At 42.3% G+C, this 56,780-nt stretch carries 57 protein-coding genes, 1 tRNA gene, 1 other RNA gene and 1 pseudogene (1 of these 60 cut by a window edge); 16 read left to right on the top strand and 44 right to left on the bottom strand.

What is annotated here, in order from left to right; genetic code table 11:
- Both hflX and miaA read right to left on the bottom strand, forming a co-directional pair.
- Positions 1-957: the 5' portion of a GTPase HflX gene (gene hflX / locus HMPREF1125_RS07480; RefSeq protein ID WP_000573164.1), read on the bottom strand. 282 nt of this gene lie to the left of the window's left edge; the window shows 957 of its 1,239 coding nt (coding positions 1-957); it begins with the start codon at positions 955-957; the stop codon falls past the left edge of the window.
- The gene (gene miaA, locus HMPREF1125_RS07475; protein ID WP_000850167.1) at positions 950-1,834 is read right to left on the bottom strand and encodes a tRNA (adenosine(37)-N6)-dimethylallyltransferase MiaA; all 885 of its coding nucleotides are present in this window, start codon (positions 1,832-1,834) and stop codon (positions 950-952) included. The genes hflX and miaA overlap by 8 nt, the downstream gene beginning before the upstream one ends.
- Before the next feature lie 120 nt (positions 1,835-1,954).
- On the opposite strand from miaA, the gene HMPREF1125_RS07470 reads away from it, so the two are divergent.
- On the top strand, positions 1,955-2,125 hold the full coding sequence (locus tag HMPREF1125_RS07470) for a DUF3042 family protein (protein ID WP_001051782.1): 171 nt from the start codon (positions 1,955-1,957) through the stop codon (positions 2,123-2,125).
- 73 nt (positions 2,126-2,198) lie between these two features.
- Here HMPREF1125_RS07470 and HMPREF1125_RS07465 read toward each other — a convergent pair whose 3' ends face one another.
- Positions 2,199-2,642, bottom strand: coding sequence for a flavodoxin (locus HMPREF1125_RS07465; RefSeq protein ID WP_001162124.1), 444 nt, complete (start codon positions 2,640-2,642; stop codon positions 2,199-2,201).
- 103 nt (positions 2,643-2,745) lie between these two features.
- Here HMPREF1125_RS07465 and HMPREF1125_RS07460 point away from each other — a divergent pair, with 103 nt between their 5' ends.
- Positions 2,746-3,681, top strand: a complete 936-nt coding sequence (locus HMPREF1125_RS07460; protein WP_000405930.1) for a DHH family phosphoesterase — start codon at positions 2,746-2,748, stop codon at positions 3,679-3,681.
- 95 nt (positions 3,682-3,776) lie between these two features.
- Positions 3,777-4,019 carry a type B 50S ribosomal protein L31 gene (locus HMPREF1125_RS07455; protein ID WP_000710762.1) on the top strand — a complete coding sequence of 81 codons (243 nt, stop codon included), beginning with the start codon at positions 3,777-3,779 and terminating at the stop codon, positions 4,017-4,019.
- 123 nt (positions 4,020-4,142) lie between these two features.
- On the opposite strand, the gene HMPREF1125_RS07450 is transcribed toward HMPREF1125_RS07455, so the two are convergent.
- The 7 genes from HMPREF1125_RS07450 to HMPREF1125_RS07420 all read right to left on the bottom strand — a co-directional run bounded on the left by HMPREF1125_RS07450 (position 4,143) and on the right by HMPREF1125_RS07420 (position 13,292).
- A complete protein-coding gene (locus HMPREF1125_RS07450; RefSeq protein WP_000100446.1) occupies positions 4,143-5,477 on the bottom strand; it encodes an Nramp family divalent metal transporter in 1,335 nt (444 codons plus the stop codon).
- Positions 5,478-5,697: 220 nt separating this feature from the next.
- Positions 5,698-8,874, bottom strand: a complete 3,177-nt coding sequence (gene carB, locus HMPREF1125_RS07445) for a carbamoyl-phosphate synthase large subunit (RefSeq protein WP_001126421.1) — start codon at positions 8,872-8,874, stop codon at positions 5,698-5,700.
- Positions 8,875-9,316: 442 nt separating this feature from the next.
- Positions 9,317-10,396 (bottom strand): carbamoyl phosphate synthase small subunit, encoded by a 1,080-nt coding sequence (locus HMPREF1125_RS07440; protein ID WP_000166845.1) that lies wholly within the window; start codon positions 10,394-10,396, stop codon positions 9,317-9,319.
- A gap of 49 nt (positions 10,397-10,445) precedes the next feature.
- Positions 10,446-11,369, bottom strand: a complete 924-nt coding sequence (locus HMPREF1125_RS07435; protein WP_001293824.1) for an aspartate carbamoyltransferase catalytic subunit — start codon at positions 11,367-11,369, stop codon at positions 10,446-10,448.
- A gap of 18 nt (positions 11,370-11,387) precedes the next feature.
- Positions 11,388-11,909 carry a bifunctional pyr operon transcriptional regulator/uracil phosphoribosyltransferase PyrR gene (gene pyrR, locus HMPREF1125_RS07430; protein WP_000850018.1) on the bottom strand — a complete coding sequence of 174 codons (522 nt, stop codon included), beginning with the start codon at positions 11,907-11,909 and terminating at the stop codon, positions 11,388-11,390.
- A gap of 210 nt (positions 11,910-12,119) precedes the next feature.
- Positions 12,120-12,749, bottom strand: coding sequence for an endonuclease III (nth, locus tag HMPREF1125_RS07425; protein WP_000244431.1), 630 nt, complete (start codon positions 12,747-12,749; stop codon positions 12,120-12,122).
- Positions 12,750-13,292 carry a YceD family protein gene (locus HMPREF1125_RS07420; RefSeq protein WP_000773192.1) on the bottom strand — a complete coding sequence of 181 codons (543 nt, stop codon included), beginning with the start codon at positions 13,290-13,292 and terminating at the stop codon, positions 12,750-12,752.
- A 168-nt stretch (positions 13,293-13,460) separates the two neighbouring features.
- Here HMPREF1125_RS07420 and HMPREF1125_RS07415 point away from each other — a divergent pair, with 168 nt between their 5' ends.
- Together HMPREF1125_RS07415 and HMPREF1125_RS07405 are read left to right on the top strand one after the other, a co-directional pair.
- Positions 13,461-13,790: a hypothetical protein gene (locus HMPREF1125_RS07415; protein ID WP_000389554.1), complete on the top strand. Its 330-nt coding sequence runs from the start codon at positions 13,461-13,463 to the stop codon at positions 13,788-13,790.
- 492 nt (positions 13,791-14,282) lie between these two features.
- On the top strand, positions 14,283-15,842 hold the full coding sequence (locus HMPREF1125_RS07405; protein ID WP_002883136.1) for an ATP-binding cassette domain-containing protein: 1,560 nt from the start codon (positions 14,283-14,285) through the stop codon (positions 15,840-15,842).
- A gap of 44 nt (positions 15,843-15,886) precedes the next feature.
- Here the strand turns inward: HMPREF1125_RS07405 and HMPREF1125_RS12760 are convergent.
- The 4 genes and pseudogenes from HMPREF1125_RS12760 to HMPREF1125_RS07390 form a co-directional block, all read right to left on the bottom strand.
- Positions 15,887-16,009: pseudogene (locus HMPREF1125_RS12760) on the bottom strand (zinc metalloprotease HtpX); the annotation flags it as partial.
- Between the two features lie 84 nt (positions 16,010-16,093).
- A complete protein-coding gene (locus HMPREF1125_RS07400; protein ID WP_000278239.1) occupies positions 16,094-16,690 on the bottom strand; it encodes a CPBP family intramembrane glutamic endopeptidase in 597 nt (198 codons plus the stop codon).
- Between the two features lie 112 nt (positions 16,691-16,802).
- A complete protein-coding gene (gene htpX / locus HMPREF1125_RS07395; protein ID WP_000895763.1) occupies positions 16,803-17,702 on the bottom strand; it encodes a zinc metalloprotease HtpX in 900 nt (299 codons plus the stop codon).
- Between the two features lies 1 nt (position 17,703).
- Entirely contained in the window at positions 17,704-18,264 is a 561-nt protein-coding gene (locus tag HMPREF1125_RS07390; protein WP_000219840.1) for a LemA family protein, read from the bottom strand.
- A gap of 93 nt (positions 18,265-18,357) precedes the next feature.
- On the opposite strand from HMPREF1125_RS07390, the gene rsmG reads away from it, so the two are divergent.
- Together rsmG and HMPREF1125_RS07380 are read left to right on the top strand one after the other, a co-directional pair.
- Positions 18,358-19,071 (top strand): 16S rRNA (guanine(527)-N(7))-methyltransferase RsmG, encoded by a 714-nt coding sequence (gene rsmG / locus HMPREF1125_RS07385; protein WP_000801959.1) that lies wholly within the window; start codon positions 18,358-18,360, stop codon positions 19,069-19,071.
- 308 nt (positions 19,072-19,379) lie between these two features.
- A complete protein-coding gene (locus HMPREF1125_RS07380; protein ID WP_002883103.1) occupies positions 19,380-20,663 on the top strand; it encodes a uracil-xanthine permease family protein in 1,284 nt (427 codons plus the stop codon).
- 44 nt (positions 20,664-20,707) lie between these two features.
- Here HMPREF1125_RS07380 and HMPREF1125_RS07375 read toward each other — a convergent pair whose 3' ends face one another.
- The 9 genes from HMPREF1125_RS07375 to HMPREF1125_RS07335 all read right to left on the bottom strand — a co-directional run bounded on the left by HMPREF1125_RS07375 (position 20,708) and on the right by HMPREF1125_RS07335 (position 29,683).
- Positions 20,708-21,613, bottom strand: a complete 906-nt coding sequence (locus tag HMPREF1125_RS07375; protein ID WP_000048009.1) for a DMT family transporter — start codon at positions 21,611-21,613, stop codon at positions 20,708-20,710.
- Positions 21,614-21,621: 8 nt separating this feature from the next.
- Positions 21,622-22,557, bottom strand: coding sequence for a serine hydrolase domain-containing protein (locus tag HMPREF1125_RS07370; RefSeq protein WP_000764160.1), 936 nt, complete (start codon positions 22,555-22,557; stop codon positions 21,622-21,624).
- Positions 22,554-23,279 carry a CppA N-terminal domain-containing protein gene (locus HMPREF1125_RS07365; RefSeq protein WP_000382986.1) on the bottom strand — a complete coding sequence of 242 codons (726 nt, stop codon included), beginning with the start codon at positions 23,277-23,279 and terminating at the stop codon, positions 22,554-22,556. Before HMPREF1125_RS07365 ends, HMPREF1125_RS07370 begins: the two co-directional genes overlap by 4 nt.
- Before the next feature lie 111 nt (positions 23,280-23,390).
- Complete coding sequence (gene gla / locus HMPREF1125_RS07360) at positions 23,391-24,260, bottom strand: aquaglyceroporin Gla (RefSeq protein WP_000348106.1); 870 nt, start codon at positions 24,258-24,260, stop codon at positions 23,391-23,393.
- 156 nt (positions 24,261-24,416) lie between these two features.
- Positions 24,417-25,583, bottom strand: a complete 1,167-nt coding sequence (locus HMPREF1125_RS07355) for an ATP-grasp domain-containing protein (protein ID WP_001108620.1) — start codon at positions 25,581-25,583, stop codon at positions 24,417-24,419.
- Between the two features lie 12 nt (positions 25,584-25,595).
- Positions 25,596-26,336: an esterase family protein gene (locus HMPREF1125_RS07350; RefSeq protein ID WP_000546801.1), complete on the bottom strand. Its 741-nt coding sequence runs from the start codon at positions 26,334-26,336 to the stop codon at positions 25,596-25,598.
- 20 nt (positions 26,337-26,356) lie between these two features.
- Complete coding sequence (locus HMPREF1125_RS07345; RefSeq protein ID WP_001016814.1) at positions 26,357-27,181, bottom strand: alpha/beta hydrolase; 825 nt, start codon at positions 27,179-27,181, stop codon at positions 26,357-26,359.
- A gap of 136 nt (positions 27,182-27,317) precedes the next feature.
- Positions 27,318-28,532: a tRNA uracil 4-sulfurtransferase ThiI gene (gene thiI / locus HMPREF1125_RS07340; protein ID WP_001200074.1), complete on the bottom strand. Its 1,215-nt coding sequence runs from the start codon at positions 28,530-28,532 to the stop codon at positions 27,318-27,320.
- 8 nt (positions 28,533-28,540) lie between these two features.
- On the bottom strand, positions 28,541-29,683 hold the full coding sequence (locus HMPREF1125_RS07335) for a cysteine desulfurase family protein (protein WP_000638942.1): 1,143 nt from the start codon (positions 29,681-29,683) through the stop codon (positions 28,541-28,543).
- A gap of 137 nt (positions 29,684-29,820) precedes the next feature.
- Between HMPREF1125_RS07335 and HMPREF1125_RS07330 the strand changes: the two genes are divergently transcribed.
- Entirely contained in the window at positions 29,821-30,246 is a 426-nt protein-coding gene (locus HMPREF1125_RS07330; protein ID WP_000073922.1) for a DUF6556 family protein, read from the top strand.
- Between the two features lie 43 nt (positions 30,247-30,289).
- Here HMPREF1125_RS07330 and HMPREF1125_RS07325 read toward each other — a convergent pair whose 3' ends face one another.
- From HMPREF1125_RS07325 to HMPREF1125_RS07305, 5 genes are all read right to left on the bottom strand, one after another.
- Positions 30,290-32,596: a DNA translocase FtsK gene (locus HMPREF1125_RS07325; protein WP_080585604.1), complete on the bottom strand. Its 2,307-nt coding sequence runs from the start codon at positions 32,594-32,596 to the stop codon at positions 30,290-30,292.
- A 129-nt stretch (positions 32,597-32,725) separates the two neighbouring features.
- Positions 32,726-33,514, bottom strand: coding sequence for a HEAT repeat domain-containing protein (locus HMPREF1125_RS07320; RefSeq protein WP_001285301.1), 789 nt, complete (start codon positions 33,512-33,514; stop codon positions 32,726-32,728).
- A gap of 160 nt (positions 33,515-33,674) precedes the next feature.
- Complete coding sequence (locus tag HMPREF1125_RS07315; protein WP_000701479.1) at positions 33,675-35,630, bottom strand: PTS fructose transporter subunit IIABC; 1,956 nt, start codon at positions 35,628-35,630, stop codon at positions 33,675-33,677.
- Positions 35,627-36,538 carry a 1-phosphofructokinase gene (gene pfkB / locus HMPREF1125_RS07310; protein ID WP_000640802.1) on the bottom strand — a complete coding sequence of 304 codons (912 nt, stop codon included), beginning with the start codon at positions 36,536-36,538 and terminating at the stop codon, positions 35,627-35,629. The genes HMPREF1125_RS07315 and pfkB overlap by 4 nt, the downstream gene beginning before the upstream one ends.
- The gene (locus tag HMPREF1125_RS07305) at positions 36,535-37,275 is read right to left on the bottom strand and encodes a DeoR/GlpR family DNA-binding transcription regulator (protein WP_000920660.1); all 741 of its coding nucleotides are present in this window, start codon (positions 37,273-37,275) and stop codon (positions 36,535-36,537) included. Before HMPREF1125_RS07305 ends, pfkB begins: the two co-directional genes overlap by 4 nt.
- Before the next feature lie 161 nt (positions 37,276-37,436).
- Between HMPREF1125_RS07305 and HMPREF1125_RS07300 the strand changes: the two genes are divergently transcribed.
- Positions 37,437-37,524 (top strand) — tRNA-Ser (locus HMPREF1125_RS07300).
- Between the two features lie 144 nt (positions 37,525-37,668).
- Here HMPREF1125_RS07300 and ssrA read toward each other — a convergent pair.
- From ssrA to HMPREF1125_RS12580, 4 genes are all read right to left on the bottom strand, one after another.
- Positions 37,669-38,016, bottom strand: a transfer-messenger RNA (tmRNA) gene (gene ssrA / locus HMPREF1125_RS12585).
- Between the two features lie 60 nt (positions 38,017-38,076).
- A complete protein-coding gene (locus HMPREF1125_RS07295; protein WP_000290640.1) occupies positions 38,077-38,712 on the bottom strand; it encodes an SGNH/GDSL hydrolase family protein in 636 nt (211 codons plus the stop codon).
- Position 38,713: 1 nt separating this feature from the next.
- Entirely contained in the window at positions 38,714-39,541 is an 828-nt protein-coding gene (locus tag HMPREF1125_RS07290; RefSeq protein WP_000152923.1) for a Cof-type HAD-IIB family hydrolase, read from the bottom strand.
- 23 nt (positions 39,542-39,564) lie between these two features.
- A complete protein-coding gene (locus HMPREF1125_RS12580; RefSeq protein ID WP_000415546.1) occupies positions 39,565-40,884 on the bottom strand; it encodes a CapA family protein in 1,320 nt (439 codons plus the stop codon).
- 154 nt (positions 40,885-41,038) lie between these two features.
- Here HMPREF1125_RS12580 and def point away from each other — a divergent pair, with 154 nt between their 5' ends.
- Together def and rlmB are read left to right on the top strand one after the other, a co-directional pair.
- Positions 41,039-41,650, top strand: a complete 612-nt coding sequence (gene def, locus HMPREF1125_RS07275) for a peptide deformylase (RefSeq protein ID WP_001272966.1) — start codon at positions 41,039-41,041, stop codon at positions 41,648-41,650.
- Between the two features lie 44 nt (positions 41,651-41,694).
- On the top strand, positions 41,695-42,423 hold the full coding sequence (gene rlmB / locus HMPREF1125_RS07270; protein WP_000855723.1) for a 23S rRNA (guanosine(2251)-2'-O)-methyltransferase RlmB: 729 nt from the start codon (positions 41,695-41,697) through the stop codon (positions 42,421-42,423).
- A 37-nt stretch (positions 42,424-42,460) separates the two neighbouring features.
- Here rlmB and trxB read toward each other — a convergent pair whose 3' ends face one another.
- From trxB to HMPREF1125_RS07235, 7 genes are all read right to left on the bottom strand, one after another.
- Positions 42,461-43,372 (bottom strand): thioredoxin-disulfide reductase, encoded by a 912-nt coding sequence (gene trxB, locus HMPREF1125_RS07265; RefSeq protein WP_000272331.1) that lies wholly within the window; start codon positions 43,370-43,372, stop codon positions 42,461-42,463.
- A gap of 65 nt (positions 43,373-43,437) precedes the next feature.
- Positions 43,438-43,662 (bottom strand): DUF4059 family protein, encoded by a 225-nt coding sequence (locus HMPREF1125_RS07260; RefSeq protein WP_000924294.1) that lies wholly within the window; start codon positions 43,660-43,662, stop codon positions 43,438-43,440.
- Between the two features lie 77 nt (positions 43,663-43,739).
- Entirely contained in the window at positions 43,740-44,483 is a 744-nt protein-coding gene (locus HMPREF1125_RS07255; RefSeq protein WP_000590975.1) for an amino acid ABC transporter ATP-binding protein, read from the bottom strand.
- Positions 44,483-45,283, bottom strand: a complete 801-nt coding sequence (locus HMPREF1125_RS07250) for an amino acid ABC transporter permease (protein ID WP_000219165.1) — start codon at positions 45,281-45,283, stop codon at positions 44,483-44,485. The genes HMPREF1125_RS07255 and HMPREF1125_RS07250 overlap by 1 nt, the downstream gene beginning before the upstream one ends.
- Positions 45,284-45,439: 156 nt before the next feature.
- Entirely contained in the window at positions 45,440-45,796 is a 357-nt protein-coding gene (locus tag HMPREF1125_RS07245) for an arsenate reductase family protein (RefSeq protein WP_000889074.1), read from the bottom strand.
- Positions 45,797-45,808: 12 nt separating this feature from the next.
- The gene (locus HMPREF1125_RS07240; RefSeq protein WP_000192274.1) at positions 45,809-46,324 is read right to left on the bottom strand and encodes a methylated-DNA--[protein]-cysteine S-methyltransferase; all 516 of its coding nucleotides are present in this window, start codon (positions 46,322-46,324) and stop codon (positions 45,809-45,811) included.
- Positions 46,321-46,815 (bottom strand): GNAT family N-acetyltransferase, encoded by a 495-nt coding sequence (locus HMPREF1125_RS07235; RefSeq protein ID WP_000405845.1) that lies wholly within the window; start codon positions 46,813-46,815, stop codon positions 46,321-46,323. The genes HMPREF1125_RS07240 and HMPREF1125_RS07235 overlap by 4 nt, the downstream gene beginning before the upstream one ends.
- Positions 46,816-46,949: 134 nt before the next feature.
- Here HMPREF1125_RS07235 and HMPREF1125_RS07230 point away from each other — a divergent pair, with 134 nt between their 5' ends.
- Both HMPREF1125_RS07230 and trhA read left to right on the top strand, forming a co-directional pair.
- Complete coding sequence (locus HMPREF1125_RS07230; protein WP_001084371.1) at positions 46,950-47,396, top strand: DUF1836 domain-containing protein; 447 nt, start codon at positions 46,950-46,952, stop codon at positions 47,394-47,396.
- Positions 47,393-48,040 (top strand): PAQR family membrane homeostasis protein TrhA, encoded by a 648-nt coding sequence (gene trhA, locus HMPREF1125_RS07225; protein WP_001097972.1) that lies wholly within the window; start codon positions 47,393-47,395, stop codon positions 48,038-48,040. The genes HMPREF1125_RS07230 and trhA overlap by 4 nt, the downstream gene beginning before the upstream one ends.
- Before the next feature lie 19 nt (positions 48,041-48,059).
- Here trhA and pdxT read toward each other — a convergent pair whose 3' ends face one another.
- The 3 genes from pdxT to nox all read right to left on the bottom strand — a co-directional run bounded on the left by pdxT (position 48,060) and on the right by nox (position 51,047).
- Positions 48,060-48,641: a pyridoxal 5'-phosphate synthase glutaminase subunit PdxT gene (gene pdxT / locus HMPREF1125_RS07220; protein ID WP_000689956.1), complete on the bottom strand. Its 582-nt coding sequence runs from the start codon at positions 48,639-48,641 to the stop codon at positions 48,060-48,062.
- Positions 48,642-49,517, bottom strand: a complete 876-nt coding sequence (gene pdxS, locus HMPREF1125_RS07215) for a pyridoxal 5'-phosphate synthase lyase subunit PdxS (RefSeq protein WP_000138520.1) — start codon at positions 49,515-49,517, stop codon at positions 48,642-48,644.
- A gap of 150 nt (positions 49,518-49,667) precedes the next feature.
- Entirely contained in the window at positions 49,668-51,047 is a 1,380-nt protein-coding gene (gene nox / locus HMPREF1125_RS07210) for a H2O-forming NADH oxidase (protein ID WP_000036760.1), read from the bottom strand.
- 307 nt (positions 51,048-51,354) lie between these two features.
- Here nox and HMPREF1125_RS07205 point away from each other — a divergent pair, with 307 nt between their 5' ends.
- From HMPREF1125_RS07205 to HMPREF1125_RS07195, 3 genes are read left to right on the top strand one after another with little or no spacing between them, the layout of a single operon-like run.
- The gene (locus HMPREF1125_RS07205; RefSeq protein ID WP_025172345.1) at positions 51,355-52,284 is read left to right on the top strand and encodes an FAD:protein FMN transferase; all 930 of its coding nucleotides are present in this window, start codon (positions 51,355-51,357) and stop codon (positions 52,282-52,284) included.
- 18 nt (positions 52,285-52,302) lie between these two features.
- Positions 52,303-52,908: an NADPH-dependent FMN reductase gene (locus tag HMPREF1125_RS07200; protein WP_000915922.1), complete on the top strand. Its 606-nt coding sequence runs from the start codon at positions 52,303-52,305 to the stop codon at positions 52,906-52,908.
- Positions 52,909-52,925: 17 nt separating this feature from the next.
- Positions 52,926-54,170, top strand: a complete 1,245-nt coding sequence (locus HMPREF1125_RS07195) for an NAD(P)H-dependent oxidoreductase (RefSeq protein WP_000673665.1) — start codon at positions 52,926-52,928, stop codon at positions 54,168-54,170.
- Positions 54,171-54,252: 82 nt separating this feature from the next.
- Here the strand turns inward: HMPREF1125_RS07195 and HMPREF1125_RS07190 are convergent, their stop codons facing one another.
- Together HMPREF1125_RS07190 and glyS are read right to left on the bottom strand one after the other, a co-directional pair.
- Positions 54,253-54,510 (bottom strand): DUF896 family protein, encoded by a 258-nt coding sequence (locus HMPREF1125_RS07190; RefSeq protein ID WP_000377481.1) that lies wholly within the window; start codon positions 54,508-54,510, stop codon positions 54,253-54,255.
- Positions 54,511-54,554: 44 nt separating this feature from the next.
- The gene (gene glyS / locus HMPREF1125_RS07185; protein ID WP_000164803.1) at positions 54,555-56,591 is read right to left on the bottom strand and encodes a glycine--tRNA ligase subunit beta; all 2,037 of its coding nucleotides are present in this window, start codon (positions 56,589-56,591) and stop codon (positions 54,555-54,557) included.
- Between the last annotated feature and the right edge of the window lie 189 nt (positions 56,592-56,780).

Below are 56,780 nucleotides of genomic sequence, written 5' to 3'. Positions count from 1 at the left end.
TTTATTATAAAGGGTCAAGCGAGGAATGTCCTCCATGTCCAAATCTTTCATGATAGACAGAACCGTTTTTTCATGCTCCTCGTGGTAAGGATTGCTGGCATCGATGACATGCACCAGAAGGTCCACATGCTTGCTTTCTTCCAAGGTTGACTTAAAACTGGACACCAATTCTGTTGGCAAATCTTGGATAAAGCCAACGGTATCAGTCAAGGTTACCTGTAGATTCCCACCAAGATGGATACTCTTTGTCGTCGCATCCAGGGTCGCAAATAGCTCATCTGCCTCATATTGGGTCTTACTGGTCAAGGTGTTCATGATGGTTGATTTCCCAGCATTGGTGTAACCAATCAAACCAATCTTAAAGGTGCTTGACTCCAGACGCTTTTCTCTGACTGTTGCTCGATTCTTCTCAACCACCTTAAGCTGTCTCTCGATATCCGTAATTTGGTTTCGAACACTACGACGATTCAGTTCCAGCTGGCTTTCACCAGGTCCACGGGAACCAATTCCCCCAGCCTGACGACTGAGCATGATTCCTTGACCAACCAAGCGAGGCAAGAGATATTTGAGCTGGGCCAGGTGGACTTGGAGTTTCCCTTCATGGCTTCGAGCCCGCATAGCAAAGATATCCAAAATCAACTGCATACGGTCAATCACCTTGACACCCAGAACTTCTTCTAGATTGACATTTTGCCGTGGAGTCAGACGGTTGTTGACAATGACAGTGCTAATTTCTTCCGCATCTACCATGAGTGCAATCTCTTCCAGCTTACCAGAGCCGACGAAGGTCTTGGAATCATATTTTTCACGTTTCTGTCTGTAGCTGTCAACTACAACAGCACCAGCTGTCTTAGCTAGACTGGCCAACTCTTCCATGGACAGGTCAAAATTATCCATGCCCTGCAGTTCAACACCAATTAGCAGGACCCGTTCTTCTTTTTTCTCCGTTTCAATCATTTAAAAACTCCTCAATCTGGCTTAGAATACGCCCCTTCACGCCAGACTCTCCTATCTGATAAAAGGTCACCTGCATGCGATTACGGAACCAGGTCAACTGACGCTTGGCAAAACGACGGGTAGCCTGTTTGAGACTCTCACTAGCTTCCTCTAAAGTCTGCTCCCCACGGAAATATGGAAATAGTTCCTTGTAGCCAATTCCTTTGGCTGCCTGCGCATCAGGGTAATGGTCAAAAAGCCACTTGGCCTCATCCAAAAGCCCAGCCTCAAACATCAGATCCACTCGGTGGTTGATACGCTCATAGAGTTGACTGCGTTCATCATCCAAGCAGATAATCAACGGTTGATACAAGGTCTCTTGATTTTCCAAATCCTGAGCAAAATGGGCGATTTCCAAGGCCCGCATAGCACGACGACGGTTAAACTGGGGAATTTCAAGGCCTGCTTGTTCCACAAGATGGGCTAATTCTTCATCTGAATAAGACTCTAAACTAGCGCGATAGGCTAAAATATTTTCATGAGGTGTTTCCCCACCTAAATGATAGCCCTCTAGTAAACTCTGGATATAAAGTCCGGTACCTCCCGCTATAATAGCAAGCTTGCCACGACTTTGAATATCCTCAATAGCCTTCTTAGCTTCCGAAACAAAATCAAAAGCCGAGTAAGACTCGGTCACCTCTCTGACATCAATCAAATGATGAGGAACTGCAGCTTGCTCCTCTGGGCTAGCCTTGGCCGTCCCAATATCTAACCCTCTGTATACTTGCTGACTGTCACCGCTGACCACCTCTCCACCAAAGCGCTTGGCCACTTCAATAGCAAGGGCTGTCTTCCCAACAGCAGTCGGTCCAACAATCACAATTATTTTTGTTTTCATCTTTTTTCCTTGAAAAATTCCCATTTTTTCGTTACTATTATTATATCACAAAAAGGTCAGTCAGAAAAATGCTACCTCTTGAGGAGCCTGACTGTTCGGGAAGATAAAGGAGGAAGACTCATGGCTAAAGGATTCGCTAAAGGTCTTGTAACAGGTGTCGCAGGAACTGTCGCTGCCGTTGCAGGTGCGGTATACGCAATTAAAAAGAAAGTGATTGAGCCAGAAGAGCAAAAAGCAGCTTTCATCGAAGAAAACCGCAAAAAGGCAGCTCGCCGTCGCGTATCACATTAATATACAAAAGAAGTTGAGATTTCTCAACTTCTTTTGTATATTAATGTGACTTCCAGTCAGCGCAGCTTGATTCTTATCCTACTTTTGCAGCCAATTCTTCTGCGAATTGTTCCAAGCGTTCGATGTCCTCATCTTCGGCAGACAGATCCACTTTAACACACTCTGAACCTTTTTCTGCTCCTGTCGCTACAAAAACGCGATCAAAGTCATCAACAGCCTTACAGAATTCGTCGTAGAAGGTATCTCCTGAACCGACCACTCCGTAGATTTTGCCATTCAAGTTGAGATCTGCTAGGTCTTCGTAGAAGTCCATCATCTCATCTGGCAATTCTCCATCTCCGTAGGTGTAAGTCGCAACGATTGCGATATCCGCTTCCAAGAAGTCTGAAGCGTCAACAGTCGTACATTCATCCACATCGACATCCAAGCCCAAGTCACGTAATTTGTCTGCTACAATATCTGCAATTTCTTCGGTATTACCGGTCATACTGGCAAATACAATTTTTGCTAATGCCATATCGTCCTCCTCAATTTATCTTTCTCCATTATATCACATCTTTTTCATTTTAAAAATAAAAATTCTTGTGCTACAATGAAATGAGAAAGAATTGAGGTTATTTATGGAAATTCGCCAGCAAATATTAGAGAAAATCAAAGAATACGATACCATTATCATTCACCGTCATATGAAACCAGATCCTGATGCCATAGGGAGTCAAGTGGGCTTGAAAGCTCTTCTCACACACCATTTTCCAGAAAAGACTATCAAAGCAGTCGGTTTTAACGAACCAACTCTAACTTGGATGGCGGAAATGGATACTGTCCAAGATAGTGACTACCAAGGAGCCCTTGCTATTATTTGTGATACAGCGAATCGTCCTCGTATCGATGATAAACGCTATGAACAAGCTGCTTTCACCATCAAAATCGATCACCATCCAAATGATGATATCTATGGTGACCTATCTTGGGTGGATACAAGTTCAAGCAGTGCCAGTGAGATGATTGCTCTATTTGCTCAAGAAAACCAACTAACTTTGTCTAGCGAAGCGGCACGACTTCTCTATGCAGGAATTGTCGGAGACACAGGGCGTTTTCTCTACCCGTCAACTAGTGCCCGTACCTTTAGAATAGCTAGCCAGCTCCGAGAAATTGATTTTGACTTTGCTGGATTGTCTCGTCAAATGGATACCGTGAGCTTCAAGATTGCAAAACTGCAAGGGTATGTCTATGATCATTTAGAAGTTGATGAGAATGGAGCTGCACGCGTTCTGCTTACTCAAGACATCTTGGAAAAATATAAGGTTACGGATGCTGAAACGGCTGCGATTGTCGGAGCACCTAGTCGAATTGATACTGTTAAGGCTTGGGCCATCTTTGTTGAGCAAGTTGACGGTCACTTCCGTGTGCGTATGCGCAGTAAAATCACCCCTATCAATGAAATTGCCAAAGAACACGACGGAGGAGGACATCCATTAGCTAGTGGCGCCAATTCCTATAGTCTAGAAGAAAACGAAATCATCTATCAAAAGTTAAAAAACTTGCTTAAAAACTGATAAAATACTTGCCAAACTTTTCAGAATCTGATAGACTAGTATGGTAACAATCTATGGCTCGCAAAGAGACCATGGCAGAAAGGAAATATTGCAAAATGAAAAAAGATATCCATCCAGAATATCGCCCAGTTGTCTTCATGGACACAACTACTGGTTACAAATTCCTTAGCGGTTCAACTAAACGCTCTAACGAAACTGTTGAGTTCGAAGGCGAAACTTACCCATTGATCCGTGTGGAAATTTCATCAGACTCACACCCATTCTACACTGGACGTCAAAAGTTCACTCAAGCAGATGGACGCGTGGATCGTTTCAACAAAAAATACGGTCTCAAATAATCATAAAAAGAACAGTTACCACTGTTCTTTTTTTTTACTTCTTTTTATGTTTTAATGAACCAACCACTACTATTATCTCAATATCATGCTTCAAGCTAGTACCGAAAACTAATTTGAACAAGTTTAAAAAATATCAAAAAGAAGTTTGATATTGAGAATGGTTAAGATAATGGAAACTGCGTAACCTAGGATTGTGTTCCACTTGGCATTGGTGAATTCTCCCATCAGTGACTTTTTAGAGGTTAGATAAATCAAGGGGAAAATTGAAAACGGAAGAGCGATTGAAAGAAAGACCTGTGAATAGACCAATAACTGATCCAAGGTTTTTTCTTGATGCCCAAATAAAACGGCGACTATAATCACAGGTAGCAAGGCAAAAATACGGGTACCGATACGGATAAGCCACTGAGGCAATCTTAGATGTAAGAAACCTTCCATGACAATCTGTCCTGTCAAAGTGCCTGTAATGGTCGAATTCTGGCCACTTGCTAGGAGAGCTAGAGCAAATAAAGTTGACAGAGTTGAACTGGCTATCGCTCCTGCTATCGTCGAATCCTGTAAAGCATTGTACATTTGGGAGAAAGCTGAAATTTCAGATGCATGACCAAAAAAGAGGGAGGCACCTAAAATAAGAAGCAAGGAATTGACAATAAAGGCTAGAGACAACTGAAGATTTGAATCCCAGGTCATAAAGCGAACTGCTTTTCGAATATCCTTCTTATCTTTGTGATTGATTTTCCTTGTTTGGGATAGAGAGGAATGGAGATAGAGATTATGAGGCATGACTGTCGCACCTACAATCCCTAGAGCCAAGGTCAATTGACTTTCATGACCCGGTAACGGTGTTTCAAATAAAGTTGAAGTTGGCAAATAACCACCAATGATCCCCTGGATACTTGGATTGGATAAGGCCACAAGATAGGTAAAGATGGCTAATATGGTTAAAATAAGGGTCGTAACAATAGATTCAATTTTTTTGAAACCAAATTTCATCAACAACAACAAAAGAAACACATCTAAAACGGTTAAGAGGATAGCAATCATAATCGGTATTTTAAACAAAAGATTTAAGGCAATCGCTGAACCTAGAACCTCAGCCAAGTCTGTCGCCATTAAAGCTAATTCTAAAATCACCCACAAACTATAGCGAAGCCACTTGGGAGCATGATGAGCTGTGGCCTGCGCTAGGTCCATCCTAGTCACGATACCGAGCTTTCCAGCCATCTGTTGTAGCTGCATAGCAATGATGGATGAAATTAAAATAACAAATAAAAGGCTGTACTTGTAGGAGGCACCACCAACCACACTGGTGATCCAGTTTCCTGGATCCATGTAGCCAACTGCCACAAGTGCACCAGGTCCTAAGAATGCTTTTAGATTTTGCCAAAAATGATTGTTATTTGGAATCTCAATAGATTGATTGATCTCAGAAAGAGAGACTTTTTCATAAGAGGACATAGGGATTTCCCACTTTCTAATCTGTCTTTACATATTTCTTAATAGAATATTTTTTGAAAGAATGATGAAAATAGTTTACCTATTTCCAATTCACCCTTATTATATCACATTTTAGAATGATTCCTAATAAAAGAAATGATAGTTGAAATAGGCAATATCAGTATTGTAAAAGCCAGCGTTTTTTGACGCTGGCTTTAAAACTGTAAAAAATATTTCTCAACTAGATCGCTTCTGTGACAAAACTACGGCTTTCAAGCACCTTAAGCATGGCATTAGCTGTATCTAGGGCTGTAAAGAGTGGCACACCGTGTTCAATGGCTGAACGGCGGATTTGCTCACCATCTTCGTCAGCAGTTCGTTTGGTTCCGACAGTATTGATGATCGCTTGGATTTTTCCTTTACGGACATAGCTTGGGATATCCTGTTCATCGTCTCCAATCTTACCAACAGGTTGGGCTTCGAGTCCATGACTGGCAAAGAAGGTTGCTGTCCCTTCTGTTGCGAGGATACCATAACCGATATTTTGGAAACGACGAGCCAAGTCCAAGGCCTCTTCTTTGGCATCATCAGCGATGGTAAAGACCACATTTCCAAAGGTTGGCAAGTGAAGATAAGAAGCTTCAAAAGCCTTGTACAAAGCTTTTTCAAGAGTTGTATCAGAACCCATGACTTCCCCTGTTGACTTCATTTCAGGCCCGAGCAAGCTATCTACCTTAGCTAGTTTCGTAAAGGAGAAGACTGGCGCCTTGATATGAACGCGAGTGCTTTCTGGATAAAGTCCATCTTGGTAACCAAGTTCTTCAAGGCTTTGACCAAGAATGAGCTTGGTCGCTACCTGAGCCATAGGAATATTAGTTACCTTAGAAAGGAATGGCACCGTACGGCTGGCACGTGGATTGACCTCAATAACATAGACTTTTTCGTCCTTGATGACAAACTGGATGTTCATCATCCCAAGACAGTTAAGGCCGATTGCTAGGCGTTTGGTATAGTCTGCGATGGTTTCCTGCACCTTTTGAGACAAGGTTTGTGGTGGGTAAACGGCCATTGAGTCACCTGAGTGGACACCGGCACGTTCGATGTGCTCCATGATACCAGGGATAAGGACATTTTCTCCGTCTGAGATAGCATCAACTTCGCACTCTTGTCCAACGATGTATGAATCTACAAGGACAGGATGGTCAGGACTAGCCTTAACCGCTGTACGCATATAAGAACGAAGATCTTCTTCGTTTTCCACGATTTCCATAGCACGTCCACCCAAGACATAAGATGGGCGAACGAGGACTGGGAAGCCAATCTTGCGAGCTGCAAGCACGGCTTCTTCTTCATTTGTAGCCGTTTGTCCTGGTGGCTGTGGAATATCCAAGTCTTTAAGCGCTTGTTCAAAGAGGTCACGATCTTCGGCGCGGTCTAGATCAGCAACTTGTGTACCAAGTATGGTCACACCTGCTTTTGCCAAAGGCTCCGCAAGGTTGATGGCTGTTTGACCACCGAACTGAACGATAACCCCTTTTGGTTGCTCCAAGTCAATAACATTCATAACATCTTCAAAAGTTAATGGCTCAAAGTAGAGCTTATCAGATACCGAGAAGTCTGTAGAAACGGTCTCTGGGTTTGAGTTCATGATGATGGCTTCGTAACCAGCTGCTTGGATAGCCTTAACAGAGTGAACGGTTGCGTAGTCAAACTCAACCCCTTGACCGATACGGATTGGACCTGAACCTAGGACAAGAACGGATTCCTTTTCAGATTTGATAGACTCATTTTCCCAGCCATAGGTTGAATAGAAGTATGGTGTTTCAGAGTCGAACTCTGCCGCACAGGTATCGACCATCTTGTAAACTGGGACAATCTTGTTTTCCAAGCGAAGTTGACGAACTTGGTCAGCTGTCGTTTTCCAGAGTTCAGCAATCTTACGGTCTGAGAAACCATTGAGTTTGGCTGTTTTCAAGATTTCTAAATCTTGTGGATGGGCACCCAATTCCTGCTCAATTTCAAAGATGTGCAAGAGTTTATCCAGATAGAAGATATCAATCTTAGTCAATTCAGCAATTTCTTCTGGAGTATAGCCACGGCGAATGGCTTCTGATACGTAGAAGAGACGGTCATCTTGGGCTTTAACAACTTTTTCAATCAAGGCATCATCTGATACAGATGAAAGCTCTGGCATTTCATTGTGGTGCACCCCAATTTCAAGGGAACGACAAGCTTTAAGAAGTGATTCCTCGATGTTACGACCAATTGCCATAACTTCCCCAGTTGCCTTCATCTGGGTACCAAGACGACGCTCACCTTTTTCAAACTTGTCAAATGGGAAACGTGGAATCTTAGCAACGACGTAGTCAAGGGCTGGTTCAAACATGGCATAGGTTGAACCTGTAACTGGGTTAATCACTTCATCCAAGGTCAACCCTACCGCAATCTTGGCAGCCAATTTGGCGATTGGGTAACCCGTCGCCTTAGAAGCAAGGGCTGACGAACGCGATACACGAGGGTTTACTTCGATAACATAGTACTTGAAACTATGGGGGTCAAGGGCCAGCTGAACGTTACACCCACCTTCAATCTTGAGAGCGCGGATAATGCTCAAGCTCGCGTCACGTAGCATTTGGTTTTCATAGTCTGACATGGTTTGCGCAGGGGCGAATACGATGGAATCCCCTGTGTGAATCCCCACTGGGTCAAAGTTTTCCATGTTACAAACAACGAGGGCATTGTCAGCTGAATCGCGCATGACTTCGTACTCGATTTCTTTGAAACCTGCGATTGAACGTTCAATCAAACATTGGGTAACAGGTGACAATTTCAACCCATTTTCAGCGATTTCACGTAGTTCTTCCTCGTTGGCACACATACCACCACCAGTACCACCTAGGGTAAAGGCTGGACGGACAATGACTGGGTATCCAATTGTCGCTGCAAAGGCAACTGCTTCTTCTACTGTGTTGACAATTTCAGATTCAGGGATGGGTTGCTCAAGCTCTTCCATCAATTGTTTAAAGAGGTCACGGTCCTCAGCTTGGTCGATGGCCGATAATTTAGTACCCAGAAGTTCGACACCAAGCTCATCTAGAATACCGTTTTTAGATAATTCCATGGCCATATTGAGCCCTGTTTGACCACCAAGAGTTGGAAGCAAAGCATCTGGGCGTTCCTTACGGAGAATACGTGTCACAAACTCCAGTGTAATCGGTTCGATGTAGACCTTGTCCGCAATCTCCTTGTCCGTCATGATGGTTGCAGGGTTTGAGTTTACCAAGACAACTTCATAACCTTCTTCTTTCAAAGACAAGCAGGCCTGGGTCCCAGCGTAGTCAAACTCAGCAGCCTGACCAATAATAATCGGACCAGAACCAATCACCATAATTTTTTGAATATCAGTACGTTTAGGCATAGTTTATGATACAAAGCCCGTAAAGAACACAGGGAAAATAGGAAACTCGGTGCAGACGCCTTTAGCGTCAAAACGACGTTTATCTTTTTCACACAGTTCTTAGGGCGTGTTCACTTCCGCGAACAATGTATCTTCTCCTTTCTATTCGGCAACTCTCTGGTTGCCATTAAATAAGTTCTCCGACGATTTTTTAGAGAAACGATATTTTTCGATAAAAAATCTAGTGCAGGGAGTTTTTAGTTCGCCCAATAGCGACTAAAAGAAACGACCTGCCTTTCTATTCGTCGCCTCACAGGGTGACATTAAATAAGATACAAAGGACGATAAGAAAGCGACTGAATTTTAGGAAACCAAGGATAGAAATCCTTCCTTGGTTTATCTAAATTCCGAGCTTTCCGTCCGTGTTCAATTCCATAAATTCTCCGACAAGTCTTACTCGTTCTTAGTTTGATTGTTTAAAGGCTTCCATCATCTCGATAAATTCGTCAAATAGGTAGCTTGCGTCGTGTGGACCAGGAGCTGCGTCTGGGTGGAATTGTACAGAAAAACCTGGTTGGTATCTGTGGCGAACTCCTTCAACTGATTTATCATTGATTTCTTCGTGGGTAATGATCAAATGATCTGGCAAGTCCTCACGGCTAACTGCATAACCGTGGTTCTGGCTGGTGAAGTCTATACGGCCTGTAGCAATCTCACGTACCGCGTGGTTAAATCCGCGGTGACCAAATTTCATCTTGTATGTCTTAGCCCCATTTGCCATGGCAAAGAGTTGGTGTCCCATACAAATTCCGAAAATTGGAATTTTCCCTTGCACACCACGAATCATGTCCAGTGCTTCTGGAACATCTTCTGGGTTACCTGGACCATTTGACAACATAACTCCGTCAGGATTGAGGTGGAGAATTTCTTCCGCCGTTGTTGAATACGGAACGACGGTCACATTACAGTTGCGTTTGGAAAGTTCACGTAGGATTGAGTGCTTAAGACCAAAATCCACTAGCACCACGCTCAAACCAACTCCAGGAGCTGGATATGATGTTTTAGTAGAAACCTGCTTGATATTGTCTGTCGGCAGGACTGTTGCTTGAAGCTGGTCAGTCACATGGTCCATACTGTCTCCAACATGAGTCAAGGTTGCACGCATAGTACCGTGCTTACGAATAATCTTGGTAAGTGCACGCGTATCAATTCCTGAAATCCCTGGAATTTTCTTGGCTTTCAAAAATTCATCCAAGGTCATTTGGTTGCGCCAGTTGCTAGCTCGACGTGCTTCTTCAAAAACGACAACTCCCTTACAAGTCGGAATAATGGATTCGTAATCATCACGATTAATTCCATAATTTCCCACCAAAGGATAAGTAAAGGTCAAGATTTGTCCATTATAAGACTGGTCTGTAATGGACTCTTGGTAGCCGGTCATCCCTGTGTTAAAGACGATTTCGCCTGTTACATCAATATCTGCTCCGAAGGCCTTGCCCTCAAAAACTGTGCCATCTTCTAATACTAGAAGTCTTTTTGTCATATTTTCACCTCTCGTGGACGCTCACTGGCGTCTTTTAACGTCCTGTGTTTTAGTTGGCGTTTCTACTCGCCAATACGGATTCTAAGATTGCCATTCGAACAAAGACACCGTTGGTCATTTGTTGGACAATGCGTGATTTTGGAGCTTCAACCAAGTGATCAGCAATTTCCACATCTCGATTAACTGGAGCAGGATGCATAATGATTGCTGTTTCTTTTAAGCGATTATAGCGTTCTTGGTTCAAACCGTGTTGAGCATGGTAGTCTTCTTTTGAAAAGACTGCTCCACTATCATGGCGTTCATGTTGAACGCGGAGCAACATCAAAACATCCACCTGATCAACAATCTCATCAATAGTTACAAACTGTCCATAGTCCGCAAACTCTTGACTTCTCCATTCCTCAGGTCCTGCAAAGAAAAGTTCAGCTCCCAAGCGTTTCAAAATTTGCATATTGGATTTGGCAACACGTGAATGATCCAAGTCACCTGCAATAGCAACCTTGAGACCCTCAAAGTGACCAAATTCCTCATAAATGGTCATCAAATCAAGCAGGCTCTGACTAGGGTGTTGACCTGAACCATCTCCACCATTGATAATGGAAGTCGTAATCGATGGACTCGCAATCAGTTCTTTATAATAATCGACCTCTGGGTGGCGAATCACGCAGACATCAACTCCTAGCGCAGACAAGGTTAGGATTGTGTCATACAGTGTCTCACCCTTGTTTACTGAGCTGGTCTTCACATCAAAGTCCAGTCGCTCCAGCCCTAGCTTAATCTCTGCCACTTCAAAAGATTTATGCGTCCGTGTAGAATCTTCAAAGAAAAGATTGGAAACAATCGGATGGTCTTCATAAGGAAGCTGGGCTCCGTTTTTAAACTCAATCCCTCGTTTGATCAATTTCATCACTTGATCAACAGTGAGGTCTTCCATGGAAACCACATGGTTCAATGCTTGTTGATTTTCTGACATGGCTACTCCTTCAGCTTTCTAAGCTTCTTCAGTAATCAGAACTCTGTCTTGGCCATCAAGTTCTGTCATCTCTACGATGATTTCTTCAGAACGACTGGTTGGGATATTTTTCCCAACGTAATCTGGACGGATAGGCAATTCTCTATGTCCACGATCTACTAGCACCGCAAGACTCACGCGCGCAGGACGACCATGTCCGACAATGTTATCGATAGCAGCACGGATGGTACGGCCTGTATAGAGTACATCATCCACCAAGATAACTTCACGGTCTGTCACATCAACAGAAATCAAAGAAGTATCTTCTCCGCTTTTAACATCATCACGGAAAGGTTTGGTGTCCAATTCCACAACAGGAACAGTGATGTTTTCCAACTGCTCCAAACGTTCTTTGATACGATGAGCGATGAAAACACCTCGCGTTTTTATCCCAGCTAGGATAATTTTATTCAAATCTTTATTGCGCTCAATAATCTCATAAGTAATTCGCGTAATCGCTCGTTTGACAGTCAATTCATCTACAACTTCTTTTGTCTTCATGACAAACCTCCAAAAAGAAAAGTCTCCTTCTACAAGGAGACTTGAAATGTATAGCCAAGCGAGCCCTACTGTAAACAGTATAGACTTCACCCTTCTACTTTATCGCGCTCCTTGCCTGCCTCACGGGACAGGTTTAAAGGACTATTTAGTTATCATTTACTATAGCACAAAGCACCCTTAAAATCAAGCAAAAACTTTTTCAGAGTCCCCTTAAACATTACTAAAATCATATAATTGGGGATAGTGGGCACATTCTGGATTTTTGGGATGGCAGATAGCTCGTCCAAAGTAAATCATGGCCTGGTGGGCTGCTAACCATTCTTCTGGTGGCAGAACGTCCATGACACGTTTTTCTACTTCAAGTGGCGTAGCTGATTTTTTAACGATATCGTGATGCTTACAGATACGCTCCACATGAGTGTCCACTGCAAAAGCTGGAATTCCAAAGCCCACGCTCATGACGACATTTGCTGTTTTGCGACCAACACCAGCTAGACTTTCTAATTCCTCTCGAGTCTGAGGCACTTGACCGTCAAAATCGTCTAGTAACTGTTGGGCACATTTTTTAAGGAATTTAGCCTTATTTCGATACAGTCCCAGGCGAGAAATGTGTGAAGCAATTTCACTCTCTGTCGCTACAGACATGGCTTGTGGCGTTGGAAAGGCCGCAAAGAGACCTGGTGTGGCCTTATTTACCGCTGCATCTGTGGTCTGGGCTGACAGCATCACTGCAACCAGTAGTTCAAAATGATTGCGAAAATCTAGACTTGGTTTCGCATCTGGGAAAAGGGCAATGATTTCCTCTATGACATGACGGGCACGTTTCTTGGATAAAACCATCTACTCGTCTCCATTAAATAGTCCTTGTAAACCTGCAAAAGGACTGTTTTCTTCTTTCTTGACTGCTTGTTGGGCTTGGTATTCTTCCTCAGTCATGATTTGCCAGTCATTTCCTGACACAAATCCTTGGCCCGCCTCTTCTTCTGCCGTCAAGACCTTGATTGGGATATTGAGCAAGATATTATCTGCTACGCTCTCAGCAAGGTCGATTTCCCCATTTTCGATAGGCAAGACCAAGTCATCATCTAGAACTTCCTGGTCTAGTTGATTGGTTGCTCCTTCCATGAAAACCTCTGTCACTGGATAAGACTCTGCCAACTCAACTGGCTCCATACTGCGGCTGGAAGCAAGAACAATGGTATATGACAACTGATAGTCTAAAAAATACAGACGGTCTTCATACTGCACCTTCCCCACTGCAAGGATATCTTTGACATCTAAAATCTCTTGATTTCGTTTACGCAAGTCTGCTGCCAGGTCTAAAGCTTGTTCAAAGTGTAGACCTTCAGGCTGCTTACGAATTTCTTGAATATTTAACTTCATATTTCCTCCATAAAGATGTACTCACTTGATTATACCATGAAAAGGCTATAAATCAGCTTTCCAAACTTTGATATTAAAACCTCATTTTTTAACATATTTACTATGACATATTTTCTATTTAGTGCTATACTATAGGCAAGAATACACCAGAGCAGGGAGGATGCTCATATGGAAGACAAAGCACTCATCACTGAAGCTTACCAACTACTTTCCGAGTTAAATAAAAGCTACCAAAGCTGTAAACAAGGTACAACCGATGATTTCCGTCTACAAGAACTGCTAAATACTACTCTGCAAGAGCTTAAAAAAGCAGAAAAGTTGGATAATAGTATCTTAATCGACCTTGAGAAATTTTACCAACGTACCAGTCTATTGATTGGACTTGGTAGTCTAAAACTAAACGATCAAGCACGCACCGCTTGGCGCAACTATGACAAGTTCCATTACCAGCATGTCAAACACGTACTGACTCTCTATGGACCTGTTTTCGGATTCTGATACTTTTCGAAAATCTCTTCAAACCACGTCAGCTTCGCCTTGCCGTTGGTATGGGTTACTGACTTCGTCAGCTCTATCTGCAACCTCAAAGCTGTGCTTTGAGCAGTCTTCGGATCGCTTCCTAGTTTGCCCTTTGATTTTCATTGAGTATAAAAACTAGAATTTCCTGTTTTCTATTGACAAAATTTCCTCAAAAGTATAGGATAGAGGTACTAATACTCGGAGGTAAGGGAGACATGAACAACTAAGTCTATCAAATAAAGAACCTTTATTTAGTAGATCTTGTTTTTGTCTCTTTTTGCATGCTCTTTTTATACTAGATTTTCTAGTATCTTGTCCCCATTGAAAATCAAAAAAACTAGAAAGCTAACCGTCTGCTCCTTTTAGGTTGGGGTAGGCAGCTCCAAGCTAGTTTGACGACCTTTTCAACGAGGATAATAGAGTTTTTAACAGTGACTTTGGGCTCTACTAGATAAAGTAGAGCTTTTTGTTATGCACTATCGACATTCTAGAAAGGGCAACAATATGATAAAAATCAATCATCTAACCATCACTCAAAACAAAGATCTACGAGATCTTGTATCTGACCTAACCATGACTATCCAAGACGGAGAAAAGGTTGCTATTATTGGTGAAGAAGGAAATGGTAAATCGACTTTACTACGAGCTTTAATGGGGGAAGCATTACCTGATTTTACTATCAAGGGCGACATTCAGTCTGACCTTCAATCACTGGCCTACATTCCTCAAAAACTCCCCGAGATTCTGAAAAATAGGACTCTACACGACTACTTCTTTTTGGATTCTGCTGATTTAGACTACAGTATTCTTTATCGTTCGGCGGAGGAGTTGCACTTTGATAGCGACCGTTTTGCTAGCGACCAAGAAATTGGCAGTCTATCAGGTGGCGAAGCTTTGAAAATTCAGCTCATCCATGAGTTAGCAAAATCTTTTGAGATTCTATTTTTAGATGAACCTTCAAATGACTTAGATCTTGAGACTGTTGATTGGCTAAAAAGTCAGATTCAAAAGATGAAGCAAACCGTTATTTTCATTTCCCATGATGAAGACTTTCTTTCTCAGACGGCAGATACTATTGTCCACTTACGTCTGGTCAAGCACCGGAAAGAAGCGGAAACCCTAGTGGAGCATTTAGACTACGATAGCTATAGTGACCAGAGGAAGGCTAGTTTTGCCAGACAAAGCCAGCAAGCTGCTAACGACCAGAGAGCCTATGATAAAACCATGGAAAAACATCGTCGCGTTAAGCAGAATGTAGAAAATGCTTTGCGAAATACTAAAAATGATGTTGCTGGGCGCCTACTGGCTAAAAAGATGAAAACTGTTCTCTCTCAAGAAAAACGATTTGAAAAGGAAGCTCAGTCCATGACCCAAAAGCCACTTGAAGAGGAACAAATCCAACTTTTCTTTTCAGATATCCAACCATTACCGGCTTCTAAAGTCTTAATCCAACTGGAAAAGGAAAATTTGTCCATTGGTAAGCGCGTTTTAGCTCAGGAGTTACGACTAACGGTCCGTGGCCAAGATAAAATCGGTATCATCGGCCCAAATGGTGTTGGAAAATCTACTCTGTTAATCAAGTTACAGCAACTACTAGGTGATAAACGAGAGATTTCGCTTGGTTTTATGCCACAAGATTACCACAAAAAACTGCAATTAGATTTATCTCCAGTAGCCTATCTCAGCAAAACTGGGGAAAAAGAGGAACTACAGAAAATCCAATCTCACCTAGCCAGTCTCAATTTCAGTTATTCAGAGATGCACCACCAAATTCGCTCCTTATCTGGCGGGCAACAGGGTAAACTCCTACTTTTAGATTTAGTCTTGCGCAAACCAAATTTTCTCCTTCTGGATGAGCCTACAAGAAATTTTTCTCCCATTTCTCAACCCGAAATCAGAAAACTCTTTGCCTCCTATCCAGGCGGTCTGATCACTGTTTCGCATGACAGACGCTTCTTGAAAGAGGTCTGTACGAGTATCTATCGTTTGACAGAAAATGGCTTGGAAGTTGTTGATTTACAAGATTTATAAATGTTGAACATAGCAAAAATCCAGAGACGACCTCTGGATTTTGTTTACATATGTTTTAAGCGTTCGATTCGTTCTGAGGTAGGTGGGTGGGTATAAAAGAGTTTTTGTAGTCCCCCACCTTTCTTGGGATCATTGATGTACAGAGCGCTGCTAGCATCGTCTACGTAACAGATTATGGTCTGAATTTTGTTTCAATTGTATAAGCTAAAAATCTTTTTTCTATTATACGCTCAAAGCATTCTAATATGACATTATCTCAGATACAAAAAGCAAAACGCAACCAGATTATTGAGGACATGCAAAAGAATGGAATTCCATAGGTTGTCAGAAGTCTTGTACCTTATCCCAAATGCCAATCCCATACCTAAATAGGTGATAAAGCTAGGAATAGTATAGGGACCATGAAGATAAGCAAAAAGAAGCGATGTGGCAAACAAGCCAAAATATGTATTCTTAAATACTATCCCCTGTAACATACCTCGCATAAAGATTTCTTCCGTGACAGGTGCCAAAACACAGAGATCCACAAAAAGTACAGACCATGAAAGTGATAAACTTTGCACAGTTTGAGTTGTGTCTGATTGGGTAGGGCCTAAAAAATTGACCAAAATATAAAAGAGGAAAAGCAAGGCGTATGAAAGAAAACATTTTAGAATATCTTTTAGGCGGATTTTCCGAATGTGAAACAAGTCATACTTTTTTCCTACATATAAAAATATTGCAAGTTCAACAAGGGTAAAAAGGATGGATATCGTTAATGAATTTATTCGCATGATTTTCTCTGCTATACTCAAATGAATTGGCAGAAAAATCAAAATCAAGAAAAACGTCATCCAGCGCTTATACATCATTCACCTCAATTATATAGAATTACATATATTATACTATTTTTTGGTGAGATAACAAGTTAAAAGCGAGACACTAAAAGCAAAAATCCAGAGAAACCTCTCTGGATTTTGTTTACATCTGTTTCAAACGTTCAATTCGTTCTGAGATAGGTGGGTGGGTATAAAAGAGTTTTTGAAGTCCGCCACTTTTCTTAGGATCATTGATATAAAGAGCGCTGCTGGCATCGTCAACATGGTGATGCATCGGCTCGCTATTGTCCAACTTACGCAAGGCATTGATCATCCCTTGAGGATTACGAGTCAGCTCCACACTGGATGCATCCGCCAGAAATTCCCTCTGACGGGAAATGGCTAATTGCACCAAGGTTGCTGCGAGAGGTGCTAGAACAATGGCTAAGAGAGAGATAACAAGCATGATAATCTCCAAACCATTTCCATCACGATCATTATCGCTCCGTCTGCGACCTGCGCCACCCCACCACATCATCCGTCCTGCCATACTAGACAGAAGGGTAATGGCACTGGCAAGGGCAACAGCAATGGTCGAAATACGGATATCGTAGTTTCGGATATGACTGACCTCATGCCCCATAACAGCTTCCAGTTCCTCGCGATTCATGATAGCCAGAAGGCCCGAAGTGGCTGCGACAGCTGCATTCTGCGGATTCGAACCTGTTGCAAAGGCATTTAAAGAAGAATCCTCAATGATGAAAACACGCGGCATGGGAATCTGAGCGACCATGGCCATATCTTCCACTACATGGTAGAGGTCTGGTGCTGTTTGCTCATCAACCTCACGCGCCCCATTCATAGACATGACAATCTCTGTTGATTGAAAGATCATGGTCAGAGCGTAGATAAGACCGATAATCAAGGCAATAATCATGCCCCCAAGACCTGAGCGCATGAAGAGATAACCAACCGCATAACCAACCAAGGTCAAGAGTAGGAAGAAAACCAGCAATAAAATCCAGGTTTTTCGTTTATTGCTCGCAATTTGATCAAACAACATCTTAGTCACCTAAACCACTAAAGTCAACTTTAGGAACTGCCTTTTCCTCTTCAGGTGTTTGAAGGAAGTCTGCAGCTTTAAAGCCAAATAGTCCTGCGATGACATTGCTTGGGAAACTTTCTAGTTTTACATTGTAGTTGCTGACAACACTGTTGTAGAGTTGGCGTGAGTAAGAAATTTTATTTTCTGTATTGGTCAACTCTTCTTGCAATTTGATAAAGTTAGCACTTGCTTTCAAGTCTGGGTAATTCTCTGCTACTGCAAAGATACCAGAAATCTGGCGGGTAAGGGCATCACTGGCCTTCATCGCTTCAGCTGGTGAAGTTGCTGCGGCTACTTGTCTACGAAGTTCTGTCACCTTTTCCAAGGTAGAACCTTCATATTTGGCATAGCCTTTGACTGTTTCAATCAAGTTAGGGAGGAGATCATTACGACGCTTCAACTGAACATCGATCTGGCTCCAAGCCTCCTTGGTCTGCATACGATTTTTAACCAAACCGTTATAGCTAACAATCACAAAAATAACAATCAGAGCCAAAACTCCAAGAATAATCCAAGTCATAATCTTATTCCTTTCTGCTTTTAGATTACTACCAGTATATCAAAATTTTAATGAATATGGTAAAATAAGATGATACTAGAGAAGGAAAAGACTATGAAACCAGAAACATTTTACAGTTTGCTCGTCGAGCAAAATCTTCCACTTTCTGACCAGCAAAAGAGCCAATTTGAACGCTATTTTGAACTCTTGGTAGAATGGAATGAAAAGATTAACCTGACCGCTATTACAGACAAAGAAGAAGTCTACCTTAAACATTTTTATGATTCGATTGCCCCCATCCTACAAGGCTTGATTTCAAATGAAACTATCAAACTTCTTGATATCGGAGCAGGGGCAGGATTTCCCAGTCTGCCCATGAAAATCCTCTATCCTCAGTTAGATGTGACCATCATTGATTCGCTCAATAAGCGCATCAACTTCCTCCAACTATTGGCTCAGGAGCTGGATTTAGACGGTGTTCACTTCTACCATGGCCGGGCAGAAGACTTTGCCCAAGACAAGAACTTCCGTGCTCAGTTTGATATAGTGACGGCTCGTGCTGTTGCCCGTATGCAGGTTTTGTCTGAGCTGACCATTCCCTACCTTAAAGTTGGTGGAAAACTACTGGCGCTCAAGGCCAGCAATGCCCCTGAGGAATTATCTGAAGCCAAGAATGCCCTCAATCTCCTTTTTAGCAAGGTTGAGGATAACCTCAGCTACGCCCTACCAAATGGAGATCCGCGTTATATCACTGTGGTCGAAAAGAAAAAAGAGACGCCTAACAAGTACCCAAGAAAGGCTGGCATGCCTAATAAACGTCCACTTTAAATTTTTTAGTAAAAAAATGTTTACAAAGTTCGCCTCGCTTTTTTATTTCTTGGCTCGGGAAAAAATGATTTACAAAATCAACCTCGCTCTCTTATTTTCGGGCTCGGGAAAAAATGATTTACAAAATCATTTTTTTCTGCTATACTATCACAAGCAAAGGTTTTTAATGTCATCCCGTGAGGTGACGAAGACGCAGAAATATATGAAATTCTTTAATGAGATACCCCTCTCTTTAAAGAAGTCTTACTCTGAGAGCCTGTTGCTGTAAAATAATGGGCTCTTTTTTGATGCCCAAAAGTGAGGTTTATATGAAACAAGAATCAACTGTTGATTTGTTACTAGACGTTGATCAACATCCTTCAGCTGGGAAAGGTATCCTCCTCAGCTTCCAGCACGTTTTTGCTATGTTTGGAGCTACCATTCTCGTTCCCTTAATTTTGGGAATGCCCGTATCGGTTGCTCTCTTCGCATCTGGTATTGGAACACTTATCTACATGATTTCTACTGGCTTTAAGGTTCCAGTTTATCTAGGTTCTTCATTTGCCTTTATCACGGCTATGTCTCTAGCCATGAAAGAAATGGGGGGCGATGTATCTGCCGCTCAAACTGGAGTTATCCTGACTGGTTTGGTCTATGTCCTTGTAGCAGCAAGTGTTCGTTTTGCAGGTACGAAATGGATTGACAAACTCTTGCCCCCAATCATTATCGGACCTATGATTATCGTTATCGGTCTTGGACTTGCTGGTTCAGCTGTAACGAATGCTGGACTTGTAGCAGATGGAAACTGGAAAAATGCCCTTGTAGCCGTTGTTACGTTCTTGATTGCAGCCTTTATCAATACAAAAGGAAAAGGGTTCCTCCGTATCATTCCTTTCCTCTTTGCCATCATCGGTGGATACCTATTTGCCCTAGTTCTTGGATTAGTTGACTTCACTCCTGTTCTTCAAGCCAACTGGTTTGAAATTCCTGGTTTCTACTTGCCATTTAGTACAGGTGGAGCCTTTAAAGAGTACAACTTATACTTCGGTCCTGAAACAATCGCCATCTTGCCTATCGCTATCGTAACAATTTCAGAACACATCGGAGACCACACAGTTTTGAGCCAAATCTGTGGCCGTCAATTCCTGAAAGAACCAGGGCTTCACCGTACTCTTCTCGGTGACGGTATCGCGACATCTGTATCAGCCTTCCTCGGTGGACCAGCTAATACGACTTACGGCGAAAATACAGGGGTTATCGGGATGACTCGTATCGCTTCTGTCTCTGTTATCCGTAACGCGGCCTTCATCGCCATTGCACTTAGCTTCCTTGGTAAATTCACTGCCTTGATCTCAACAATCCCAAGTGCTGTGCTTGGTGGCATGTCCATCCTTCTCTACGGAGTTATCGCCAGCAACGGTCTAAAAGTTTTGATTAAAGAGCGCGTTGACTTCAGTCAAATGCGTAACCTCATCATTGCTAGTGCCATGTTGGTACTTGGACTTGGTGGAGCCATCCTCAAACTCGGCCCAGTTACACTTTCAGGTACTGCTCTATCAGCCATGACAGGAATTATCTTAAACTTGATTTTGCCACACGAAAATAAAGAATAATCATCTATACACACAAAATCCACTCGATTGAGTGGATTTTTTTATTACTTACTCTTTATTTCCAGCAGTAAATCTTTCAAAGAAATAATGGTCACGGCTAGTAAAATCATAGCCATACCGACAAAATCAATCGCATAAAACTGTTCCTTCATAATCAGAAAGGCAAAGAAAACGGCTGAAATTGGCTCTATGGAAGCTAATAAACTAGACTTAACAGGGCCTATCAGACTAGCCCCTTTTAGGAAAGCTGTATAGGCAAAAACCGTTCCGATGATGATAATCCCAGCAAATGCAAAGAGAAAATCTAAGCTAGTCGGTATGCTGGTCTGTAAGACTCCTGTGAAAGGAATAGCCACTACACCAGAAATAACCATCCCGACACCAATCACCGAAATACTGCCCCATTTCTTAATCAAAGCGATGGGAAGGATAATATAGAGGGCATAGGTTAGGGCAGAAAAGAGGCCCCAGAAAAGTCCAGCAGGCGTGACAGACAACTGGTCGACTTCCCCATGCGTCGCGATAAGAAAAGTTCCTCCAATTGCTAAACCAATCGAAATAATCTCAGCCAGAGTAGGCGCCACCTTGTCCTTGATACAAGTATAAACCAAGATCCCAACGGGGCATACATACTGGAGAACTGTCGCCGTGCCAGCATTGGTTTCCTGAATGGCAGAAAGATAGGCAAACTGGTTTAAGAAAAGTCCAAACAAGGCAAACAACAGCAGAGATAAAAGGCTTTTTCTGTCTTTTAAAAAAGCATAGAGTTTATCCTTTGCAGTCATATAGGATAATACTACCAGTGCCAAACCTGCAATGATTAGCCGCAGATTGGTCAAGACTAGAGCAGAGATCCCGTGTGCCATCAGGTATTGGCCACTGGTTCCAGACAAGCCCCAAGCAATCCCTGCCACTACTGTATACAGAGTTCCTTTTACGGTTTTTGACATGCTTCTCCCTACTCCTCTTGACGAATCATTTCCATCACTTGATTTCGATCGACTATCCACTGGGCACGCTCATCCTTTTCATACGTTCGATTGGACAGAAAGATGGCAGCTTCCTGCTTCTCCCGATTCCACATAATAAAGGTACCTGTATAACCCGTATGGTCGAGACAAGCTCCTTCCAGATTCCAGGCTAGGGAACGCTCCTTATCATCTAAAGGAGAAAAATTTCGGCTTAAATCTGCCGCAAAATCATCTTTCAAGTAATGTTCCAGAAAGATCTGTAAATCCTTAACAGTCGAAAACAAACCAGCACTTCCAGCGTGCTTCCCTAATAGACGGGCTTTGGGATCGTGAATGATTCCGGCATCCATTCCTCTCACTGTTGGTACAGCTCGCTCAACAGGGCCAAACATCGTTTCTTTCATTCCCCATGGTTCCAAAACTTGCTCTTTTATAATCTGATCCAAATCTTGGTCAAAGATTTTTTCCAAAACAAAGCCTAGGAGTAAAAAGTGCACGTCCGAGTATAGGAAGGCTGGCTGATTTCGTCTATTGAGGTGAAACATGGCTTCTCTCAATTCCTCAGTGCTTAACTGGTCTCTGTTAGGAATAAAGGGGTCCAGGTCTGTAGCATGGGTCAGAAGTTGTCGTATGGTAATATCTGGATAATCACACTCCGGTAAAAAATCCGTTACCGGTCGATCAATATCGAATTTGCCCTGCTTCCACAAGAAGATGAGAACCGTCCCTACTCCCACGACTTTACTCACACTAGCCAGATCATAAACCAAACCGCTCTCTGTTTTCAAGCCCCGTTCTGGATTACTCAATCCTAGATAAGACTCTTTCCATTCACCATCCTTATAATACGCAAAAGAGGCCCCGGGATAAATCCCTGCCTCGATTTGATTTTCTATTTTTCTTAGAATTTTTTCCAACTTCATGCTTCTTCAAACCACAATTCAATGTTATTGGTATCTTTACCAAGGAAGAATTTTTCAGACTTAGGGACAAAGTAGCCTGTCTTTTCAAATTTCTTACGAAGACTGGTTAGATCAAAATTTCTTACTAAAAATTTCAACATCGTCAGATCCCAAGTGACATTGTTTTCAACAGCCAAATCTGGCCCTTGCCCTTTAGTAAAGGTGATTGCTGGCGCTACTCCTTCAGAATCAAGTAAACTCTCTGTCCCTTCAGGCATACGCAACTCCATAGAAACCTCAAATTGGCTCAAGTATTTTATACCTGTATTTGAATAAAATTCAGGAACAGTTTCCAGTGGAACCAAATCTCTTATATCATTTTCTGCATGAACAAGGATCACATCCTCTTCAGGAGAAACAATCTCAAAAGCATATCCACGACTTCCTTTAAACAAGCGAGGAAGAGACTTCATTTGAGAAAGAAGGGCCTCGATTTCGGAAGGATCCTCAACCTTTATCAAGAGCCTAGCTAGCTTCTTAAGTCCTTCAACTCTGCGAGTTCGCATGCTTGGAGCCTCTTCTAAAATCAATCTCTCCGTACCCGTCTGGTCGCCTAATGAAAGAAAGGCAGACTCTTCTAGTAAGGGTTTCATTCCTAGAGTTTCAATATAAAATATCTCATTTAATTTTCGATTATTAACTTTCAAAGTCGGAATGATCCGAACAATCTCATTCACATCCATAAGTTCCTCCAACTCTTTTATTTTAAAGGATTTTAGAATATTTTACAAGCCATATTTGTTTAAATTAGAAAATTTTCCAAGAAAAAAACTGGGTTTCCCCAGTTTCGTTTCTTATAGGTAAAGTAGTTTGAATAGTGCTACTGCTGCAATTCCCGCTGCAATTGGAGCTACAACCGGAACCCATGCATACCACCATTTTGAATCACCCTTGTGTTGACCAAGAACTGATTTTGGAAGGAGTTCGTGAAGAAGACGTGGTCCAAAGTCACGAGCTGGGTTCAAACCAGGTCCAGTAGGTCCACCGAGTGAAGTTACCAAGGCCATTACTAGGAAACCAAGTCCTAAATGAGCAACTGAAAGACCTGCTGCTGTGTGTGGTGCTATTTGAGCCTTAATAGCTAATTCAGAAAAGTCAACTGTTTGATTAGCCTGCGTTGCCATTTGCTTCATGTATTGCATTACTTCCGCACCAAAAAAGTTTTTAGTCATTCCTAGGGCTGCAAAGAACAGAACAAACGAACCGACAAACTCATTGATAAAACCATTTACACTTGCTGCGAAACGTGATTCTTTTGTACCGTGATCAACATTTGAAATCGTTGAGAAAGTACCCAAAATGTTATTAGAATTCTCTGTTTTCAAGTAGTAAGGACGGTGAGTTGCAACAACCATAGCTTGACCAAAAATCGCTCCTAAAACTTGCGCAAGGATATAATATGGTACTTGTCCCCAAGGGAAAAGTCCACTCACAGCAAGTCCAAGTGTGAAGGCTGGGTTGATGTGGTTCCCAGATACATTACCGAACATCAAGGCTGGGATCATAACCCCCATACCGTAACCAACCGCGATAACGAGCCAGCCACTTTGGTGACCTTTCGTACCTTTAAGTTCAACGTTAGCAACTGCACCATTACCAAGAATGATCAGAATGGCAGTTCCCAAAAATTCAGTGGCATATTTAATAGCCCATGTAAAATCCATTTGATAGATTCTCCTTAATTTTTTTAGACAATCCTTATTCTATCAATTTTTAGGCCTTTTAGCAACCGATTTTCTAAAAGAATCTCTGGAAAACGCTTTATTTAACTTATCTTTAAGAAAAGGACAAAAGAAGTCAAACTCCTTTCATCCTATTCCTTACTCTTGACGTTGACCAAAGTCTGCTAACATCTGATCCAGCTCCTCACGACTTGGAGTTGTCAACATATAGAGGATATCTCCTTGTAACTCTGCAAAGGCTGCTGGCATGATTTTCTTAGCCTTAAAACCTCCTTGGTATTTAGCTAGTAACTCCTCTTCTGAGTAAACATAATGAGAACTTAAACGCCGAGCAGTCGCCAAGCAATAGAGGGGTTCAAAATATGAACCAGGGAATGGCTCTCCTGCTACGATAGCCGCATAACCTCGGTAGAGGTCAAAAGAGTGGGCATAATTGTAAACATCAATGGTAAAACCACCTGCCGGACGGTTATTATACTCAATAGCGATATAGTCATCTCCCTCACGGAAGAATTCGATATGGAAGAAACGCTCCTTCATGCCAAATTCCTTGACAATGGCTTCACCATACTTACGCAATTTTGGATCCATATCCTTGAGAACATAATAGGCATTATCCATCTTGTAAAGCATGAGATCCAGTGGTGTATGGGCGTAGTCAAAAGTCGTTGAAAAGACAATCTTACCGTCCTTGTCCACTAGTCCGTCAAAGGTACAGATTTCGCTAGAAGTGACAAATTTTTCAAAGAAATAGACGGTTGAATGGTCCCATTCTGCCTTAAAACGGTCCACATCTGTTTGGTTTTCAAGTTTAAAGGTTGCTGCTGCTCCCACACCGTTGTCTGGTTTGGCAATCAATGGTAAACCGATCTCCTCCACAGCCTGAGCTACATCGGTCTCTGTTTTAATCACTGCTCCCGGAACAACAGGTACTCCTGCCTTTTGGAAATGTTTTTTCATTTCAGACTTAAACTTAGTCTTTTTGAGATCCTCTGGTTTGACACCAAAGACATTGAATTGTTCTCTGAGTGTTGCGTCCAGCTCAAGCCAGTATTCATTGTGGGACTCGATGCGGTCGATAGGACCGTGCTTGTAGAAAAGAAAGGCAACTGCACGTTTGACTTCGTCTATGTTCTCAAGATTGTCCACACGGAAATACTCGGTTAGGCTATTGCGCAAAGGTTCATCTAGTTGTTCGTAAGGCTCCTGACCAATTCCCAAAACGGTGATGCCTTTATTAGCTAGCTCGATGGTAAACTGTTGAAAGTTTTGTGGATAGTAGGGTGAAATAACAAGATAATTCATAGGCAACTCCTTTTATAGATTCATGTGACCAAGGAAATAAGGCATTTGTTTACGCCACCAATCCCAGTCATGGGCAACATCATGTCCCCACTCAGCAAACCAGGCAGGGATTTGTTTCTTGTCAAAGGCTTCTTTCAGTTTGTAGAAGGACGGCAGACCATCTTGTTCCCAAGCACCGAGGCCCGTACAGACGACAATCTCCGCCTGACGGTAACGATCGATAAACCAGCCGTCATTCTGATTCCAAATATAATCTACTGGCGAGTTCTGGTAAATAGCATCATCATTGTAGTAATCACCGACAAAGAAACGCGCGTCGTAAACACCGCTGAGAGCAATCACTTTGGTAAAGACATCTGGATGCTGGAGGAAGAAATTGAGTGCATGGTAGGCCCCCATCGAGCAACCTGTCGTCATCATGCCATCAAACCAACCTGTCTTGTGCTTGATAAAAGGAATCGCCTCCTCAATCACATAGCGTTCGTAGGCACGATGCATCTCTGCCTGATCATGACCATTTTTCCAAGTGGCCAACCAGCTCTCACTATCTACACTGGATAGCGTAAAGAACTGGACGCGCCCTTCCTCGATAAAGGAAGCACAGGCGTCAATCATGCCAAAATCATAGTATTCATTGTGACTACCACCGGATGAAGCAAAAACAACAACTGGAATCCCAGCATGCCCATAACGGTTGAGATACATTTCACGGTTGAGGTGGCCACTCCAGTGGCTAAGGTTTTCAATATGCATTGGCTTTCTCCTTTCTTAACTTACCATTTCTCTGCAAAAAATCGGAGACAGTCTGGTAAATTTTCCGACCATGGAATCTCACTATGGATGGCACCAGACTGAACTTTCAAAACAAGATTGTCCAAGTGCACCCCACCTGCAATCAAATCATGGTAATAGCGAAGCGACGAGTCGATATAGGCTTGCTTGATATTGCCAGCCATCAAAGTCTTGTCTGTATCGTCTGCTTCTTCTGTTCCTACATAGATGAAAATGCGCTGTTCAGGCGACAATTTCTTGCGCTCGATATAGCGGTTAAAGGCTTCTTGGTGAAGCCAGTTAGCAGATGAGAAGACACCTAGACAACCAATTCGATCTTGATACTCTAGTCCGATAAACTGGGTAATATTGCCTCCTAGAGACGAACCAATCATAGCCGTATGCTGGCGATCAGCTTTGGTTCGGTAGGTCTCATCGATAAAGGGCTTAACCACCTCCATGACAAATTCGGCATACTCCACACCCTTACCGCCAAACTGCTGGCCCGGAATAGGAGATTCTTGGAACTTCCAAGCAGCGTACTCATTCATCCGTCCCATACCATCATTATCTATGGCAACTACAATCATGCGACTGATATCAGGGTTTCGCTTAATGGCTGGAATAATCTTCCAAGAGTGTCCGATATAGGACTCCTTGCTGTAAAAGACATTTTGCCCATCATGAAAATAAACAACAGGGTAAAAACGGTCTGTGTCTTTCTCATAGTCCTTAGGTAGGAGAACACGCACTCGACGCTCCTTTCCTGTATAAGGTACCTTGAGTTTGTGTTCTTTCATTTTTAAATAAAAGTAGGAATGATTCATTGTCAGAAAACTCTCTATATTCAAAATTTTATCTTATTATACCATAAAAATAGAAAAAAAGTCAGTAATTGTCCATTTTAAGGATAAATAACTAACTTTTCTCACTTAATATTCTAAATTCTTCTGGTTTTTCTGATTAGAGGAGGTTGTCAATTAACTCATCGACAGCATCTTTTTCAGCCTGAGGCGTGATCTTAGTGAGCATAATTCCAGTCACTGCTCGCTCAACCAAACCTTCAACATCCATCCATTTTTCATACTTCTCAGCATTCTCTATCTTAGGATTGGTCTTAGGACGGTCAGGTGCAAAAATAGTACAGCAGTCCTCAAAAGGCTGGATAGAAATGTCAAAGGTATCGATTTCCTGGGCGATGTCAATGATTTCCAACTTGTCCATCGTAACCACGGGACGAATGATGGGAGTGTTGGTCACAGCGTTGATAGCCTGCATACTTTCCAAGGTCTGGCTCGCTACTTGACCTAGACTTTCACCATTGATGATGACTAGACCCTTTCTCACTTCACGGATACGGTCAGTAATCCGCATCATAAAGCGACGCGTCAAGGTCATGAGATAGGCTTCTGGCGCCTTTGCCTTGATTTCTTCTTGAATCTCTGTGAAAGGTACTTCGATAAACTGGATATTGCCACCAAACTTGGTCAATTTACGGGTCAAATCTTGGGCCTTCTTGAGAGCTCCAGGGCTAGTGTATGGTGGGCTGGCAAAGTGAACGGCTTCAATATCCACCCCACGTTTAAGAGCTAGATAACCTGCTACAGGTGAGTCAATCCCTCCTGACAACATGAGCATCCCCTTACCAGAAGTACCCACTGGCAAACCACCTGCTCCCCGAATAGTTTCATAGGAAAGATAGGCCGCCTCCTCACGAATCTCCACCTGAAGAGTGATATCAGGATTTTTCATCTGGGCTTGAATAGTTGGGATTACGTCGAAAACAGCTTCACCAAGCGTTTGGTTGAGTTCACGACTGTCGAGTTCAAAGTTGTGGTCACTACGTCTACTAGAGATTTTAAAGGTCATGCCCTCCTTGTAGATGTCCTGCATAATCTCTTGGACAGCAGCCTTAAGCCTTACAACTGACTTTTCAACCTTATATACTGGAGAAAAATTTTGAATTCCGAAGACTTGTTTGAGAGATTCTGCCACTGCTGTGTAGTCAGCTCCATTGAGGTAAACGTGGGCACGGTCGCGATCAGCGGTTACCTTAACTTGGGGATAGATGGACAAAACGTCTGAAATGTTATTGCGAAGTTTATTGATGAAACGCATACGATTTTTGCCCTTGGTTGACAACTCTCCGTAGCGAATCATAATTTCTGAATACTGCATGAATGCTCCTATCTTACTTTTCTAGTTTGATTGTAAATTAATTTTAGCTTGGTCAAAAATTGCTCGACCTGACTCATGTCATTTTCCAGGTCTAAGCTTAGACGCACAGCTGACTGGGCCTTATCTTTGTCCACTCCCATAGCAATCAGGGTCCCCGCAGGTTTTCCAGCCTTGGACGAACAAGCAGAGGTTGTGGAAATGAAAATATCATAGTCTTCAAATGCGTGAACGATGACTTCACCACGAACACCTTTGATTCCAAAAGTCAGGATATGAGGTGCAAAGTCTTCCTCATCTGAAAAGACAAATATATCTGGATAATCTAAAAGAGCTTGGCGAATAACTTCCTTCATCTGCCCTGTCTTACTAGTAAAGATACCCAGCTTTTCTATAGACAAACGGAGAGCCTTGGCAGTCGCTGCAATCCCTGCCACATTTTCAGTTGTCGAACGATAATCACGCTCCTGACCACCACCAGTCAACAGAGGCGTAATCTTCTTGCCAGACTTGATATAAACAAAACCAACTCCTCGAACACCATGAAATTTATGACTCGAAAAGGTCGCAAAATCCACTCGATCAGTCAGATACTTTTCAGTCGGAATCTTAGCAAGTGCCTGAACCGCATCAACGTGGAAGGAAATGGTCGGCTTGTCTGCCAACAGTTTTGATATAGCTTCAATAGGCTGAATAGAGCCAATCTCATTGTTAACTGCCATGATGGAAACGAGGGTCGTATCAGGTCGTATCAAGTCCTCTAGAGACTCAACATCTACAAATCCTCTGCTATCAACTGGAGCAAAATCCACCTCAAACCCTTGACTTTTCAGCCAGAGGGCTGATTCCTTAACTGCCGGATGCTCAATAGCTGATACAATGATGTGCTTGCCAAACTGGGATTTTTCAAAGGCCACACCCTTGATGACCCAGTTATCCCCTTCTGTACCACCAGAGGTAAAGAAGATTTCATCACTCTTTTTGCCAATCAAATCTGCAATTTGCTGACGGGAAGCATCTAAAATTCGTGTTGCCTGATCTCCCAAACGATGGAGACTAGACGGATTTCCTACAATTTTTGAAGCGACCTGCATGTAAGTTTCAAGTGCTTCAGGATAAGGCTTGGTTGTCGCCGAATTATCAAAGTAGATCATGTTTTCTCACGCTTTCTAAAATCACTCCTTCTATTGTATCACGAAACGAAGCTTGCGACAAGAAAGGGAAGTTTCTCTTTTTTTAAGATTTTTTTAAAGAAATGAGGTATAATAAATCATAATCAAAGGAGAGTATCATGTCTAACTATCGTAGAACTTCAAAACCAAAAACAGAACACATCAAAAAGGGATTCACTGTCTTTCAAAAAACGATTGCTACCATCGGTAGTATCCTTGGTCTCATCACTGCTACTATCACCATCATGAACGCCATGGATAATAGCAAAAACAATAAAAAAGAACCGACGACAACCCAAACAACTGTTGTCAAGGAAATTCAAAAAGAAGCCCCTCAGGAAAATACTACACCTAACAAGGACAACACTTCTACTAAAGAAAATATCCCGCAGGAAGAAACTCCTCAATCCAATAAAAAGGAAGAGCAAAAAGAAGAGAAGAAAACAACAACTCAGGATTCTTCTACACCTTCCTCAACAAAAGAAACAACTGATAGTGGAAACTCGTCCAAAACAACTAGTTCCGAAAACAAAAGCAATCAATAACCACTAAAATAGCTTCCTTCCAGCTTTGGAAAGAAGCTATTTTTTATTGTTGCAATACTTTTCGTGGTTTGGTTCCTTCAGCTGGACCGATAACACCTGCCATTTCGAGTTCTTCCATCAGGCGGGTCGCACGGTTAAATCCAACCGACAAACGACGCTGAATCATCGAAGCACTGGCTTTCTGCGTCTCGATAACCAGAGCCTTAGCTTCTTCAAAAAGCGGATCGCCACCAGCTTCACCATCTGAAAATTCTCCTTCATTTTCAGAAACCTCACCTGGGTCAAAACTCTCATCGTAGTCCGCATCCGCCTGAGCCTTGATGAAGTTTACGATGCGTTCAACATCATCATCCGAGATAAAGGATCCTTGCAGACGGACTGGGTGATTTTCATCGATTGGTTTAAAGAGCATGTCTCCTCGACCAAGCAGTTTTTCTGCTCCATTCTCATCCAAGATGGTTCGTGAATCTGTGCCCGATGAAACTGCAAAAGCCACACGAGATGGGACATTGGCCTTGATGAGACCAGAAATGACATCGACTGATGGACGTTGCGTTGCGAGAATCATGTGAATTCCTGCGGCACGCGCCTTCTGTCCGAGACGAATGATGGCGTCTTCTACTTCCTTGCTAGCCACCATCATGAGGTCTGCCAACTCATCCACAATGACAACAATCAAAGGCAGTGGTACTTGTTTGTACTCAGACTGGGCATTGAATTCCTCGACCTTGGCATTGTAACCAGCGATATTTCGTACACCAACCTTAGCGAAGAGTTCATAACGGTTTTCCATCTCATCCACAACCTTTTGCAGAGCCTTGCTGGCCTTGCGTGGATTAGTCACAACTGGAATCAAGAGGTGAGGAATGTCATTGTAAACCGATAACTCAACCATCTTTGGATCCACCATCATAAACTTGACCTGGTCGGGTCTTGCTTTCATGAGAATGCTGGCAATAATACCGTTAACTGCGACTGACTTCCCTGATCCCGTTGAACCTGCAACAAGTAAGTGAGGCATCTTGGAAAGGTCAAAGGTGCGAGCAGTTCCATTGACGGCCTTACCTAGAGGGATTTCGAGGAGATTTTCTGGTTTAGTCTGAGACTGTTCCCAGAGTTCACGGAAGGAAACAGTCGCAATCTCAGAGTTAGGAACCTCAATTCCGACTAAGGATTTACCAGGGATTGGAGCCTCTATCCGAACATCCTTAGCTGCTAGAGCTAGCGCTAAGTCGTCTGCCAGATTGGAAATGCGGTTAACCCGTACACCGACTGCTGGTTTGACTTCATACTTGGTAACTGATGGTCCAATTTCAGCCCGTTCTACTGTCACCTTGATACCAAAGCTAGCAAAGGTTTCTTCTAGGATTTTGATATTTTCTCGAACAATCTTCTTTTCCTTGGATTGATCTTTGGGTTTATCTGGCGCAAAGAGTTGCAAGCTTGGCAGTTTGTATTCAAGAGCTTCTTTGGCAGAAAAATCAACCTGCACCTCTTCATCCTCAAAGTCTTCTTCCACATCTGGAACGTCAAAATCAGCTTGAGGCAGGATAATCTCCGGTTCACTCCATTCTTTTTCAGGAATTGGTGGAAGATCATAGTCTGGAACTTCTGATAAGATTTCTCCCGTTTCAGGATCTACAGGAGGAAGCGGTAGTGCATCCTGTTCTTCTTGTTCTCTCTTGATTCTGGCAGCTTCTTCAGCTTCTTGACGAGCCTTCTCTTCTTCTCTCTTGATGAAGCGTTCCTGTTTTCTCTGTTCCTGTTTTTCCATGAAGGATCTGAACTGAGCTCCAATAAAGGCTGCAACATCATAAATAGACCAAGGACTAACCAAGAGAGCCCCAACTAGAATCAAGAGAACTCCAATAAAGTAAGATCCGATATTTGAAAAAAGAAAGGCTATGGGGATATAAAGTCCGACGCCAAGTAGGCCTCCACCAGCGAAACTAGTCACCCGCATACCAGTCAGATCCGTCATAACTTGAGACAAGGTCCCTTTTAGAACTGACTGCTCCAAACCAAACTTCCAGACAAGATAGGCCTCAAAAATCAAGAGCAAGCCAGCGAAGATACAGAGAAATCCTGACAGAAGCCCCTCTTGCTTGCGTATCCATTTAAAAAGAAAAAGATAGATGAGGAGGCCACCTATAGCCACATAAGCTAAACTTCCGACTAACAGTCGAATGAGATTATAAAGGGTGATACCCGCAGCACCAAGCTTGAGAGCTGCAATAATCAACAATAAGGCAATTCCTAAGGAAATCAACATCCTCTGGATAGCCTGTTTTCTTTCGAGTTCTGCTTTAGACGGTCTCCGTCTTGTTTTACTTGTATTTTTGTTTGCCATGCTTCTATTATACCATATTTCAGAAACATCTAGAGAAATCAAAAATGACTGCATCTACTAGACACAATCATCTTTCGTTGATATTTCTGAATTTTCTATTCTATATGATTTTTCAACAACCTTGTCTCACTACTTCTTCAAAAATCTAATTGCTGATTTTCTTGCCTTCTCAATCTTCTCGATTTCCAACTTCTCTACAGCAGATGTAGGAATCCATTTTTTCCCAAATAAAACTTGAGCTGCTTCTATCATCAGAGCACAAGCCCGAAAGTCCTTTTCTTCTGGAATCGCCTCTCGAAACAAATCCTTCGTTTTCTCCATCAAGACTTCTTTTTCAACTTGATGAAAAGATAATTGCATCAAACTACTGGCAGACCAGGCACGACAAAGTGCATCTTGGTCAGTCAAGAGATGTTGCCCTAAGATTTCTATCTCACTTATTGAACCAATCCAACCTAGGGCAATGATTAGCTTTCTACGATTCGAAGCTTCTGAACTAGGTAAAAGAGAGATTAGAACAGGAAGTACTTGCTTGCAAGAAGATGCATAAAAATCTCTATGTCTTACTTTGGAAAGGATTTTCGCTAGGAAATAAACAATCAAAATGCGTTGACCCTCATCTTCCTCTTGATTGAGAGTTTCCAAAAGATAGTCTATTCCCTCCTGCCCATGCTGGTCAAAACTTGCTTCAAAATTTAGGTCAGTTCCTTCCTCCCAATCGTTGCAAATGAGTTCAAAATGAAAGGCAATTTCTGGGCTCCTACCTAAATCAGCTATAAAATGAATTCGTTTAGAATCAGGAAAATCTTCCTCCACCAAGCTGGCATAGGTTCCTTGTAACGCTTCTTTTGTAAGACTTTTGCAACCGAACTGTTCCTTTTCTAGTTTGTCGATTCCTTCTTTTCTAGAATCACTCATGACACTTATCTCCTCTAAGATATTTGTAGAACTTCAGCATTCTATCATTTAAATTCTCTAAGATTTACCTCTATTATATCACTTTAAAGACCGTTCTCCCTAACTCCATCATCAAAAAATGACTGCCCACTTTCGTGTTCAGTCATTTGAGTATTTGTGATTATTTTTCTAATGGTTTACGAAGGGAACCATAAACCACACCACTTACAATCGCACCAATCAAGACAAAGACTAGGTAAAGTAGGGCATTTGAAGTTAGAGCGATAACGAAGATTCCTCCGTGTGGTGCCATCAATTTGATACCAGCAAGACCAACGAGTCCTCCTGCTACTGCAGAACCAAGGATGAAGCTTGGGATAGCACGAGCTGGGTCAGCTGCACCAAACGGAATCGCTCCCTCAGTGATAAATGACAAGCCCATGATAATGTTTGTCAAACCAGAGTTACGTTCTTCTTTGGTAAATTTATCTTTGAAAAGAAGGGTTGCAACAAAGATAGCAAGTGGTGGAACCATTCCTCCAGCCATAACAGCTGCCATGGCTACAGAACCACCTGAAGAAACAGTTGCTGCAAGCGTACCTGTACCAAAGACATAGGCTGCTTTGTTGACTGGTCCACCCATGTCGACAGCCATCATTCCACCAAGAACGATACCGAGAAGGACAGCTGATCCTCCTCCAAGACCGCCTAGAAAGTCATTCATGGCAGTGTTGATTGCTGCCATCGGGATGTTAACAGCTAGCATGACAAATCCTGTCAAGATTGTTCCAAGAAGTGGCAAGAGAAGGATTGATTTAGCACCTTCAAGTGAACGAGGAACTTTAACGTATTTCTTGATAGCAAGAACCAAGGCACCTGCGATAAATCCTCCAACAAGGGCACCTAGGAAACCAGATGACACACCCGCAAGAGTTGAAGTTGCTTCACCACCTGCTGCATAAGGGATTTTACCAAAGGCAAAACCTTCTTTAGCAATAGCACCAGCCACAAAACCCGCTACCAAACCTGGTTTTTCAGCGATAGAGTAGGCAACGTATCCTGCAAAAACTGGAAGCATCAAGCCAAAGGCTGCTCCACCAATTTTCATGAACATGGAAGCTAGCTCATGGTAGGATCCGAGATTGCCAAGACTATCCTGTGGCACACCCAAAGCGCCATCAATCAAGAAGGCAAGGGCAATCATGATACCACCACCAATAACGAATGGCAACATTTGTGATACACCACTCATCAAGTGTTTGTAGAAGGCACCACCGATACTTTGTTTTTCATTAGATGCTGTTGCAGCTTTTGCTCCATTAGCAGCACGGTAGATTTCAGCATCTCCTGAAAGAGCCAAGTTAATCAATTCTTCAGTCTTACGGATACCGTCTGCAACCGGGCGATTGATCAATGGTTTACCATCGAAACGATCCATCTTAACAGCCTTGTCAGCAGCGATGATAACAGCTTTAGCCTTACGGATATCTTCTGCAGTTAGTTGATTTCCAATACCGCTGGCACCATTGGTTTCGACCTTAATTCCAACACCCATTTCAGCAGCCACTTTTTGAAGGGCTTCTTGGGCCATGTAAGTGTGGGCGATACCTGTTGTACAAGCTGTAACAGCTACGATAAAGTCGCCAGATTCATTGGCAGGTGTTTGAACAGGCTCCTCAGCTTTTTCTGAAGCTTGGTCAAAGAGTTCAATAACTTGATCTGCAGATGTTACTTGACGAAGTTTGTCAGCAAAACCATCTTTCATCAAGTATTGAGACAATTCTGCCAAGGCTGCTAAGTGAGTATCATTGGCACCTTCTGGAGCCGCAATCATGAAGAAGAGGTCTGTTGGTTGCCCATCCAAGCTCTCATAGTCAACACCCTTGTTTGACTTAGCAAAGAGAACTGTTGCTTCTTTGACAGCAGAGTTTTTGCTGTGTGGCATAGCGATTCCGTCACCCAAACCAGTGGAAGTTAGAGCTTCACGCGCTAAAATGCCTTCTTTAAAGGTTTCAAAATCTGTCACATAACCGTGATCTACCAAACTTTTAATCATCTCTTCAATGACAGTTGTTTTCTCAGTTGCCTGCAAATCCAGCAACATGACATCTTTTCTCAATAGGTCTTGAATTTTCATCGTTTTTCTACCTCAACTTTTTCATATGTTTCTTTAATAAAGTCCGCTGTTGCCAAGTCATCCGAGAAGGTAGTTGCTGTCCCACAAGCCACTCCCCATTTGAAGGCCTCTACTGCATCTTTTGATTTGACAAATTCACCGGTAAATCCAGCAACCATAGAGTCACCAGCACCAACTGAATTTTTTACTGTCCCTTTGATTGGTTTAGCGAAGTATGCTCCCTCGGATGTTACAAGGAGGGCACCGTCCCCAGCCATAGAGATGATAACATTTTGAGCACCTTTAGCCAACAATTCTCGAGCATAGTTCTCGATTTCATCTAAACTTTCGAGTTTCACTCCAAAGATAGCTCCAAGTTCGTGATTGTTTGGTTTAACCAAAAGTGGCTGGTAGTCCAAACTATCAATCAAGGTCTGTCCTTCAAAGTCACAAACCACTTGGGCACCAGTCTTGCGTGTCAATGCAATCAAATCCTTATAGATAACATTGCCTAGGTTCTTAGCACTCGAACCCGCAAACACAACCGTATCTTCTGCTGTCAGACTTGAAAGAATGGCTTTTAACTCTTCAAGTTGTTCGGGCTCAACATTAGGACCAGTCCCATTGATTTCTGTTTCTTGGTCTGCTTTAATCTTGACATTGATACGAGTATCTTCTGCTACTTGGACAAAACGAGTTTCGATTTCCTCTTCTGCAAGGGTATCTGTGATAAATTTACCAGTAAAGCCTCCGATAAATCCAGTCGCAGTATTAGGAATATCCAAGCGTTTCAAGACACGACTGACATTGATTCCTTTTCCACCAGCAAACTTATCATCACTGTCCATACGATTGACACTACCGACTTGAACTTGGTCCAAGCGCACGATATAGTCAATGGATGGATTGAGTGTGACTGTATAAATCATACTTCTATTACCTCCGTTTTCTTCTTAATAGCCTGCAAGAGCTCATGCCCTTGACTTGTGATGACAATAGCGCGTTTGAGTGGTGCTACCTTGGCAAAGCAAGTTTGTCCAATCTTAGACGAATCGACCAAAACATAGGTTTGTTTGGCATTCTCTAAAATAGCACGTTTCACGGCTCCCTCCTCCATATCAGGAGTCGTATAATAACCATCGTCTACACCATTCATCCCGATAAAGGCACGGTCAAAGTGCAATTGATTGATTTGGTTAAGAGCAACACCACCGATACATGCATCTGTTGCCATCTTGACACTTCCTCCAACCATGACAGTTGGAATCTGTTTTTCAACCAACTGAACCGCATGATGAATGGAGTTGGTCACAACCGTGATATTCTTATTAACCAATTCCTTGATTAAAAAGGCAGTTGTCGTTCCAGCATCAATAAAGATGACATCTTGTTCCTTAATAAGAGAGGCGGCTTTTTGAGCCAGTAGCTTCTTCTCTTGAAGGTTTTTGACAGATTTTTCTTGGATGGTTTCTTCTTCCTGCAAGGAGTGGGGCAATTCTGCTCCACCATGCACACGGCGAAGCTTGTTTTCCGCCTCCAACTCATCCAAATCTCTTCGTACTGTCGATTCTGATGTTTCTAATAGACTAACCAATTTTTCTAGGGAAACTACATGATGTTGATTTAACTCCTCTAAAATCAGTTGCTTCCGCTCGGTTTTTAACACCAAATCACCTCCTGTTATCGTTTACACTATTCATTCTAGCACAATTCCTACCAAAGTCAAGCATTTTTTATCATTTTCTTTCAAATTCTATCATTTTTCTTGTTTCAAAAATTTTTATTGCAAGATAAGTGGCTTTATGGTAGACTATTTGAGTAAGTATTGGAAGATTACTCAAGAGGCTTAAGAGGCCGTGTTGGAAACGCGGTAGGCGTGTAACAGCGTGCGTGGGTTCGAATCCCATGTCTTCCGTAGAAAAGAAAAATTATTTTTTTAGATACAACAAATGTTGTATCTTTTTTTGTATCCCTTTTTAAAAAAAGAATACCAAGGAATACCAAAGGCAAAAATAAAAAACGTTGATTTAACAACGTTTTTCCAAGGTTGGTGAAAGAATAATGGAGTCGGTGGGAGTCGAACCCACGTCCAAACATCTGCCAACATATTTGTCTACAACCATAGGTTATGTATTGTTTTAACAGTCCCTCGACACATAACTCAAGCCTAGGAACTGCGAGTCTATTAATCTCTTATCAAACCACTAGACAAGGCTTGATCGTATCTCGCTAATCATAAGACCTGTCATTGAACACGAGCAATCCAAATCAGGTCACGCCTGCTGGTTTTTAGGCAGCTAAAGCGTAAGAAGTGTTATTTTTTGCAGTTATATTTAACTGAGCGTTTACGTCGCCACACGGGTTGCAAAATATGCCTCATAATGCCTGTCGAATCCGTAACGACCCCAAAAGACAATAGAACCATTATAACCTATCTTCATAAAAAATGCAAAATCAAGCCACCTCTTTAGAAAAGATACTCTTTTAAGGCTTCCGATAAGGCTTGATAACCGGCTACACTTAGATGGAGGCCATCTGTTGTATAGTCTTTTTTGAGTTGCCCTTCTGAATCTGTCAAACTATCATAAATCGGCACAAAATCTACCTGCATATAGGCGGATACTAGAGTCTCATAGGCTTGATTCCATTCTCTAATCTTTTCATTGGTTCGGATATAAACAGTTTGCTTGTATTTCTCTCCCTCATTGACTGGCAAAATGGATATGAGCTTTATTTGTGACAACGGATAATCTCGGGCAATTGATTGGATCACTCGCTCAAGATTATCCAATGCTTCATTTATAGGAATATCTTTTCCGATATCATTTGTCCCAATTAGGAGAACAATTTGATCCACAGCATCACCATAAAGATGGGCATCTAGATTCTCTAATAACAGTTTCGTCTGGTAGCCTCGGATGCCACGATTGACAATCGTCTTTGCAGTCCCAAACAACTCTTGCAATGGGTAGTATTCTACAATCGAATCGCCGATAAAAATTACATCTGGCTCTAGAACAGAAACTTGATTCAATTCACGATACTTGGTTTGAATCTTCTCCTGCTCTTTTAGGAGCCAATTTTCTAATAACTGTACTGCCACCTTATCCCTCTTTCTCTAACCAATTTTCTAGAACTTGATAAACACCAGCCTGGTTGTTAGCTGGTGCTAGGGCAGTCGCAACTGCCTTAGCCTCATCATCTGCATTTTCCATCGCATAGGCAATACCAGCCATCTCCAACATCTCGACATCATTTTCACTGTCACCAAAAGCCATAACTTGTTCCGATGTCAAATCCCAGCGCTTGAGTAATTCTTCCAATCCCCAAGCCTTGTGAACACCAGCTTGCAGGATATCAATACAGCCATAACCGCTAGAAACAGCTCTTACACGACCATCAAAGAGGTCATTGATTTCCTGCAAAACTGAACTAGAACGTTCTTCACCAACGACCATGCTCATCTTTAGAACTCCTCCAAAGAGGTCTGAGTTTAGCTCATACACAAAATTGGTCCTTTGGTAAAGTTTTTCAATCATCTCTGGAGTCATAAATTTTTCTAGGTCTGTAAAAACAGTTCCTTCCTTGACAAAACTCCCATTCATACTAGTGACGACGAACTGATCTCGACACTCCCTCCCTTTAAAATGAAGGAGAGCCTTGTCAACCATAGCATCATCCCAGGTCTGAGCTTGAATCAGTTTATTGTTTTCAAAAATACGCGCCCCATTGGCAACTACTAGAATCACTCGTTCAGCCAAGTGTCCCAATAGTTCTCTCATACGATGAACTTCATTCCCCGTCGCAATGACAAAACGGATATTCTTTTGATCTAGCTGATCTAAAATCTTTTCCAAGCGTGGTAGATCTAGCTGACCTCTCGAGTCTAGCAAGGTCCCATCCATGTCTGTTGCAATTAATTTAATCGTCATCATATCTCCTTTAGGGTGAGCACCTACCACTTCAATCCCACATGCTCATTCATTTCTTTATAGGCCGTGTCAATGCGTTCCTTGGTCGCCTCATCCAACTTGTCACGGTAACTGCCTCCCTCGATGAAGTCCTCTAGGATATAGGTCTGATAGAGGAAGAGCGGATAGCCTTCTGGAGAATAAGTTCCTTTGGGTGTCCGATTGACCCAAGTAGGATGTGCTTTGGCAGTTTCAATCCTTGTCTTGCCATCTTTTTTCTTAATGGTCACATCCATGAGAACACCGCGCTCCGTCCACTTGGCATTTTCCTCGTCTTTCATGGTTTCAATGCGCTGATTTGAGAGGAAATTTCCCATGGAGTAGATAATCAGTTTTTTGTCACCATCTTTTTCAACTGTTTCAGCAGGTTCAACGACGTGAGGGTGCCCTCCAAAGATAATATCAGCTCCCCAGTCAATCATCTTGTGGTACAGTGTTTTCTGTTCTTCCGTCGGTTCTAGCTGGTACTCAATTCCCATCTGAGGCATGATGACAGTGATATCCGCTTCTTTCTCTGCACGCTCGATTTCCGCCTTCATCTTTTCTTCGTTTAAGTCAGAAAGATAGCGATTATAGTCCTCTTGGGAAATAGATTGTTCAATGCCATTAAAACCGTAAGAATAGGCCAAAAGAGCTACCTTGATACCATTGACTTCCTTGATAACTAGTGGAGCTTGGTCACGGGATTCATGTGTGTAGACTCCTATGGGTGTCATCCCTGCCTTTTCGATAGCTTCTGCTGTCGAAACCACTCCCTCTATCTGAGAATCCAAGATGTGATTGTGAGCCAAGTCTAGAACTTGATAGCCTGCATCTTTGATCGCATCCATGACTTCTCCAGGTGCATTAAAGAGAGGATAACCTGCCAAATAGTGATCCTTGTTCACCGTTCCTTCAAAGTCACCAAGCACTAAATCCGCTTGCTTGAGCCATGGTTTTACATATTCAAAATTTTCGTGGAAATCGTAGCTACCGTCTTCTTTCAGAGCCGTTCGGTAGATAGGAATATGGTAGAGAAGGTCACCATTTGCCATGATACGGGCTGTCGTTTCATCAGACTGATCTTCCTTGGATTGACCAGACGTCCGAGCAGAATCAAGAGTTTGACCACTCGGACTTATTCCCTTGTTACCTTGTACTGCTTGGGCCAACAAGTTCAATCCCATAGACAAGGTAACTGCAAGTAGCAACACCGTAATAAACTGAGCATTTGTCCAAGATTTATAATTCCTAAAGAAACCAATACCACTCTTCAACAATCCAAAAATAGAACCATGAGACCGTCTATCTTGTCGCTTTTCCATCTTTATTCCCCCTTGCTTTTACTGCAAGCCTTTTCTTTTATTATACCACAGACAAAAGAGGAATACCGTTTATTATATTATTTTTTAGGAACTTCTGTGACTTTCTTTCTCGTCTATTTTGTGTTATCATGTAGAGGTAATGAAAGGAGAGAAAATGTCTGCTATAGAACGTATTACAAAATCTGCTCATTTAATTAATATGAACGATATTATCCGTGAGGGGAATCCGACTTTACGCGCGGTTGCTGAGGAGGTCACTTTCCCACTGTCTGACCAGGAAATCATCCTTGGAGAAAAGATGATGCAATTCCTCAAACATTCTCAGGATCCTGTTATGGCTGAAAAGATGGGGCTCCGCGGTGGGGTTGGATTGGCTGCTCCTCAGTTAGATATCTCAAAACGCGTTATCGCTGTTTTAGTGCCAAATATTGTGGAAGAAGGTGAAACTCCACAGGAAGCCTACGACCTGCAAGCTGTTATGTACAATCCAAAAATCGTCTCTCACTCTGTTCAGGACGCCGCCCTCGGTGAAGGAGAAGGGTGCCTATCTGTCGACCGTGTAGTTCCAGGCTATGTTGTTCGTCATGCCCGCGTCACTGTTGATTACTTTGACAAGGACGGCGGAAAACACCGCATCAAGCTTAAAGGATACAACTCCATCGTTGTCCAACATGAAATTGACCATCTAAACGGAATCATGTTTTACGATCGTATCAATGAAAAAGACCCATTTGCAGTTAAAGATGGTTTACTGATTCTTGAATAAATAAAATCCCGTTGCAAGACGGGGTTTTGTGTTATAATAGAGGCATGAAAACAAATGATATTGTCTATGGCGTCCACGCCGTTACAGAAGCCCTCCTTGCAAATACAGGAAACAAACTCTACCTCCAAGATGATCTCAGAGGCAAAAATGTTGAAAAAATCAAGGAACTGGCTACAGAAAAGAAGGTATCCATTTCTTGGACTTCAAAAAAATCCCTCTCTGAAATGACCGAAGGTGCTGTCCACCAAGGTTTTGTTCTACGAGTGTCCGAATTTGCCTATAGCGAGTTGGATCACATCCTTGCAAAAACGCGTCAAGAGGAAAATCCACTTCTATTGATTCTTGATGGTCTAACTGACCCCCATAATCTAGGTTCTATCTTAAGAACTGCTGATGCGACCAATGTTTCAGGTGTCATCATTCCCAAGCACCGTGCTGTCGGAGTGACTCCTGTCGTTGCCAAAACGGCCACAGGTGCTATTGAGCATGTACCGATTGCCCGAGTGACCAACCTCAGTCAAACCCTAGAAAAACTCAAGGATGAAGGATTCTGGACCTTTGGAACGGATATGAACGGTACTCCTTGCCACAAGTGGAATACAAAAGGGAAAATCGCCCTCATCATCGGAAATGAAGGAAAAGGCATCTCTAGCAACATCAAAAAACAGGTCGATGAGATGATTACCATTCCCATGAATGGACATGTTCAAAGTCTCAATGCAAGTGTGGCTGCAGCCATTCTCATGTACGAAGTTTTCCGAAACCGACTATAAAAAAGTTTCCAATCAAGTTGATTGGAAACTTTTTTGCTTAACTATGTTCTGTGATAAATTTATAGGCTTCTTGACCAGCAATCGCCCCATCACCAACTGCTGTTGTGACTTGGCGAAGGTCTTTCTGGCGAACATCCCCAACCGCAAAGATACCGTCAACAGCAGTCTTCATGTGATTGTCTGTCACAATCCAGCCTGCCTGATCTTGGATATTCAATTCTTTAACAAAATCGCTAACGGGATCCAAACCAACATAGATAAAGACACCTCCAAAGGCTTGCTCTGTTACTTGACCTGTTTTCACATTTTCAAATACGACAGATTCTACTCGGTTTTCACCCTTGATTTCCTTAACTACAGAGTCCCAGATAAAGTTGACTTTCTCATTTGCAAAAGCACGGTCTTGCAAGACCTTTTGAGCACGAAGTTGGTCACGACGGTGAACGATAGTAACAGTCTTGGCAAAGCGAGTCAAGAAGAGGGCTTCTTCTACCGCTGAATCTCCACCACCGACTACGAGCAAGTCTTGGTCACGGAAGAAAGCTCCATCACAGACTGCGCAGTAAGAAACACCACGACTATTCAGTTCTTCTTCTCCGGGAACACCCAAGAGACGGTGTTTTGAACCAGTTGCCACGATGACGGTACGGGTTTCGTAAACTTGATCATCAGTGATTACCTTCTTATAGTCCCCCTGGTCTTCAATATTTTCAACATAGCCATAAAGATGCTCCACTCCAAGGTTTTCAAGTGGTTCAAACATTTTTTCAGCCAATTCAGGGCCACTGATGTTGGCATAACCTGGATAGTTTTCAATATCAGATGTATTGTTCATTTGCCCGCCCGGCAGACCACCTTCAATCAAAGCCACTTTCAGATTGCTTCGGGCAGCATATAAGGCAGCCGTCATTCCCGCAGGTCCAGCACCGATAATAATCGTATCGTACATTTTGATTCCTTCTTTCTTGTTGTAACTATCTTTATTCTAACTCATCCTTGCTAATCACGCAAGGATTATGCCTTGAAAACCAAGAGCAAACTCATGACGGCAAAGGATAACACCGGAACGACCAAAACTCCAATCATAATCATATCATAGAGATGAGCTTGACGAGCTTTGGCTGTCTTGTCCACACCAGACATGGCTCTCAATCCAATCCAAATCCCCAGAAAAATCACGACAAGGATGGTCGTTAAGATCAAACTCTCGAAATACAAAGAAAATAGATGCAGTAGCATGATCTCTCTCGTTTCTATCTTTTTTAAAGAGTAAACTCAGCTAGTCCAACTAACTGAGTTTTCCTTTTTCTATTATATCAAATATAAGTCCGTTTGTAACTAGCGAAGAATTCTTTTGTTCGTTCTTCTTTCGGATGATTGATGATTTCATCCGGTGTGCCAGACTCGATGATTTTCCCTTTATCTAGGAATAAAACCTTATCTGCCACTTGGGTTACAAAAGACATATCGTGACTGACCAAAATCATGGTCTGACCTGACTTGGCAGCATCTGCAATAGACTTTTCTACTTCACCGACCAACTCTGGGTCAAGGGCTGAAGTAGGCTCGTCCAAGAGCAAGACATCTGGTTTCATAGCAAGCGCACGCGCGAGGGCAACCCGTTGCTTTTGTCCACCTGATAAATGGCGAGGATAATGGTTTTCACGGTCAGAAAGACCAACCTTGGCCAACTCTTCCTTAGCGATTTTTGTTGCTTCATCGTCCGATAATTTTTTAACGACAACCAAACCTTCCTTGACATTGTCAAGAGCAGTTCGGCGTTCAAACAAATTAAACTGTTGGAAAACCATAGATAACTTGCGACGAAGGGTTAGGATCTCTTCTTGGCTAATCTGAGAAAAATCAACTTTAAAATTGTCAATCTGAATCGTTCCACTATCTGGAGTTTCAAGGTAGTTCAAACTACGAAGAAAGGTTGATTTCCCTGCTCCAGATGAACCAATCAAAGCCACTACTTCTCCCTTTTGGATATCCAAGTCCAGATGATCCAAGACAGTCTGACCTGAAAAGGATTTGCTTAAATTTGAAATCTTAATCATTAACGAAGGTCCCCTTTCACATCTGTTTGCACTGTATCAGGTGCAGAAATAGCCATTTTTCTCTCGATGAAACGACCGAGGCTCTCAATTCCGATATTGACTACCCAATAAACAAGAGCAACGGAGATAAAGCGCTCAAAGTAACGATAATCGGCTCCACCCAAAATCTGAGCTTGGGCAAAAACTTCGACAACACCCGCACTAAAGGCTAGAGAAGTTCCCTTGGTCAAACCGATAAGGGAGTTGATCAAAGTCGGCGTCGCTACCACCGCCGCATTTGGAATAATCACACGACGGTATACTTGCGCACGAGTCATACCCAAACTGCGTGCCGCCTCAATTTCACCTGGATTAACAGAAAGGATGGCTGCACGAATCGTTTCACTTGCATAAGCCGCCTCATTAAAAGCAAAGGCCACAATCGCAAAAAGTGCCGCTGGAATCGCATTGATATTGAGACCAGTTCCCCATTGCTGGTTGATAGCTTTCAGTGCCAAAGGTATTCCATAGTAGGTCAACATAAGTTGAACTAGGATTGGGGTACCTTTTAAGAAGCTGACGAAAAAGGCTTGCAAGGGATATAGAATCTTAACACGATTGATCTTTACAATGGCAAAAATCAGGGCAAGTAGCAAACCAAAGAGTGCACCTCCAAGCGTCAACATCAAGGTTGTAGGCAGTTGCTGGACAATCCTTGGAATTCCATCAAAGACCGAACGCAAACTAAAGAGCTTACCATCCGGAATGAGTTGCATCAAACTTTGGTACCAATCTGATGCTAAAAATGTTGTAACAGTCATAAAAACATCCTCTCCTGATAATGATTCATTCTATCATACTTCTGCTCGCAAGCAAATTATTTGCTACGGGCTACTCAGACTTTGTCTATCTTCTAGTTTATCACACTTTAAAACAGGGAAGCTATATATTTTACCTATCAAGGAGATAAATAAAAACTATCTCAAACCTAAGTTCTCATAGGCTTTTCTATAGCCGATTTGTTTAACAGCACCATTCTCCACCAAAATTGGACGTTTCAATAACATGCCATCACTGGCTAGAAGCTTGGCTGCTTCTTTTTTTGACAAACTTCCCACCTTATCTTTTAGGCCTAGTTCTCGGTATTTAATCCCGCTAGTATTGAAAAATTGTTTCACTTCAAAACCGGAAGTTTCCAACCAGTTCAAAATCACGTCTTCACTTGGTGTTTCTTCTACGATGTGGACATCTTGGTATTCCAGTCCAAGTTGATCCAATTCATTTTTTGCTTTCTTACAAGTTGAACATTTTGGGTATTCGATAAATTCTAACATCTTCTTTTCTTTCTATTTTTTATTTTCTTGAAATGCTACACCTTCATGTTGCAAGAGCCAGGCTTTCTTTTCGACTCCCGATGCATAGCCTGTCAAGCGATTGCCTGACCCCAGCACACGGTGACAGGGTACGAGTATGGACCAAGGATTGCGCCCCACTGCTCCGCCAATCGCTTGGGCAGAATCCACCTTCAAGTCTTTTGCTATTTGACCGTAAGTCACTGTTTGACCATAAGGAATGGCCTGTAAGTATGCCCAGACTTGCTTTTCAAAATCTGTTCCAATAGGAGCTAAAGGTAAGTCAGATAGATCCTGAACACTGCCTTCGAAATAGGTATCTAAATAGGAAATAACTTGCTCCAATACAGGATGGCTACCAACTTCTTCTATCGTTTCATCCCCTAATCCCCTCTCAAAATGAGTTTGGTCCTGCACCCAAATTCCATACAAATATTGCTCGTCAGCAACTAAGGACAAGGTTCCAATTGGCGATAAGTAGAGCATTTTTGAATACTTTTTCTGCGTCATTTTTTTAATTTCTGATAGGCCAAGCGTTCTCCATCAACTGGAACTTTTCCGACCTGACTAAATCCAAGTTTTTCAAAGATATGCTGCATGGCCTTGTTTTGTGCATGCGTATCTGAACGAAAATCTAGGTAATCAAATCCTTCAATCAAGCCTTCTAGGAAAGTCTGAGCAACTCCCTGCCCTTGGACATCTGCTGCCACAGCGATACGGTGAAAGACCAGATATTCTGATTCTTCCCCCTGCCAACTTCCTTCATAAATGGCTTCATAGGCTTCCTCTGGGCTCTTGGTCACAGCAGCATAGGCTAACAGTTCTCCCTCTTCCAAGGCCACATAGGCTTGACCAGAGATGATATCATCAATAATGATGTCGGCATTTGGATAGCCATTTTGCCACTGGTCGCTACCAGACTTGGCTAAACACTTTTTTGCATCCTCCATCACCTGCATAATCGCATCTACTTCGTTTGGAAAAGCTAAACGAATCTCCATCTCTTCCCCTCATTTCTAACTGTTTTCTCTCATCATAGCATAATTTAAGGCTTTCTACAAGCAGTTGAAACTTGACTTTTGTTTTTTATTATTTTATAATCTAGTTATTGAAACTAGATAAAAAGGAGTTGGAAATGAATTCTATCTTTTCCTACCCAAAATGGGAAGACATTCCAAACATTGACCTCTATCTGGATCAGGTTTTACTTTATGTCAATCAAGTTTGTGCCCCTGTCTCTCCAGATAAGGACAAGGGGTTAACAGCATCTATGGTCAATAACTATGTCAAACATGGTTACCTGACAAAGCCTGACAAGAAGAAATACCAACGCAAACAGATTGCTCGTTTGATTGCCATTACTACTCTCAAGTCTGTCTTTTCAATCCAAGAAATCGCTCAGACGCTTAATAGTCTACAAACTCAAGCAAGTTCAGACCAGCTCTACGATGCTTTTGTGGACTATATGAACCATGGAATTGATCCAGAAAATCCTATTATCCAAACTAGCTGTCAAACGGTTAAACTTTATCATCAAACTCTAGACTTAATCCTTATCAAAGAAGAGGAGGAAATCCAATGAACACCAGCCTAAAGCTCAGTAAAAAACTCAGTTTTGGAGAGGAAATTGCTAATAGCGTGACCCATGCTGTAGGTGCCGTTATCATGCTCATCCTACTTCCTATTTCATCCACCTATAGTTATGAAGCACATGGATTTTTATCGTCTTTTGGCGTTTCTATCTTTGTTATCAGTCTATTTCTCATGTTCCTCTCGTCAACCATTTACCACTCTATGGCCTATGGTTCGACCCACAAATACGTCTTGCGAATCATCGACCATTCTATGATTTATGTGGCTATCGCAGGCTCTTATACGCCGGTCGTATTGACTTTGATGAATAACTGGTTTGGCTATCTGATCATTGCCATTCAATGGGGAACGACCATTTTCGGCATCCTCTATAAAATCTTTGCTAAAAAGGTCAATGAGAAATTCAGCCTTGCACTTTACCTGATTATGGGCTGGTTGGTTCTGGCAATCATTCCTGCCATTATCAGTCAAACAACGCCAATCTTTTGGAGCCTCATGGTAACAGGCGGACTATGTTACACAGTTGGAGCTGGATTTTATGCTAAGAAAAAACCTTATTTCCACATGATCTGGCATCTCTTTATCCTAGCCGCGTCTGCACTCCAATACATCGCTATTGTTTATTACATGTAAAAAAGTTGAGAATCTTTTCTCAACTTTTTTCTTTACACATATTGATAAAATACTGGTGCAAGCGCACATTATCAGTCAATTCCGGATGAAAAGAGGTTACCAGCATATTCTGTTCTTGCGCAGCAACGATTTGGTCATCTACAGTTGCTAGGATTTCCACACCCTCTCCAAGACTACTGATAATCGGACCGCGAATAAAGGTCATGGGAATCTGACCAACTCCCTTACATTCTGCCTCCGTATAGAAACTTCCTAGTTGGCGTCCATAAGCATTACGCTCAACCACAATATCCATAGTTCCAAGATGACTCTCTTCCTGGGAAGTGATTTCCTTAGCTAGCAAAATCAAGCCCGCGCAAGTACCAAAAACTGGAAGGCCAGATAAAATAGCTTCTCGGATGGGAATCAACATCTGTTGGTCACGCAAGAGTTTGCCCATGGTTGTAGACTCACCGCCAGGTAATATCAAACCCGCCAAGTCACTCTGATGTTGTTGAAAATCATCTAAATTTCTGATTTCGACACTAACAACACCTAACTTTTCTAGCACTTTTGCATGTTCTGCAAAGGCACCTTGCAAGGCTAATATTCCGATTTTCATCTATTTTCCTCGCTCTGCCATAAGAATTTGGATTTCATTCTCATTGATACCAACCATAGCTTCTCCTAGGTCTTCAGAGATTTGAGCCAGAATTTGAGGATTTTGGTAGTTGGTTACGGCTTTGACAATAGCACTTGCTCGTTTAACAGGGTCGCCTGATTTGAAAATACCTGAACCGACAAATACACCTTCTGCCCCCAATTGCATCATCAGCGCAGCATCTGCAGGTGTTGCCACACCTCCGGCTGCAAAGTTGACAACTGGTAATTTTCCATGTTCATGGACGTATTGGACCAATTCTACAGGGACTTGCAAGTCCTTGGCAGCCACATAAAGTTCATCTTCACGTAGGTTTTGAATACGGCGAATTTCCTGATTCATCATACGCATATGGCGAACAGCTTGAACAATATCTCCTGTCCCTGGTTCTCCTTTGGTACGAATCATGGATGCTCCTTCAGCGATACGACGTAAGGCTTCTCCCAAGTCCTTAGCCCCACAGACAAAAGGAACTTGGAATTCCTTCTTATCCACATGGAAACGGTCGTCAGCTGGAGACAGCACTTCACTCTCATCGATATAGTCGATCTCAATAGCCTCTAAAATCTGAGCTTCTACAAAGTGTCCAATTCTAACCTTGGCCATCACTGGAATGCTCACCGCTTCTTGGATTTCCTTAATCATCTTTGGATCGCTCATACGGGAAACCCCACCAGCCGCACGAATATCAGCTGGAATTCGCTCCAAGGCCATAACAGCTGCCGCACCAGCAGCCTCTGCGATACGAGCCTGTTCAGGGTTCTGAACGTCCATGATAACCCCACCTTTGAGCATCTGTGCCAAGTTTTTATTTAGTTCATAACGATTTTCAGTCATTTCTTTATCCTCATCATTTGTATTGGTAGCTACCATTTCATTTTAAGCCAGATTAGAATGAAGTACAAGATAGAAAAACAATAATTGTCTGGGTACAGTAACATAAAAAACTATCTGACCTTAATTTAAGGCCAGATAGCTCAGCTATTGTTATTTTTCAGCTGTAAGTGCAGCCATTGTAATGTAGTTGTATGGTTTGTTGAAATGTGGCAAGAAGAATAGGTCTGTCAATGCCAATTTATCAATCGTTACATGCTCTTGGATAGCAAGTGAGAACATGTGGATTCCCATACTGATAGCAGCATCATGTGAAACCATTTGTGCACCAAGGATTTCGCGACTGTCTTTGTCAAAGACAATCTTGATGGCAACCTCGTGGTTGTCATGCTTCATAAATTCTGGTTTTTGAAGATCGTTAAAGCCAGTTTCAGTTGCATTGTAACCTGCTGCTTTTGCTTTTTCAAGAGTCAGACCAGTTGAAACCATGTGAAGACCATAGATTGAAATACCGTTTGATCCTTGCACACCGATTCCTTCCAATTCATGTCCACAAGCGTTATAAGCACCAACGATACCAGTACGTACAGCATTAGATGCAAGAGCGATGTAGCTTGTATCTTTACGAGCATTGTCATAAACAGTCGCACAGTCACCAACAGCATATACACCTGGGATAGATGTTTCTTGTTTCTTGTCTACAAGGAAGGCACCGTTGCGGAAAAGTTCAATCTTACCATCTGCAAGAGCTGTGTTTGGACGGAAACCAACAGCAAGAACCACCATATCCACATCAAATGTTTCTTTGTCTGTTACCAAGCGTTCAACTTTACCATCACCTTGGATGGCTTTAACTGTTTGACCAAGTGCCAAGCGGATGTTATGGTCTTCCAAGTTTTTCGCCATCATTTGGGTAAAGTCTTTGTCATAGTAGCCGTTCAAAACAGTGTCTACGATATCAACAAGCACCACTTCTTTTCCAAGACGTTCGAAAGCTTCAGCCAGCTCAACACCGATGTAACCACCACCAACAACGGCAATGCGCTCAAGGTGTTTGCTCTTGTCAGCAAGTTTTTCGATGACTTCTTCTGCATTTTGGTACAACTTAACAAATTGAACATTTTCAAGTGTTGCTTTGAATTCTCGGTTACCCTTAACGATTTCAACACCTTCGATTGGAGGCAAGATTGGAGTTGAACCAGTTGCAAAGATTAATTTATCATAAGACTCTTTGTGTTCTTTACCTTCAACTTCAGCAGTCACAACTTTGTTATCGTAGTCAATTGAAAGAACTGGTGAGTTCATGTAAATTTTAGCACCTTTTGCTTCCAATTTTTCTTTATCAGAGTAGAAGAGACCTTCTGGGCCATCAATTTGTTCTCCGATCCAAAGCGCCATTCCACAACCAAGGAATGAAATATTTGAGTTTTGGTCAAATACTACGATTTCGTTCTCATGACCAAAGTTATCCAACATCGTATTAATACAAGCTGTACCAGCGTGGTTAGCACCAACTACAACGATTTTACTCATAGAAAAATTCCTACCTTTAATTTTTGATTTACTTTTCTAGTATATCATTTACTGTTAGCGTTTACAAGACATTTGCTCAGAATTCTCTTTTTTTCAGAAAAAAATACACTTAATATTAACAAACCTTATTTTTCTATCGTTTTCATTCTAATTTTGAGCATATTTCTTGACTTTTTGTCAAAATACATTTGTGAAAACGCTGACTTTATGGTATGCTAGTTACATGGAAATAAAATGTAAGGGGTTTACTTTTTCTTTAACCAACTTATATTGAATGATTTCCTATGAAAAGAAAGGAGCTGGTAGCTTGCCTCTTCATTCACGTTCTGAACGGCTAATGGGAACAACTATCACGATTTCATTAGTAGATGAGCGGGCAGAAATCCTGCTTCAGGGCGCTTTTGACTTGCTCAAAGAGCTCGAATACCGCTTCAACGCCAATAGTCAAGAATCCGAACTGATGGAAATCAACTACCAGGCTGGAATCACACCTGTTAAGGTTCATCCTGACCTGTTTGAACTGATTGCTCTTGGACTAGAGCACAGCCTAGCTCCCTCTAGCCATCTAAATATCAGTATCGGTCCCTTGATTCAAACCTGGCGAATCGGCTTTGCAGATGCACGACTTCCAGAGTTAAACGAAATCGAAGCTGTCTTACCTCTAGTTAATCCGCATTTTATCAAGTTGGATCCGACTAGCTCTACTGTCTTTTTAGAGAAGAAAGGAATGAAGCTTGATTTGGGTTGCTTAGCTAAAGGTTACAGTGCAGATAAGGTTGCCCAGTATTTAAAAGAACACGGTGTCACCTCTGCCCTGATCAATCTCGGAGGAAATATCCTCACCATCGGGAATAACCAAGCCAAAGAAGGGAAAACCTGGCAGATTGGTATTCAAGATCCGCGAAATCCTCGTGGCAGTCATCTCCTAACTATCCCTGCTTCTAACAAATCCGTTGTCACTTCAGGTATCTACGAACGCCACCTGACAGTAGATGGAAAAGACTATCACCATATCTTTGATAGTGAGACAGGATTCCCTGTCGAAACCAATCTTGCTAGCCTAACGATTATCTCAGATAAATCCGTTGATGGTGAGATTTGGACAACCCGCCTATTCGGAGAACGAAGCGCTTCTATCCTCTGGCAAGTCGAAAGTATAGATGGGATTGAAGCCATCCTCATCGACAAAGAGGGACGCCTTGCTTGTTCTTCAGGCCTTCAAAATTGTATTATGTAAAAAGAGAAAGGAAATCTCATGCTAAAACTTATTGCCATTGTTGGAACGAACTCTAAACGTTCTACAAACCGCCAATTGCTCCAATACATGAAAAAACACTTCGCCGATAAGGCTGAAATCGAACTCGTTGAAATCAAGGACATCTCTGTTTTCAACAAACCAGCAGATAAGCAACTTCCAGCTGAAATTCTTGAGATTGCAGCTAAAATTGAAGCATCTGACGGTGTGATTATCGGTACTCCTGAGTACGACCACTCTATCCCTGCGGTTTTGATGAGCGCTCTTGCTTGGCTATCTTACGGTATCTACCCACTTTTGAACAAACCAATCATGATCACTGGTGCTTCCTATGGTACACTTGGTTCATCTCGTGCCCAATTGCAGCTTCGTCAAATCTTGAACGCTCCTGAAATTAAGGCAAATGTTCTACCAGATGAATTCTTGCTTTCTCACTCTCTTCAAGCATTTAACCCAAGTGGCGACTTGGTTGACCTTGATGTCATCAAGAAATTGGATGCCATCTTTGATGACTTCCGTATCTTTGTGAAGATTACTGAGAAATTGCGCAATGCACAAGAATTGCTTCGCAAAGATGCTGAAGAATTCGACTGGGAAAATTTGTAAGATAGGAGACCGAAAGAATGAAATTTGTTGGACTTGTTGGATCAAACTACGATCAATCATATAACCGCAAACTCTTGGAATTTATCCGTCGCAATTTCAAATTCAAATTTGAATTAGAAGTTCTTGAAATCGACGAAGTTCCAATGTTTAACCAAGACGAAAAATGGGACGAAAGTTTCCAATTGCGCTTCTTGTATAACAAGATTACACGTGCTGATGGTGTCATTATCGCCACTCCTGAGCACAACCACACTATCTCAGCTTCACTCAAATCTGTACTTGAATGGCTTTCATACGAAGTTCATCCATTTGAAAACAAGCCTGTTATGATTGTAGGTGCATCATACTACGACCAAGGAACATCACGTGCCCAAGTTCACCTTCGTAAAATCCTTGACGCTCCAGGTGTTAATGCCTACACGCTTCCAGGTAACGAATTCCTTCTTGGTAAAGCTAAGGAAGCTTTTGATAACGACGGAAATATCACCAACGAAGGCACTGTTAAATTCCTTGAAACTTGCTTAGATAACTTTGTAAAATACGTAGGAGTCGTTTCGAAATTGAAAAAACCAAAACCAATCGAACCAGAAGACTTGGATTGTGGAAAACCAATCGCTACAACCATCACAGAAGTTGATCCTGACGATCCAGAATGGGTAGAAAAAGTTGCTGCAATCACTGGAGCTGTTTCTGGTGATACCTATGTCAAACTGGACCACGGTATCCTGACAGTTAACCAAATTGATATGTTCTTGAAAGCTATGCCATTTGAATTGACATACGCTGACGATAACAACCAATTCCTCTACTACAATAACGCTCACCAAGATCCAGACACCATGTTTGCCAAACGTGTACCCCCTCAATCAGGTAACCGTATGTCGACTGTTCATGGATCTCTTCCACCAGCACGTATGAAGAATGTAGAGTGGGTTATCGGAACACTTCGTAACGGAAACCAAGAATACGTCCGTACAATCGTTCCAGGTTCTCCTGCAGGTGTCATCAACACCCACAACTACCAAGCGATGTACTATCCTGATGGATCATACGCTGGAATCAATGAAATCGTCTTTAACTTCCAACCATGGCTTGACTGGTACCTAAAAGAGACTGGTCAACGTTTGGTAGGTGGTAGCGGACCATTTGCTCCTGCCGCTGGAGGTCATGGGGATGCTGATGCTACTTCTGGTGCTTCTGATTCAGGTGACGCTGGAGGCCACGGTGGTGGCGCAGACGCTACTTCTGGCGCAAGTAACTAAGAAACACAAAAGGAGCCAAATGGCTCCTTTTTTTATTGCAACAGAAAAGGGGATTGTAAATCATCTACAAACCCCTTTCATTTTATGAGTTAGGATCATCCAAACTACGACCATGTAAACCTTTTTCACGTTGCACTTGGCGTAGTTTTTCTGGCGTTACGTCATTTCCTTCCTCGTCCACAATTTTAATTCCTTCAATATGGTGACGAACAGCACGACGATAGCCTTCAATGTATTCCTCACGAAGTTTAGCTTGTTCCACTTTTTCAGCAGAAGTTAAGCCTTCTGTTTTTTTCTTTTTAGCGAGCTCGTTGATACGAGCGATTTTTTTTGAATCCATGTTTATCTCCTTTGTAAAAAGATACAGTTTGTTTAATAGAGAGTCTACTTGGTATTGATTTGGTTAAAGCGTGCAAGCTTAGCTGCTTTCTTGGTTAATTGCGACAAGATGGCCAATCGATTTTGACGAATATCTTGATCATCGGTCATTACCATAGTATTCTCAAAGAAAGCATCAATAATTGGGCTAAGCGCAAAGAGTTGTTCTAATTGCTGACTTGCAGTCCCTGATAAAACGAGTGACTCTACTGCTTCCGCCAAGGCTTTCTCTTCTTCATTTTCAAAAAGAGCAAAATCAACTGTTTCAGATCCTTCCGCTTTCTCAGCCAAATTAAAAGCACGAGAGAGAGATTCGACAGACGGTTTGAAGTTTTCTTCCTTGCTTGCTTCTACAAGAGCACTTGCTGCTTCCAACATATCCGCCACGACAAAGTTCGAACTTGCAAGGACTGCTTCCTTAATGTCTTTTGGAGTTGAACCCATCATCTTATCAACACGAGCCTTGATAAAGTCCATGACCTCCGCTTTATTTTCATAAGTCAAGCTATCAAATTTCAAAGCATAAAGGCTATCAATCAACTCATCCATAGCAATGTGCCAACCAAAAGCATCCAAGATACGAACTACACCCTGAGTTGCACGACGAAGGGCATAAGGGTCATTAGAACCTGATGGAATCAAGCCTACTGAGAAGAAACTCAAAATCGTATCCAATTTGTCTGCAATGGCTAGAATGGCTCCAATCTTGCTCTCTGGGAGAGCTCCGTCCGCTGATGTAGGCATGTAGTGTTCACGAATAGCGGCCGCAACTGCTGGAGTTTCCCCAGCAAGAAGAGCATATTTCTCACCCATAATTCCTTGGAGTTCATCAAACTCACCAACCATCCCTGTCAACAAGTCAAACTTGTAAATGGATGCTGCGCGGGCAAGATCAATCGTTTCATCCACTGATAAACCAGCTTTTTCCGCCAAAAGGACGGCAATCTGACCTGTACGAATCATGTGTTCACGAAGGGAACCAATCTTTTCATGGAATGTCACATGGTTCAATTTTTCAACAAGGTCAGAAATGACCAATTTTTGGTCTTCACGCCAGAAGAATTCACCGTCTTCCAAGCGGGCAACCAAGACTTTTTCATTACCCTTGATGACATTTTCCAAATACTCTGCATTTCCGTTACGGACTGAAATGAAGTTTGGTAAGAGTTTACCGTCTTGATCACGAACAACGAAGTAACGTTGGTGCTCCTTCATCGAAGTCACCAAGACTTCTTCTGGAACTTCAAGGTATTTGGCATCAAAACTTCCCATAAAGGCAGTTGGGTATTCAACCAAGTTCAAGACTTCGTTCAGTAAGTCAGCATCAATTTCGATGCGTACGCCTTGTTCAGCTTCGATTGCTTTGATTTGATCAACAATCATTTGCTCACGTTCACGAGGATCCGCAATTACAAATTGTTTACGAAGGTCTTCTTCATAGCTCAATGCTGACTGAATCTTAGTTTCTTGTCCCAAGAAACGATGGCCGCGACTCACACGACCGCCCTTGATATCAAGGAAATCCAAATCAAACTCTTGCTCGTCCAAGAGAACTGTCAAAGTGTGTACAGGGCGGATATATTCAAAAGTGTTGTTAGCCCAGTGCATGCTGACAGGGAAAGTTAGTGACTTCAAGACGTCTACTACACATGGAACAATGGATTCAACTGGTTGGCCCACTTCTTCCTTGGTAACATAGACATATTCTTCACCCTTGATTTCACGGAATTCAATATCTTCAACTGTCAAGCCTTTTCCACGGACAAATCCTTGAGCTGCTTTGGTGAAGTTTCCATCACTATCCAAGGCAATTTTCTTTGCTGGTCCCTTGAAATCTTCTGTCAAATCAGACTGTTTGTCTGCAAGACCAGTCACACGAACAGCCAAACGGCGTGGTGTTGAGAAGGTTTGAATGGCTTCAAAAGACAGGCGGTTTTCCTTGAGGAAGGCTGCCATTTTTTCACCTAGTTGTTTTTCACTTGGAGTTACTACGTAGGCTGGTAACTCTTGAAGACCGAGTTCTACTAATAAGTTTTTTGTCATGTTTTTTCTCCGAAAGGTATCTTTTTATTTTCCAGTTTGCCTTATGTGATTGGTACGCAAGCAACCAACTTCGTTGTTTCATTGCTAAAATTGGAGTCGAAAGTCTCCAATTTTGCCTAGTATCCTTAGCTTCACTAAGGATACCTTCATCACTGCGGCAACTGGATCAGGGCTCACTCCGTTCGCCCA

Source organism: Streptococcus oralis SK304 (assembly GCF_000287715.1).
Taxonomy (GTDB): Bacteria; Bacillota; Bacilli; order Lactobacillales; family Streptococcaceae; genus Streptococcus; species Streptococcus oralis_Y.
This window is presented reverse-complemented; position numbering and strand designations above follow the sequence as displayed.

What these genes read in the sequence shown, in the direction of transcription:
- miaA (WP_000850167.1), bottom strand. Translation starts at nt 1,834, where the DNA reads ATGAAAACAAAAATAATTGTGATTGTTGGACCGACTGCTGTTGGGAAG.
- HMPREF1125_RS07470 (WP_001051782.1), top strand. Translation starts at nt 1,955, where the DNA reads ATGGCTAAAGGATTCGCTAAAGGTCTTGTAACAGGTGTCGCAGGAACT.
- HMPREF1125_RS07465 (WP_001162124.1), bottom strand. Translation starts at nt 2,642, where the DNA reads ATGGCATTAGCAAAAATTGTATTTGCCAGTATGACCGGTAATACCGAA.
- HMPREF1125_RS07460 (WP_000405930.1), top strand. Translation starts at nt 2,746, where the DNA reads ATGGAAATTCGCCAGCAAATATTAGAGAAAATCAAAGAATACGATACC.
- HMPREF1125_RS07455 (WP_000710762.1), top strand. Translation starts at nt 3,777, where the DNA reads ATGAAAAAAGATATCCATCCAGAATATCGCCCAGTTGTCTTCATGGAC.
- HMPREF1125_RS07450 (WP_000100446.1), bottom strand. Translation starts at nt 5,477, where the DNA reads ATGTCCTCTTATGAAAAAGTCTCTCTTTCTGAGATCAATCAATCTATT.
- carB (WP_001126421.1), bottom strand. Translation starts at nt 8,874, where the DNA reads ATGCCTAAACGTACTGATATTCAAAAAATTATGGTGATTGGTTCTGGT.
- HMPREF1125_RS07440 (WP_000166845.1), bottom strand. Translation starts at nt 10,396, where the DNA reads ATGACAAAAAGACTTCTAGTATTAGAAGATGGCACAGTTTTTGAGGGC.
- HMPREF1125_RS07435 (WP_001293824.1), bottom strand. Translation starts at nt 11,369, where the DNA reads ATGTCAGAAAATCAACAAGCATTGAACCATGTGGTTTCCATGGAAGAC.
- pyrR (WP_000850018.1), bottom strand. Translation starts at nt 11,909, where the DNA reads ATGAAGACAAAAGAAGTTGTAGATGAATTGACTGTCAAACGAGCGATT.
- nth (WP_000244431.1), bottom strand. Translation starts at nt 12,749, where the DNA reads ATGGTTTTATCCAAGAAACGTGCCCGTCATGTCATAGAGGAAATCATT.
- HMPREF1125_RS07420 (WP_000773192.1), bottom strand. Translation starts at nt 13,292, where the DNA reads ATGAAGTTAAATATTCAAGAAATTCGTAAGCAGCCTGAAGGTCTACAC.
- HMPREF1125_RS07415 (WP_000389554.1), top strand. Translation starts at nt 13,461, where the DNA reads ATGGAAGACAAAGCACTCATCACTGAAGCTTACCAACTACTTTCCGAG.
- HMPREF1125_RS07405 (WP_002883136.1), top strand. Translation starts at nt 14,283, where the DNA reads ATGCACTATCGACATTCTAGAAAGGGCAACAATATGATAAAAATCAAT.
- HMPREF1125_RS07400 (WP_000278239.1), bottom strand. Translation starts at nt 16,690, where the DNA reads ATGTATAAGCGCTGGATGACGTTTTTCTTGATTTTGATTTTTCTGCCA.
- htpX (WP_000895763.1), bottom strand. Translation starts at nt 17,702, where the DNA reads ATGTTGTTTGATCAAATTGCGAGCAATAAACGAAAAACCTGGATTTTA.
- HMPREF1125_RS07390 (WP_000219840.1), bottom strand. Translation starts at nt 18,264, where the DNA reads ATGACTTGGATTATTCTTGGAGTTTTGGCTCTGATTGTTATTTTTGTG.
- rsmG (WP_000801959.1), top strand. Translation starts at nt 18,358, where the DNA reads ATGAAACCAGAAACATTTTACAGTTTGCTCGTCGAGCAAAATCTTCCA.
- HMPREF1125_RS07380 (WP_002883103.1), top strand. Translation starts at nt 19,380, where the DNA reads ATGAAACAAGAATCAACTGTTGATTTGTTACTAGACGTTGATCAACAT.
- HMPREF1125_RS07375 (WP_000048009.1), bottom strand. Translation starts at nt 21,613, where the DNA reads ATGTCAAAAACCGTAAAAGGAACTCTGTATACAGTAGTGGCAGGGATT.
- HMPREF1125_RS07370 (WP_000764160.1), bottom strand. Translation starts at nt 22,557, where the DNA reads ATGAAGTTGGAAAAAATTCTAAGAAAAATAGAAAATCAAATCGAGGCA.
- HMPREF1125_RS07365 (WP_000382986.1), bottom strand. Translation starts at nt 23,279, where the DNA reads ATGGATGTGAATGAGATTGTTCGGATCATTCCGACTTTGAAAGTTAAT.
- gla (WP_000348106.1), bottom strand. Translation starts at nt 24,260, where the DNA reads ATGGATTTTACATGGGCTATTAAATATGCCACTGAATTTTTGGGAACT.
- HMPREF1125_RS07355 (WP_001108620.1), bottom strand. Translation starts at nt 25,583, where the DNA reads ATGAATTATCTTGTTATTTCACCCTACTATCCACAAAACTTTCAACAG.
- HMPREF1125_RS07350 (WP_000546801.1), bottom strand. Translation starts at nt 26,336, where the DNA reads ATGCATATTGAAAACCTTAGCCACTGGAGTGGCCACCTCAACCGTGAA.
- HMPREF1125_RS07345 (WP_001016814.1), bottom strand. Translation starts at nt 27,181, where the DNA reads ATGAATCATTCCTACTTTTATTTAAAAATGAAAGAACACAAACTCAAG.
- thiI (WP_001200074.1), bottom strand. Translation starts at nt 28,532, where the DNA reads ATGCAGTATTCAGAAATTATGATTCGCTACGGAGAGTTGTCAACCAAG.
- HMPREF1125_RS07335 (WP_000638942.1), bottom strand. Translation starts at nt 29,683, where the DNA reads ATGATCTACTTTGATAATTCGGCGACAACCAAGCCTTATCCTGAAGCA.
- HMPREF1125_RS07330 (WP_000073922.1), top strand. Translation starts at nt 29,821, where the DNA reads ATGTCTAACTATCGTAGAACTTCAAAACCAAAAACAGAACACATCAAA.
- HMPREF1125_RS07325 (WP_080585604.1), bottom strand. Translation starts at nt 32,596, where the DNA reads ATGGCAAACAAAAATACAAGTAAAACAAGACGGAGACCGTCTAAAGCA.
- HMPREF1125_RS07320 (WP_001285301.1), bottom strand. Translation starts at nt 33,514, where the DNA reads ATGAGTGATTCTAGAAAAGAAGGAATCGACAAACTAGAAAAGGAACAG.
- HMPREF1125_RS07315 (WP_000701479.1), bottom strand. Translation starts at nt 35,630, where the DNA reads ATGAAAATTCAAGACCTATTGAGAAAAGATGTCATGTTGCTGGATTTG.
- pfkB (WP_000640802.1), bottom strand. Translation starts at nt 36,538, where the DNA reads ATGATTTATACAGTCACACTCAATCCATCCATTGACTATATCGTGCGC.
- HMPREF1125_RS07290 (WP_000152923.1), bottom strand. Translation starts at nt 39,541, where the DNA reads ATGACGATTAAATTAATTGCAACAGACATGGATGGGACCTTGCTAGAC.
- HMPREF1125_RS12580 (WP_000415546.1), bottom strand. Translation starts at nt 40,884, where the DNA reads ATGGAAAAGCGACAAGATAGACGGTCTCATGGTTCTATTTTTGGATTG.
- def (WP_001272966.1), top strand. Translation starts at nt 41,039, where the DNA reads ATGTCTGCTATAGAACGTATTACAAAATCTGCTCATTTAATTAATATG.
- rlmB (WP_000855723.1), top strand. Translation starts at nt 41,695, where the DNA reads ATGAAAACAAATGATATTGTCTATGGCGTCCACGCCGTTACAGAAGCC.
- trxB (WP_000272331.1), bottom strand. Translation starts at nt 43,372, where the DNA reads ATGTACGATACGATTATTATCGGTGCTGGACCTGCGGGAATGACGGCT.
- HMPREF1125_RS07260 (WP_000924294.1), bottom strand. Translation starts at nt 43,662, where the DNA reads ATGCTACTGCATCTATTTTCTTTGTATTTCGAGAGTTTGATCTTAACG.
- HMPREF1125_RS07255 (WP_000590975.1), bottom strand. Translation starts at nt 44,483, where the DNA reads ATGATTAAGATTTCAAATTTAAGCAAATCCTTTTCAGGTCAGACTGTC.
- HMPREF1125_RS07250 (WP_000219165.1), bottom strand. Translation starts at nt 45,283, where the DNA reads ATGACTGTTACAACATTTTTAGCATCAGATTGGTACCAAAGTTTGATG.
- HMPREF1125_RS07245 (WP_000889074.1), bottom strand. Translation starts at nt 45,796, where the DNA reads ATGTTAGAATTTATCGAATACCCAAAATGTTCAACTTGTAAGAAAGCA.
- HMPREF1125_RS07240 (WP_000192274.1), bottom strand. Translation starts at nt 46,324, where the DNA reads ATGACGCAGAAAAAGTATTCAAAAATGCTCTACTTATCGCCAATTGGA.
- HMPREF1125_RS07235 (WP_000405845.1), bottom strand. Translation starts at nt 46,815, where the DNA reads ATGGAGATTCGTTTAGCTTTTCCAAACGAAGTAGATGCGATTATGCAG.
- HMPREF1125_RS07230 (WP_001084371.1), top strand. Translation starts at nt 46,950, where the DNA reads ATGAATTCTATCTTTTCCTACCCAAAATGGGAAGACATTCCAAACATT.
- trhA (WP_001097972.1), top strand. Translation starts at nt 47,393, where the DNA reads ATGAACACCAGCCTAAAGCTCAGTAAAAAACTCAGTTTTGGAGAGGAA.
- pdxT (WP_000689956.1), bottom strand. Translation starts at nt 48,641, where the DNA reads ATGAAAATCGGAATATTAGCCTTGCAAGGTGCCTTTGCAGAACATGCA.
- pdxS (WP_000138520.1), bottom strand. Translation starts at nt 49,517, where the DNA reads ATGACTGAAAATCGTTATGAACTAAATAAAAACTTGGCACAGATGCTC.
- nox (WP_000036760.1), bottom strand. Translation starts at nt 51,047, where the DNA reads ATGAGTAAAATCGTTGTAGTTGGTGCTAACCACGCTGGTACAGCTTGT.
- HMPREF1125_RS07200 (WP_000915922.1), top strand. Translation starts at nt 52,303, where the DNA reads ATGCTAAAACTTATTGCCATTGTTGGAACGAACTCTAAACGTTCTACA.
- HMPREF1125_RS07195 (WP_000673665.1), top strand. Translation starts at nt 52,926, where the DNA reads ATGAAATTTGTTGGACTTGTTGGATCAAACTACGATCAATCATATAAC.
- HMPREF1125_RS07190 (WP_000377481.1), bottom strand. Translation starts at nt 54,510, where the DNA reads ATGGATTCAAAAAAAATCGCTCGTATCAACGAGCTCGCTAAAAAGAAA.
- glyS (WP_000164803.1), bottom strand. Translation starts at nt 56,591, where the DNA reads ATGACAAAAAACTTATTAGTAGAACTCGGTCTTCAAGAGTTACCAGCC.